A 57,671-nucleotide genomic window follows, 5' to 3' on the forward strand; every position below is an offset into this window, starting at 1 on the left:
ATTCCTTGATTATTTTATGAAGTTCAATATTATTCTGCTGATAATCTTTTTACTTACAAGTTGCTCCACCCGCAAACAAACTCATTCGTCCCGGCAACAAACCGATAGCTTACGGCAAACCAGCCGGCTATCTGTCCGGACAACTAAAATCCCTGAAAGCCGTGCCCGTTTAACTGTCCCTGTCGGCACGTTGAAAAAGTTGCCTGCCGGTGCAGCCTTTGTTCAAAAAAGCGGACAAGCAACCGCTGAAATCCGCTTCCTGCACGACACATTGTTTGTCTACGCCACCTGCGACAGCTTGCAAGCGCTGGTTTATCAATATGAAGAAGAAACTGAGCAACTACATGTCCGGCTGGAAAATAGCCAAACTAAAAAATCCCAAAAACAACGTACTGTTCTTGGGATTTTCGGCTTACTATTTATTGTTTGTCTCTTCTTTAAATGGAGGCGTGTTAGGGACATTTAGATTACTGAACCGTTACTTGCAACGGTTGTTTAACCTTCTGAGCGAATTCCTGCACATACTTGAACCATTCGGCAGAGTTCCGGAAACCCCATTTACTCCATCCGGCTCCGGTATAATAAGTATATTCGCTTCCCGGTGCATAAGTCGTATATGCCAGTACGTGGCCGTCTGCTCCGCGTTGCTTCTTTTCAGTATCGGAGAAGTTGACGGCTTTTGCCTCACTGAGCTTTTCCGGGAATACGGCGCCAACGAAGATTTGTCCGTTTGTAGCATCTTCCGGGTCTGCATAAGCGATATAACCATTGGTTGCGTCAGCCTGATAATCTGTACTTGGTTCATGTAGAACGATACCGGTTACCAACGGGGTCGGTTCGTTCAGGTTCGCAAATGAAAGTGCTATTTTATTCATCTGTGAACCGGCATCCAAGGAAAGTATGCGTGTTTCAATAACATTGTCATTCCCTTTTACAGTCAGCGGATTATAAACCAGCTTAACTGTGAAGCGCAATGGACCGTTATCCAGGATCTCATACTCTTTATAGCAGTACGGATAAACAATAGAGTCGTTAGCTAAAAGGGCGGAAGTACCAGCACCCAATGTCGGGCCTACCTTGTAGTAATCCAGCCCGTTACCATGATCGATGTGATAAGAGATGGAGTTTGCCAATTCCTGTGCCGCTTTCTTGTCTGTCTTTTGCAACTCGGCGATTTTGGCTCTCGACTCCGGATTCAACTCTGTCTTGTAACGCATGTCGACTACTGGTTCCGATACACATTTTACCCAGATATCATATCCGAAAGCCTGTTCGCCGGTAGCCTGTAAAGCCGGACCATAGGTACGGAAAGCGATACGGTCGTTTTCCCAGGCAATATCATCCACACGTTCCGGATAGAACTTACCGCAAGCTACAATGGCCGGCTTGTCTGGTGTACCCGGTTTGATCTGATAAGTAACGTTGCTGTTTGCGTTCACATCAACAGGGAAAATAATTTTATTGTCATAGGTGATCTGGTAAGGGATCTGCGTACCATTGTTGTCGGAGATGATGAAAGACTCACCATTCAGCTTAGCTACTGCATCCATTGAAATCTCTGTGATTTCGTTTGAACGGGCAATGGAAGAGGGGTTTGTAACTGTGATGTCTACGCTCTTTTCCTGTGTGCAGGCAAAAGCGCTGGCGGCCAGAAATAGGGAAATAATCTTTTTCATACAATATTATAGTGTTAGTTCATAAATATTTCGCTACTGGTAATCTTAGAATGAAACCGGCAGTAAAAGTAGGAATATTCGACAAGTTTACAAAGCTGATTTATGGTAAACAAAATTATTTCTGTTCGGTGATGCTTCCGGTCATGCAGTATACTGTTGTTTTCATCGTTTCTATTATATGATGTTGAAGCAGTGTTTACTTATTCTGATGTTGATGGGTGTTTCTCATTTCCGGCTATATGCACAAAGCTGGAGTAAGGAGGATTCGGTTTGGTTGTCAGGTGTTATGTCGGGAAAAGATACGATCCGTATCAATCCGGAGTTTCAGAAGGCGATCGATAGTGGTACATTTATTCATCTGGAGGACGAACCCGGACAACGAATGCTGGAAGCCCCGACGGAGTTGCCTATCCTGAAAGACTTTTCCGAATATTTGCATGCCGATGCGGACACTGTTCGTGATAGTCAGCTCTATAGATCGATGCCGCCCAGTGTCTACCGTTTGTATGTAATAGAGTTGGATACCTGTTTGCCGATAAATAAAGGTGCGTATACACCGCCGCCTACACGTTTGATCGATAAGAAAGAGATAAAAGTAGGAAAACTTCCGGTAGCCGTTGCTGCAGGAGGGAGAAACCTCTATGATACGGATATTGTGAAAGACGGACAGAAACGCGGTACGCTGACCGGTTCTGCCAAATTTTATTTCTCTCTGGATGATATGCTGAAATGGGTTTTCTCCAAAAAAGAAAGAAATAAGCGGAAGAACCGTAAGCGGGATGATACGTGGCGTTATTATAATTCGATGCCCTGACAGTTGGTTTGGGTTTCTAAAATAAAAAGACTTCCGTCGGTATATAAACGAACCCGGCGAAAGTCTGAAATTAAGCGAAAGCTTTTATAGTTTACTCTTCTTTTTTATTCAGTCTGTAACTGAGAGCACCTGACGGACATTTATTGATCTGTGCGATCAGCTCCTCCGTAGTTGCATTTTCAATTTTTATCCAGGGTCTTTCCTTGGGGTTGTATACCTGTGGTAATGTTTTTACACAAATACCTGCATGCTTACATAATTCGGGCTGCCAGATAATGGTCAACTCGCCATTTGAATATTCAATTTGCTTTCCCATATATATTCGCTTTATCCTACATTAATGCCTCTCATTACTATACGTCGCCAATCCGGATGCTTTTTAATATATCCGGCTACAAAAGGACATAGCGGCACCAGGCGTAACTCCTGCTTTTCGATATCCTTCAGTACTTTTTCGACTAATTGGCTTCCTACACCCTTTCCTTCCAGTTGGACCGGAACCTCCGTATGTGTAAGATAGATTTCTCCTGTTTTATTTTTGATATACTCGATCTTTGGAACCAGTTTGCCAATATGAAACTCGTATTGATGATCCTCCCTATTATCAATTAATTCGTAATCGTCCATTTTTTTACTCTTTTTATTAATGTCCTCTTATATTTCAAACATTTTATACAGAAGCTTTGTTTTGGATATTTTCGATTTTCTGTAGCCAAGTCTCCGATAACGAAATTATGTCAAACTCCTGTTTCTGATTGTAAGTTAGAGTTTGTTTATTCTTACGAATTAATATGAATATATGCTTTTGGGTGAAACTTTTATTACTCGTGATCTGTTTTATAATTATAAAACAAAGTCATTTTGTTTTCAAAGAGGGAATAATTGATGAATAATGGTATAATTGACTAATAAGGATGTAAAATGGAACATCTCTGTTTTATTTTTAATTGTTAGTTTTAAGTCACATATCAAAAATGGAGTGTTATGAATAAGAATGACGTTGGTTCAAATGCCGGTAAGATATGGCATTTGCTTGCAGAGAGGGGCAACATGTCCATCAGAAAAATTGGAGAAATGACTCATTGTACAGAGTCTGTTATTTTTCTGGCTTTGGGTTGGTTAGCCCGGGAGAATAAAATACGTTTCCGGAGCGACGGTAGCGATATGCTGTTTGTTGAAATAAATATTCCGCTAACAGAAACGTATTATTAAATAGGACACTAAAATTTTAGGCGCAACGAGTAAAGGGATACAAATGATTTGTAGCCCTTTTTTTGTTTGCGCCTATCTGTGTTTCTATTTCCGGTAATGACAGCAGGTCGGAAGCTTGTCGTAAACATTTTGGTCTGCTTTGTACTTATCATTGTCGTGTCCTGCGGCGGCAATAGCTTTGGCTATGTCATCGGCGGAGGTTTGTTTAGGGTCAAACTGTAAATGTATCATCTGGGTATCTTTGTCCCACATGGCGGATGAGACTCCTTTAATACTTTTGGCTGTATCTTCGATACGTTGTTTACACATATCGCAGGCACCTTTTACTCCGAACATGGCATGTTCGCTTTGTGCATTGGAGGCTTGCGTAGAATGTCCGGCATGTCCGGAGTGTCCGGTCATCGGTTGTGCAGCCTTTCCGTCATTGTTCATCATAGAAGGTTTTCCTTCCAGCTGGGCGCTGGCATCGATTGAAAAGACCCCGTTTGTTACAATTTCTTCTCCATCGGATAATCCTTTCAGTATGACATAAGCATTGCCTAACGACGGACCCAATTCTACTTCCCGCATTTGGAAAGTGGGCGTGGAGATGTCCGGCTGTTTGACATATACTATTGCGCGTTTACCGGTCCAAAGTATGGCTGTCTGTGGAACGACAATCTGATCCTTGTATCCTTTTAAAGCTGCATTGACGGTGGCTGTCGCATACATTTCCGGTTTCAGTTCCATCTGAGGGTTGGATACCTCGACACGTACGCGGGAAGTACGGCTGGTAGCGTTTACAATGGGGTCGATAAATGCAATCTTGCCTTTGTATACTTTTCCGGGAAGAGCCTGCAAGGTGAATTCCACCGGATCGCCTTTACTTAAGAAAGGCAGGTCGACTTCGTAAGCATCGAACATAGCCCATACCTTGGAAAGGTTAGCTACATCGAATAGGACAGCTCCTTGTGATACATAATCTCCCTGGCTGACCTTTTTCGATATGACGATACCGCTGGTGTTTGATTTGATTTCTACTAACGGGGAAGTTGTACCCGATTGCTCGATGGCTATTATTTGTGCATCGGTCATTTTCCAGAGTTGCAGTTTTTCTTTGGCTGCCTGGATCAATGCCGGTTGTTGCATTTTTATAGCTTCCAGTAATTCCTGTTGGGCTGTAAATAGTTCCGGTGAGTATAAGGTGGCAAGTGTCTGTCCGCTACGTACGGTTTCTCCTGTAAAATCGACGGCAAGGTTTTCGATGCGCCCTCCTACATGAGCTGTCTGCGATTGAAGACTCCGTTCGTCCGGTGTTATTTTGCCATAGAGACGTACTTGTTTTACCGGATTTTCCTTACTGACGCGCGATGTCTGTACATCGGCCAGCGCCATTGCTTCTTCAGATAACTGGATAGACGAAGGATCGATGTTTTCGTTATTGTTACCGCTTTTGCGTACTGGTATCAGGTCCATACCGCAGATAGGGCATTTACCCGGTTTATCCTGTCGGATTTGAGGATGCATGGAACAGGTCCATACCCCGTTTTCATCCTGTTGCAGATCGTGGCTATGGGAATGCCCGGCTATGCTGTCATGAGAATGATCGTGATGGCTACTGTCTGTCTGCGGGGTGGAGGAAGGGCTGAATAATAACCAGCCGACTAATAATCCTGCGAGTGCGAATATTATATATTGAACTTGCTTTGTCTTGATCCATTCTTTTATCTTTTTCATACGATTAATCATTTAATGAGGTTGCTACTAATTTTTCCATGCCGGCTACCATTGTGTTGTACTCGGCAATTGCTTCACTTTTTTTGAGACTGTAATCCAGTAACTGGCGTTCGACTTGTATAATGTCGGTGAGGCTGGTCACTCCGGCTGAAAATTCTCGTACCATCAGTTGCCAGGTGGATAAAGCCAGGTCCTGCTGCTTTTTATACAAGCTGATTTTACGGGCTGCATCTGCCAGTTGTTGTTTGACTGTCTGATACTCGGCCTGCAACTGGTTCAGCGTATTTTCATATTTCAGCTCACTTGCCTGGCGGTAATGTTTACTTTCCCGTTGTTGTGCGTTATATTTCTTTCGGAAAATGGGGATGCTTATCTTGAACATAGGCATGACCATATCCATTCCGTTCATGTCAGGCATAACCATTGCATTGTCCGATTTACCGACTACCGAATATTGCAGGCCGATACCGAACATTGGATAACTCATTTTCTTATCCATTATTGCTTTGGCCTTATAGGCATTCGCCTCTGCTTCCAGCATCGATAACATCGGATTGGCCAGGATAATGCTGTCGGTCATCGTTTTGTCATCTGCCAGGAAACGAATTTGTATCAGTGAGTCGGATACAGCCACTCTTGTCTGTTGATCGCGGTTCAATAGGGCGTTGAAACGAGCTTCGGCTGCAGTACGGTTGGAGATAATTACTTCCAGATTATTCTCAAGTTCTGCTTTTTCTATCTGGATACGCAATACATCTGACATACCTCCGGAAGAATTTCCTGTACCCATAGGGCTTCCTCCCATGCCAGACATTCCGCTATTATTGGATGCAGGCATGGCTGTTGCTGTTGGCGAAGTATTTCCTGCTCCTCCCATATTGTCCATACTGTTTCCGGATGAGACAGGTACAGCCTGGGAGGTATTGGCTACAGGGGGAGTTACTGTCGGTGTGGGAGTTACACCGGGTGCGGAGAAACGCTTAAGTGCCAACTGTTCCAATTGGTCCAGTAGAATAAGATTTGCCTGTGTATTTTTATACTGTTCATTCAGATTGCATAGTTGATACCACTGGCTTTTGACCTCATAGAACAGGTTGTTTCTGGCATCACGGAATTGTTCGTAAGCCATACGGGACATTTCAGTCGCTTCGTTACGTGCTGCTTTTTGTGTTCCGAACCAGGGAAACATCTGCATGAGTGTGAAGTCTGCAATCTGTTTTCCTCCCAGTGTTTCCATGGGTTTGACAAAAAGGCCTATATCCAATTCCGGATCGGAGTAGGCTCCCGCCTGTGGGATTTTTTCCAGCGAAGCTTTATAAAGAGCGAAGTTGGAGTTAACCAGCGGATTATTGCGTGCGGCTGTTTCCAGATAGTAAGCAAGGCTATCTGCCTGCTGTGAATATCCGGATAAAGTACCGAGCAGTAAGGCGATGCTGATCAGATATAGTTGTATTTTGAGATTATTCTTCATCGTTTTTATCATTTTCAATGTTTTGTTTCTTTTGTTCTTTCTTCATTACGCTCTCACGCCACCAGCATTGCAGGACGGGTACGACAAACATAGTCATAGACTGTATCAGCATTCCCCCGAAGGTGGGTATTGCCATCGGCACCATGATATCGGCTCCTTTTCCTGTCGAGGTCAATACGGGAAGTAAGGCAATCAGTGTTGTTGCCGTTGTCATGGCAGCCGGTCGTACACGTTTTAATCCGGCAGTAACTACGGCTTCCCGTATGGCTTCTTTCGTACGGGGATTTTGCCGGAGGAATGTTTGGTGGATGTAAGTACCCATCAATACACCGTCGTCGGTAGCTACACCGAACAAAGCGATAAACCCGACCCAGACGGCAACACTCAGGTTGATGGTATGCATCTGGAAAAGATCCCTCATATTCTCTCCACCGACAGAAAAGTTCATAAACCAATCCTGTCCATACAGCCAAAGCAGGATGAACCCTCCGGCAAAGGCAACGAATACACCGGAGAAGTGGATAAGAGAGGCTGTAATCGTCTTGAACTGGAAATATAAGACCAATAGAACAATCAGTAATGCCAGAGGCACTACAATTGCCAGCCGCTGGGTAGCCCGTTCCTGTTGCTCATAATTCCCTGCAAACTTGTAAGATACCCCTTTGGACAGTGTCAGTTCCCCGTTCTTTATTTTTTGTTCAAGTACGCGGGTGGCTTCTTTAACCACGTCGACTTCTGCTTTACCGGATATTTTGTCGAATATGACATAACCGACCAGGAACGTGTTTTCACTTTGTATCATCTGGGCTCCACGTGTATAATCTATATCGGCCAGTTCTTTCAATGGTACCTGGGCTCCTGTTGCCGTAGGAACTAGTAACATAGACAATGCTTCCGGATTATCCCGCAATTCGCGGGCATAACGTAGGCGGACCGGAAAACGCTCCCTTCCTTCGACCGTTGTCGTTAATACCATTCCACCGACAGCAGCACTTAATATTTCCTGTAAATCTTCTACGTTCACTCCATAACGCGCCATGTTGTCCCTGTTTAAATTGATCTCGAGATAAGGAGCACCTACCGCCCTGTCATAGAATACAGAGGAAGGGATCACAGCAGGCACTTCTTTTAATGCCTGCTCGATAACTTTACCGCTCTGTTCGATCGTTTCCAGGTCGGGACCGTATATTTTTAATCCCATTGGGGCACGCATACCGGTTGACAACATTACGAGACGAGCCTCGATTGGTTGCAACTTGGGAGCTGAAGTAAGACCCGGCAGATGGGTGACATTTACTATCTGTTGCCAGATATCATCTGTGTTTTTTATTTCCGGTCGCCACTGGCGGAAATAGTCTCCTTTACTGTCGGCTATCAGGCTGTCTTTGGGAATGAGCCGGAAACCGTCAGCCGGATTGTATGTATCGCCGTTCTTCAGAATGTAGGCACCCTGTTTATTAACCTTGAAACGTTCCCTTTGCCCGTCTTTATTCAGAATGTATTCAGGACGATAGTTTATCGTATTTTCAAACATTTGTGCCGGAGCAGGGTCGAGGGCTGAGTTGACACGTCCCCATTTCCCGATGGCTGTCTCCACTTCCGGAATGGCTGCCAGGCGTTTGTCGAGCGCTTCGATATAATCGAGGTTTTGTGCAATCCCGGTATGAGGCATGCTGGTGGGCATCAGGAGGAAGGAGCCCTCGTTCAGGCTGGGCATAAACTCTTCGCCTATACCGGGAAACTCAGCGGATGCTTTTTCCCAAAAAGTTGTCTGGCGGAAATCTTTCCATCCAAGCGTTTCCATCCCTGATGCAACGAAGCCGAATGTTTTATTAAATCCTATCCATATAATGATACCGAACAGGATTGTTGTCGTAGGGATGATCATGAACTGCCAACGGTGGCTAAGACACCATCTTAATATCTGTTCGTAGTAGATTACCAGCAGCCATAGGAGGGTTAAGATGACAACGATACAAGCCGCAACAAAAAGTATGTTGGATAATAATCCGGCCTGAGGTCCCATCGGCAGCCATTCTTCCGATAGATAATAAACTGCCACTAGCAACGTGATACCTATATTTATATAGTTGCTCATCTTTGGATTTTTCCAGTAGAAAGCAAACAGGTTGTTCAGTCCGACAGCCGTAAGGCCAAGTGCCGGAATACTACTGTAAATGATCGATAATAGAATACCTGATACAATAAGGATATAATTGGCTATCTTTCGTATCGATTTGGATTTGATCCGGACAGAGAACAGCAAATAAGAAAGTGTCGGCAGCAGGATTAGCCCCAGTATGAAAGCGGATGCCAGTGCATACGTTTTAGTATAGGCGAGGGGAGAGAACATTTTCCCTTCCTGAGCCTCCATGGCAAATACGGGTAAAAAGCTGACTATTGTGGTGATCATAGCCGTTGCTATGGCTCCGGAGACTTCACTGACAGCTTTGTAGATAAGGTTGACCAATGCTTTCCCGCCTTTGATCCCTTTGTTCTCCGGCATTTCCATATAACGAATGATGCTTTCTACAAATACGACCCCTACATCGACCATAACTCCGATTGCAATGGCAATACCGGACAAAGCAACAATGTTCGCTTCTATCCCGGTGTATTTCATAATGATGAATGTAGCCAGTACGGCTACTGGGAGCATACTTGCTATTACTACGGATGCACGCAGATTAAGGACTAATACAATGATCACGATGATACAGATCAGTATTTCGTGTGAGAGCGAAGTCTCAAGTGTTCCGATCGTTTCTTTGATCAGGTCGGTCCGGTCGTAAAAAGGTACGACACTAACCTTCGACACAGTGCCATCCGCCAGTGTTTTTTGGGGAAGTCCGGCTTCTATCTCTTTAATCTTAGCTTTAACATTGTCGATCACTTCCAACGGATTCGCTCCGTACCGGGCGATAACAACTCCCCCCACAGCTTCTACGCCTTCCTTATCCAATCCGCCACGCCGGGTACCCGGACCGATATTCACGAAAGCGACATCCGATATGCGTACTGGTACACCGTCCCTGACGGTTACGACTGCTTTTTCCAGGTCAGATACATCTTTAATATAGCCAAGTCCACGGATCAGGTATTCTACTTTGTTGATCTCCATCGTTTCGGCACCGATATCGAGATTACTTTTCTTTACGGCATTCATGATATCCATGACGGAAACGTTGAAGGCGCGCATGGCATCTGGGTTCAGTTCTATCTGATATTCTTTTACAAAACCTCCGGCAGAAGCCACTTCCGATACTCCTTCGGCCGCGGAAAGGGAATATTTTACATAGAAATCCTGTATGGTGCGTAATTCTTCTGCATTCCAGCCACCGGTAGGTTTCCCTGTCTCCGGGTTTCTGCCTTCCAGGGTGTACCAGTATATTTGACCCAGAGCTGTGGCATCCGGACCTAATGCTGGTTGAACGCCTTCCGGCAAGGTACCGGATGGCAGCGAATTCAGTTTTTCCAGAATCCTTGAACGACTCCAGTAGAACTCTATATCATCGTCGAAGATGATGTAGATGAACGACATCCCGAACATGGAGCTACTCCGGATGCTTTTTACTCCCGGAATCCCCAATAGGGAAGTGGTCAGTGGATAAGTGATCTGATCTTGTATATCTTTTGGCGATCGTCCCATCCATTCGGTTGCGACGATCTGTTGGTTGTCACCGATATCCGGTATTGCGTCTACCGGGATCGGATTACGTGGAATAATACCTCCGTGCCAGTTGAAAGGAGAGGTTGATATACCCCAGACAACGACCAATATTAATAATAGAATGGTTACAACCCTGTTATCAAGGAAATAACGGATTATTTTATTTAGCATAGGATGATGTTTTAATCAAAATGATTTAATTAATGCATAAAATCTTGTTGCAATAGGTAGACTTTGTTTTCCAAAGAATACCTATGCATGTAAACTTCCCTCTTGCGTTATGCAAAAGGAACAAATAATTCTTATTTATTGTTTATTGAAGTATAAACAAAAATAGGTAAGTCCGGTCTGTAAAACCGGTATTAATTAAATCAGAAAGGAACAATTGCGAATGCATAGCTCTGAGCCACTACATTCGGGTGGGGATTTAAAAAAGGAAAAGGACGAAATCGATTCATCTGTATCAGACAAAACCAAAAATTCCCTTATATCGAATAATAAAGATAGAGTGACTGGTGTATAATCGAAAGTCGGCACTTGGTTGACATTCTGGTCTACGGTCATCTTGATCAACTGCGTCTCTGTCGAGCAGCAATGAGGTGATTGCTTCTTCTCCTTGCAGGAAGGGCATATATCTGTCAGCCATAAATCCACTTCTACCAGTTTACCCATACAATGATGGATATTCAGAGCTATTCCACTGGAGACTCCGACATATAGAATTGTTAATATGACTAAGAGATATTTTTTCATAACTACAAAGATATAACTGTTTTTCGGGATTAAAATATAAAATGTATGGAGAGCTTATTAAAGAATGTTTCATCTTGCTGTCAGTCACATTTTCTTGTTGTATCTTCACGGCGTAAATGAAGAATATATTTTGCATATTCGAAATATTAAGAGGTAAATTTTTTATGGTAATAGCTTATTTAAGAGTAACTATAGGCAAGCAGCATCTTGAAACACAAAAAGATGAAATTGAACGCTATGCAGCAGCAAATGGTTTTGAGGTCAATAAATGGATAACGGATATTATTGATGAGAAAAGAAAGGAGAAAGAGTCATCATTAAGTCGTATCATAGACCGGATGAAACAAGGGGATAAGGTGATCATTACTGATATCGCCCGGTTTGGCCGTACCTTATCCGAAGTGATGAATCTTTTAGGTAAATGTATGGCGAAAGGTATTCATGTATGTAGTATAAACGATCGCTATATTCTGGATGACGGTTTGAATACGATGGTAGTATCGGATACCTGCAATCTGATTTCTGAGATCGAACATAACCTGATGTCGATCCGGACAAAAGAAGCCTTGAATCATAAGAAGGATAAAGGACTTCAATTAGGGCGTCCGAAGGGTACCGATGCCAAACAGTCTTTGTTGGATGCCAATAAAGAAGAAGTGATGAATATGCTCGAGAGAGGTGATACGGTCGTGATGATCTGTAAGCATTTTAATGTATCCAGAAATACTTACTATCAGTTTAAGAGGAATTACGGACTTTAAAACCAGTCCTTTTTCCTCATATATATCCAGGTGAGTAAACCTGTAAGGAACATGACTCCCCAGGCTATTCCGTAACCGTATTCCCAGTCGAGCTCAGGCATCAGTTTAAAATTCATACCCCATACGCCGACAAGGAATGTCAATGGAATGAACAGGGTAGACACAACCGTCAGGCGTTTCATGATTGCATTCATACGCAGGTCGTTGTTTGAGATATAGAGGTCTACTAGTGACGATATGATTTCCCTGCAACTTTCGGTTGTTTGTATCACAAACTGCAACTGGTCGGATAAATCTGTATAGATCGGTTGCATATCCGGGCTGATTATTCCGTTCTCCGTGCGTAATAATTTGGGGAACTGTTCTTTCAAAGGCTGGCTATTCTTTTTGATGATCATGTATTCATGACGGCGCTGTTGTATCAGTGAACCCATATTTCCCTGGTCGTTTTTTATGTCGAGCAAGGTTTCTTCAATATCTTCCAGCATTTCTTCTACTTTGGATGCTGTTTCTACCAGATTGGCGATAATCGTATTCAAGAGGAAAGCCAGTAACAATCCACTACCTTTCTTCCGTAGACTCAGCATATTCGATTCCAGTGCTTTCATTGTATTGGCAAATACCGGATTGTTGGTTTCAGTAAAAGATATGACAACATTATCTGTAACCAGTATACTGATGTGCTCGGAATGCATTTCCATATTGGCATCGTAGTAGCAGGAGTTTAAGATAATTAGCATGTGATTGGCATACTCTTCTATTTTTACTACATGTTGAGGAGTCAGGATATCTTTGGCATCCAAGTTATGGAGTCCGAAATCGTTTACGATACGCGTGATCGTTTCTGAATCGGTCAGCCCGCTTACCTGAAACCAATTGACTTTGTTGGGATCGGTCAGCTTATTGAACGAAGTTATTCCTCTCTTAACTTCTATTGTGTGGATTCCATCAGCATTGTATTGTGTGAGACGAATGTCGGTTACAGTTTCATGTTCACCGGCATAATAATATTTATCCGACAGATGACGGTTTGAAATATGTCTGTGCCTGCGCAAATGCGTTCCCTCTTTTCGTCTCATAACTACAATTGTTTTAATCCAGTTCTACAACAGTGATACCTGCACCTCCAAACTGGACATGCTCATCGTGGTACTGCCGGACTCCCGGAACCGAATGCAGATAATCGCGTATCAGTTGCCGTAGAATACCCGTACCCGTGCCGTGCAGGATACGTACACGCTCAGCCCCGACCTGGATAGCATCGTCAATGAAATAAGTGACAGTTTGCAGTGCTTCATCGCCCCTCATACCTCTAACATCTATCTCTTGCTTAAAGTTCAGTTTTTTATCATGCATATGGTCTGTCGTGCCCACACTGACAAAGGTACTTTTCTGAATTTCCTTTTTGATCTGGCCTTTGCTGACCTTCTCCAGTTGTTCGAGTTTCACAGTACTCTTTATCATGCCGAATGCTACAACAGCCTGTTTCCCCTGAAGTTCCATAACTGTTCCAGCGGAAACTTGTCCTTTTAAACGGACATTATCGCCTACCTCGATCACATCACGGTTGAATGTTTGCTTGACGGTAGGGGCGTTCTGCTTTTGCTTTTTACGCTCTTTACGTTCCTGCAGTTTCGCCATCTTACGCGCAATCTTATCGTCTTCTTCTCCGGTCGATTCGATGGATGCTTTGAACTCTTCTAAGGCTTTACGGGCAAGCTTGGTTTGTTCTTTTTCTGCTTGCGCTTCTTTGATCTCGCGAACTGTATTCTCGATTTTGGCATTTGCTTCCGCCAGTATTCGCTGTGCTTCAGCTTTTGCTTCACGCATGATCTCTTTACGTTGCTTATTTACCTCTTCCAGATCCTTTTCGTAGCGGGACGTGATATCTTCCAACTTTTTCTCTTGCTGGCGGATATTTTGCCGTTTACTTTCCCAGTAACGTTTGTCGCGAACGATATCCTGAAGATATTTATCCATATCGATATAATCGGAACCGACCTTGGCTGAAGCATCTGCAATTACATCTTCCGGCAATCCGATCTTTCGTGCAATCTCTACGGCGAACGAACTACCGGGGTTTCCGATGGACAGTTTGAACAGTGGTTGCATCAGATGACGGTCGTATAACATGGCTCCGTTTACAATACCTTCGGTATCTTCAGCAAAATGTTTCAGGTTCTGATAGTGGGTAGTGATCACTCCGAAACTATAGTTCCGGTTGAACCGGTCTAACAATGCTTCAGCAATGGCACCTCCAATCTGTGGTTCCGTTCCGCTACCGAATTCGTCAATCAGGATAATCGTCTTTTCATTACAGTTCCTGACGAAATATTTCATATTGGTCAGGTGAGAACTGTATGTACTCAAATCATTCTCGATACTCTGTTCATCACCGATATCAATAAATATACTGGCAAAAATCCCCGTACGCGAACTTTCATGCAAAGGAATTAATAACCCGCATTGCAACATATATTGTAGCAAACCAACTGTCTTCAGACAAACCGATTTACCCCCGGCGTTCGGGCCGGATATGATCAACAGGCGTTTCTTTTCATCAAGTGTGATGTCGAGAGGAATAACTTGCTTGTTTTGTTTCTGAAGCGACAGAAACAGGAGAGGATGGACGGCACGTGCCCAATCTACCTGTTGTACGTTTTCCACTACAGGTTTGATCCCTTTCACTTGTTCGGCAAAAAGAGCTTTGGCACGGATAAAATCGATGTCTGCCATAAACTCATACGATTGCAGGATATCCGGAACCATCGGACGGACTATATTGGTGAAATCTGTCAATATCTTCATGATCTCACGGCGCTCGTCACCTTCCAGTTCCCTGACACGGTTGTTGGCTTCAACTACTACTTCCGGTTCGATGAAAACCGTCTTACCACTGGCTGATTCGTCATGTACAATTCCTTTTATCTTTCTTTTGAAAGCTGGAGCTACAGGAATCATTAAACGTCCGTCACGCATGGTAGGGGTTACGTCTTTATCGACTACCCCTTCCGACTGCGCACTTCGTAAGATCGATTGGAGGCTACGGGAAATACCACTCATCGTAGATGTTATCTCCTTCCTGATCTGTGCCAGTGTAGGAGAGGCGTTGTCTTTTACTTTCCCGAACTTATCCAGAATGGAGTCTATTTTTCCTATCAGTTGCGGAAAGACGAGTATGTCTCCGGCCAGTGCCGTAAGTGCAGGATAAGCAATCTCTTCATCCTCTACAGGACGGAAGAATCGAACGATATCGTTGATTGTTTGTAAAGAACGTTTCAGGTCGAACAATTCTTTTTCATCCAGCCAGGTTCCTTCCGGTCGTATCCGCTTCAGTGAATAACGTACATCAAAGAAATAGGCAGCAGGAAATTCCTGTTCTCCATGTAAAATACGGACAAACTCATCGGTTTGTTCCAGACGTTCAAGAACGGTTGAATAATCTGCCGAAAAATCCATTTCGGCTACCCGCTCTTGTCCCAGCGGGCTTAAACATTTATCGGAAATTAAACGGCGAACTTTATCGAACCCCGTTTTTTGTTCAAAATTTTGTGGATATATCACGTTTGTTAATATGCTTTATTTTATCTCCACCGTAATCTCCCTGCGGATAGTAGGGCGGACGATGATTTCCATTTTGTTCTTACCCCTTTTGATGTCAAACGTACAGGCGTTGTTACCTGCCGGATTGACATACGGAGCATAATAATACAGGTAGGAGAAGGCTCCTACATTGCCAGAGCTTTGCAAGGCGTCGGCAACCTGAGAGTATTTGAATGTATCCCAGAACATACAACGTTTGAATCCGTTAGCATCCGTAAACTGTGTTTTCGGATCGCGGTATTGCATTGTTTTTGATATGAAATTCTTATAGCCTGCTGTAAATTCTTCAGCGGAATAATTCATTTTGTTTCCATTGATCTTTTCGATCACATCACGCGGGCGAAGGCCGGAGGCATAAGCCGGTGAATTACGGTCGACATCCGTAACCAGTTCCAGACGGTCGATATCGTAACTGATACCCGTATAATTATAAGTTTTCTGACTAACTTTATATTGTACGTTGCGGCCATATTTTACATACGGATACTGCATTAGCATTAACGGTGCATGGATGCGGGCATATTCTTCCAGACGGTAGGAGTCTTCCAATAACTCGTTAGCCTCACATTCCCAGATGATACGTCCGGGAACAAATGCCTGGTCGATCATACGAAAACCGAACTGCAACAGATATTCAGCTTCTGCTTCCGCCGCGGAATTACCCAGGAACGGAAAAGATTCCATCTTGCTTTGAGTGAAATTATAGCGGTAGATGGGCTCTTTGTTTACCAAGATTACATTCGTCCCTTTGAAATTTGGGTTTTTGTCAAAGAAATAAAATGTCTGTATCAGGATATCCGGTTGGGCGATATCAAGTACCATCCCTTTTTTTGTCAGTTCTTTTTCGATGCATTCGTTGATCACTGTTTCCAGTTTGCGGTTGTTTTCGTCGATCGCAGCAAAAGCAAATGTTTTGAATTTACTGAAATTAACGGAGTCGGGTGTAACTACCGTTTTGAAAGGGCATGTGAAAGTCCGTTCGCCAGTTGTCTCCAGGCTATACATCGAGAAGGCAGATGCCAGCTGGTCTTCCATTATTGAGTTGATCTTTTTACAGTCTTTCTTTACCATTACCTGTTTGGTTGGAACGGAAAGATTACTGATCGTGAGAATCACTTCATTTTTACCTGCCGGATTGAATAGTTCCGCAACTTCCTGGGGGGATACTTCCGTAGTGGCTACTCCGTCTATCGCTTCTATCACATCACCTTGTTTCACCCCGGCCAACTCTGCAGAAGAATAGGGTATTATTCCCGTTATTACGGGTTTATTTTTTCCCCAGTTTTTACTTTGGCTGATATCATATGTAAATCCTAATCTGCAAATGGATGCATTCCGGTTCTGGGCATAGCCGGTCATAAATACAAACAACAGTAATATGGATAAAATAATTCTCTTCATAACGTCAGAAATTCTATTATTAGTATTAATAATGCCTGTTTAAATCTAAATATACACGCAAAGGTAAAGATATTTTTGTTGTCTATGAATAGTTGGCAGCATATTTGATGTTATTCCAGTGCATGACAACAGGGATAACTTTATCGATACACCTCATGTTGATAGATAAAGTAAGTTGTATATGACTGACAATTAGGTAATAATAAAAATATTAAGATAGTTATGAGCAAGATGAATTTTAACGGAAAGAAAGAAACATCTGAAAAAGATGAGCGTTTGAATCAGGAAGATGCGACAAATTTGCAGCACGAACAGGAAAATGCGGCAGAAGAAACTGCACAGACTGACAATGTGACCGAAGAACTGGATGCGTTGGAGAAGAAGTATAACGAACTGAATGACTCTCACTTGCGTCTGATGGCTGAATTTGACAATTATCGTAAACGCACATTGCGTGAAAAGGCCGATCTGATAAAGAATGGTGCTGAAGCAGCCTTGAAAGGATTGCTTCCTGTTGTCGATGATTTTGAACGTGCATTACAAAATATCCGTAACTCAGACGATGTTGAAGCTGTAAAGGAAGGAGTAGAACTTATCTATTCGAAATTTATGGCTTATCTGGCCCAGCAGGGTGTAAAAGCCATAGAGGCGGTAGGACAACCTTTCGATACTGAAATGTTTGAAGCTGTGGCTACTATTCCTGCTCCGGAACCTGGCCTGAAAGGAAAAATCCTGGATTGTATCCAGACCGGTTATACTTTAAATGACAGAGTGCTGCGTCACGCTAAAGTAGTAGTAGGAGAATAAGCAACGTGCTAACGGGCAAATAACAACAATACAAAGATGGCTAAAAGAGATTATTATGAAGTGCTGGAGGTAGAAAGAACTGCCACAGTAGAAGAAATTAAGAAATCATATCGGAAAAAAGCAATTCAGTACCACCCTGACAAGAACCCTGGTGACAAACAGGCAGAAGAAAATTTTAAGGAAGCTGCCGAAGCATATGATGTATTGAGCGATCCTCAGAAACGTCAACGCTATGACCAGTTCGGACATGCCGGAGTAGGAGGTGCTTCTCAGGGAGGTGGCTTTGGTGGAGCCGGAATGTCAATGGAAGATATATTTTCTCAGTTCGGAGACATCTTTGGTGGACATTTCGGTGGCTTTGGTGGTTTCGGTGGTTTTGGAGGTGGTTCTCGTGGAGGCCGCCGGGTGAACCGTGGATCGGATTTGCGTGTGAAGGTAAAACTGAACCTGAAAGAGATTGCTAACGGAGTTGAAAAGAAGATTAAGGTTAAGAAATATGTTCCTTGTAGCAAATGCCACGGGAGTGGTGCCGAGGATGATCATAGCAGCAAAACCTGTGATACATGCCATGGTAGTGGTGTAGTAACACGTGTTGCCAATACGATCTTGGGGCAAATGCAGACGCAATCTACTTGTCCGACTTGTGGAGGTGAAGGAAAGATCATCACAAAGAAATGTAGTGAATGTAACGGTGAAGGTATCATGCGTGATGACGACATCATTACAATCAATATTCCGGCTGGTGTTGCAGAAGGAATGCAACTATCGATGAGTGGTAAAGGAAATGCTGCCCGTCATGGAGGTATAAACGGTGACCTGTTGATTCTGATCGAAGAAGAGCCGCATCCAGAATTGATCCGTGATGAGAACGATTTATTATATAATCTGTTACTCAGCGTACCTCAGGCAGCCTTGGGAGGAAATGTTGAAGTTCCGACTATCGATGGTAAGGCGAAGGTGAAAATCGAACCAGGTACACAACCGGGTAAGGTACTTCGTCTGCGGAACAAAGGACTTCCTTCGGTGAACAGTTACGGAACAGGCGACTTGTTGGTTAATGTAAGCGTATATATCCCGGAAACGTTGTCCGCATCAGAAAAAGAAACATTGACGGGGTTGGATAATTCACCTAATTTCCAACCGAACCGTAGTATGAAGGAGAAGATATTCAGTAAATTCAGACATATGTTTGACTAAATATCTGTTTTAAGTCATTCATTTGATGGAGAAAAGGGTGTCGCAGAAGTTTTGTAATGAGACTTTTGTGGCACCCTTTTCTGGTTAATTTGCGACGAATAAAAAGAAACTCGCTTTTATGTACGCCTTGTTTTTATGTCGATAAAGAGTATTTTTTCTTCAGAATAAAAACAATATATTAAAAAAGTAAATATATTTGCTATGATCGTTTTTAATAACGAAGCAAAAGGTTTATGTGTGTAGAAAAATATGAGGGATTTGAAAAATGCATGCGCTTTCAATCTGAAACCGGTTTCAGATTAATCTCCCTTGACAAGGGAGATTATATCGCTGCTAATAATATTGAATTTTGTAATTTAGTGTTTGTGTTAGATGGCGAAGTTGAGTTTTCATCATGTGATTTCCTGCGTCAGAGGTTCAAACAGGATGACTTCTTTTTCTTGCCTCATGCTATTGATATATATGGAACCGCTGTGGTTGATTCGCGTGTCCTGTTGCTTACTTTCGGTAACAGGGTAGAACTTCCTTGCGACAATTGCACTCTTTATAGTTATGTAAAGAGCTATAATTATACAAAGGAAGAGATTAATATTTTTCGTCCTTTACAGGTGACTTCTCAAATTAAACTTTTTGAAGAGCAAATGATCAGTTATCTATTAGCAGCGAAGAAAATTCCATGCGATTACTTGTACGATCTGAAACAAAAGGAACTGTTCATTATTCTTACTTATAATTATACTCGGAAAGAACTGGCAGAGTTTTTCTATCCCGTATTAGGGTATGGGACCAGTTTCAAGCAACGTTTCCAAGCGATCTATAAGAATGGCCTTTCCATTAGTGAGATCGCTTCGATGATGAATATGTCTCTTCGCACTTTTTCCCGTAAATTTTATATCGAGTTTGGCGAACCGGCGCGTTACTGGTTGCTTAAGCAAAAAGCGAAGAACATCAAGCTTAAATTATCCATACCGGGGACAACCATCTTTGATATTATCTTGGAGTTTGATTTTACCGACATGTCGCATTTTACTAAGTTTTGTAAACATTTTTATAATTGTACGCCTGCAGAGCTAATGCGGCAGATAAAAGAGGATGTTTCCAATCGGTAGGCTATTCTTTACATCTCAATTAAGTATAAAAAACTATTCACCTTTTTCTAATTAATAGATATTAAGCAATGAGTTAACTTCAAATACATAACATACAATCTGCTGGACTTGGAAGGTAGGAGTATTTTTTTCTTGTTCTTTCTGGACAATGTTCTGGTAATTATGCCTGGAGTGTCTGTTGCGTTTATGACGAAATGCTCAAATAATAGAAGGATCAATATTTAACCTTTTGGAAAAATTAATAGGCTTTGCATGAATATGATTTTTTACAACGTGATGATTCGCAACAACATTTCTCTTATATTTGTTATATATATTTCATTCAAAAAAGAAAATTATGGTAATACGACAAGAGAAAGAAAAAAAGAAGAAGTACGTTTGTGGAGATGTTTTAAGTTATATGGATGGCCTGGAGAAGGAGAAATATAACTCCGGAAAAAAAGGAACGGCAAGTTTGTATAAGGCAACCCGCAACCAGCTGGAACACTTCTTGGATGGGCGGGATTTCAAAATGAAACGGGTAAATGGACATTTGGTACAGGAATTTGTAGCACATCTACAATCCTTATCTTTAAGCCAGAATTCAGTCAGTAATTATACCAGTATTTTTCGTGCAGCCTATAATGCTGCAGTATCGGAAAATCTGGTTAATCCCGGAGAGAATCCGTTTCAAAAAGTTTATTTGCGGCCTATACAAACCAGTAAGCGCTCGGTTGGTACTAATGTGATTAAGGATATTACCTATCTAAATCTGAAAGGTAAAGAGAATTTGAATTTTGCACGGGATTTGTTTCTGTTTAGTTTTATGGCTTGTGGAATCGCTTTTGTAGACTTGGCCCATCTTACCCGTGCAAATATTCATGGGAATGTACTGGTTTATTATCGTATGAAGACAAAAACGGAAATTCGTGTTACAATAACTTCGGGCATGCGTCGTTTGTTGGACAAATATGCCGATGCCGGATCAAATTTGTTGTTTCCCGTCTTAAAATCACCGGATGCTGCTTATGAAAGCTATAAGGTGGCTTTGCGAACCTACAATCGTCGTTTAGCAATTATCGGGAAGATGTTACCTTCCCCTGTGAAATTGACATCGTATGTTGCACGCCATTCGTGGGCGATGCGTGCAAAAGAAAATTCCGTACCAGTAGCAGTGATCGGACAAGCCCTTGGACATAAATCTGAAAAAACAACTCAATTTTATCTGGCAAGTTTAGACCAAACAATAATTGATAAGGCAAATCAGAAGATTATAAACTTTGTGGAGCAATGGATAAGCAAAAAACCGAGTAGAGATTGACGCTTATTTACGGAATAAGGGTCATTACAAATCACAACCATTAACAGGTAGAATAAAAAACCACGTCCCCCATATCCCAATACAAACAAATGGCTTAATAATTTTATACACTGCAAAAGTAAAAAAAATAAATTGATAAAACTTTTGCCAGGGATTCTTTTGTCTATTAAAAAAGATTAATTTTTTAATAATATATCAGTTTTTTTACGCCGAAATAGCTTGTATAATTGTGAAAATGAGTGTATTATGTAGTACTATGGCTACTGCCACAAATCTCTTAACCGATCTTAGCAGGACAAATTAATTATTAGAACAAATCAATTGACATTTATTTAAAGGAGCATGATTCTAGTAATATTATTTTACTAAATAAACACTTCATTTTTACTTCATCGTTTCCTTTGCTTTTCTTTTTTCAAAAAAGACTATCTAAAAACTATATATGGTCGTAAAAAGATATCATTCATAACTTTTTATCTGCATCCTACCTGAACTTATAAAATAAAGTATTGATATATAGTAATTTAAAATCCATGACCCTTATTCCGTAAATAAGGGTCAAATAATACTTATGTGTCAACCAGGAAATGGGACTGACGACCTTCGTTATGTAAAAACTAAATCAGGGAAAGATGTTAACAGGTTTATTATCAATGATAATTACTTTGGTGCAAAGAGATTCGACAAAAGTGGGAATAGTTATTACACTTTGTTTTTTTATATCTTTTGTTTGCTCTGTATTTATGCTTCCGAGGATAATGATCATATCCAAACGAAAGCGTTTATACGATGATCCGAATGCACGGAAGTGTCATTCGGCTGCGATATCACGTTTGGGAGGATTGGTGTTTATACCATCGGTATTGATTGCATTCTCTTTGTCTACCGCATTTCTTTTCATTATCGATATTCCTTTTGATTCGGATTTTTCAGGTAAAACTTTATTGGAGTTACTGTTTTTATTAGGGGGAAGCCTATTTTTATATTTGGTAGGTGTTAAAGATGATCTGATAGGGGTTCGTTACCGTAAGAAATTCATAGCTCAATTTTTCGTTGCTACTCTATTTCCATTGGCAGGACTCTATATCAATAACTTGTATGGTCTGTTGGGATTGTATGAAATATCAGGGTTGATTGGGGTTCCTTTCACTATTGTATTGGTCGTATTTATTACTAATGCTATTAATCTGATTGACGGGATAGACGGATTAGCAGGTGGTGAGGCATTAGTTGCTTTTATAACCTTTGGAGTATTATATATTTTGAGAGAACAATGGCTTTATTCCATATTGGCTTTTGCATTTGTCGGTTGTTTGTTACCCTTCCTTTATTGTAATGTATTCGGGTCAGCTTCCCGTGGCAGTAAATTGTTCATGGGAGATTCCGGTTCCTTGTCTCTGGGATATATGTTATCTTTTTTTGCGATAAAGTATGTGATGTATATTCCGGGAGATGGTATGGACGGACAATGCCTTGTCATTCCGTTTTCGCTTTTATTCGTGCCTGTTTTTGATGCTTTGCGGGTAATGGTGGTTCGTGCTTTTCAGAATCACCCATTGTTTCTTGCTGATCGCAGTCATATTCATCATAAATGTCTGGATGCCGGTTTTACGCATTTACAGGCAACTTGTCTATTGATCGGTTATACTGTGATTATGTTTTTTCTAAACCTAGGCTTATTCCGGATATTTAATCTGAATATATTGGTGATCCTTAATATGTTGGTAGCTATTTTGATAAATTATTTTCTAGGTATCAAGATAAGAGCTATAAGAAAAATTCATGATTTCGATTTTGGTAATATATCCTTTCCTGAAATAAAAAAATAAGAGGTGATTACGATACTGATTTTATATACGGAATTGATGCCTTATAACATAGCTGTTATAAAAGCATTAGTGAAAAAAGATTGTCGTGTACATGTCGTATTGTACGACATGAGTAAAAAAACACCTTATTTACCTCCTTCAATGGATAATGTCATTTATTATAAACGTTCTGTATTTTCAAGTGCAAAACATTTGTTTGGGATAGTGGAAGAGGTGAAACCGGATTTGATATGGACAGCCGGTTGGATAGATCCGTTGTATAATAATGTTTGCAAAATCGTTCGTCAGAAATTATATCTTCCAGTCGTAGCTGGTAGTGATACACAATGGCATGGAGGAAAACAATGGCTGAATGTTTGGACATCTTGTTTTCGTCAGCGCCTCTGGTTCAGTCATTTGTTTGTGGCTGGGGAGTGGCAGGTAAAGTATGCACAGAAGTTGGGTTTCGGGCAGGAACAGATACTGATGCATAACCTTTCAGCAGATGTTGAACTTTTCAGCCGGATAGATATTGATAATAGGAGAAAGGAATATCCTAAAAGGCTTTTGTATGTCGGTCGTTTTGCATCGGATAAGGGATTGATTCATTTACTGAAAGCTTGGCAGACGATATCTGACCGGAAAGGCTGGCAATTAGTATTGGTTGGGAATGGTCCTGAAAAAGAAAAATTATTTGGTTATCCGGATGTGGAAATCCTGGATTTCATGGAGCAAAAGGACTTACTGAAAGTGATGGAGAGTTCCGGCGCTTTCATTTTACCTTCTGTATTCGAGCCGTGGGCATTGGTTTTACATGAAGCTGCTTGTGCCGGTTTACCGATACTAGCATCCAATTGTTGTGGAGCAACAGTTTCGTTTGTGAAGGAAGGGAAAAACGGATATTTGTTTATTCCTGGTGATATTTATTCGATCCGTCATTCGATAGAGAGATTTATAAACAGAACAGAATCTGATTGGTTATTGATGGGAGTGAGTAGTCGGCAGCTATCTTTACAGATAACGCCGGAAAGAGTAGTTGATACGTTATTGACTGTTTTATAATAGATATGGAGATATTGTTATTCTGGGGCCTTTTTATTGTTTCTTTGTCTAAAGCAATTCCTCTGTTACCCTCTGTTCCGGAAGTTTTTTACTATGGGAGTTTTTTGATTTGTTTTGTTTGGCTAATATTCATAGGAGGAATAAAGGTTTCCTGGAAATATATGTTTTTTTTATCGGCTATTCTTTTTTCGGTTTGGCTGAATGATATACCTGCTTTGTTCAGGGTCTGGTTTCGGGTGGTGGCCTTTTTTAGTCTGGTTTTTATGATTGGTCCGTTTTTTATAAACGACTGTCTGATTCGTATGCGCAGACTTTTATTTGTCCGCTCTTTACTGGTTCTCCGTTGGGTGGTGCTGTTTTCTTTTCTTTTGAAGTTTATCATCCCTGATATGATGATGGGGAGATCTGGATTTAACGGGTTGACCAATCATTCAATGTTGTTGTCTCCTTTGGCTGGAATTTGTGTACTCTATGGTATTTACCGTTTTTATTTGTCAGAGTCGAGATTAGGACGATATAAGGAAATGATATATATCAGTATTTCTTTTTTTGTGTTGATACTTGCTGGTTCACGTGGTGCTTTAGTTGCAACTTTGGTTGGGCTTATTTTCTTTTATGTACGTTTGTATAAGAACCAGATAGGGCAACTGGCCAAAATAATATTGTTTTTTTCTTTATTACTCATATCGACATATTCAATCTGGTGGCCTTATACTGAAAGGATAAGGGAGAAGATGGATTCGAGTGAGAATGTGGGTAGCCTGACATCCAGCCGTGATAGGTTATGGGAAGATAGGATTAAAGAATTTAAGGCTTTTCCTGTTTTTGGTGTCGGGTTTGCCAGTTATAATCTTAATTATATACAGAGTGAACATTCCATTAATCGACAGAGCGGAACCGTAGAGCCGGGTAGCAGTTGGCTCTTTTTGCTCTCGTCACTTGGATTATATGGATTTCTATTATTCTTATTGCCTGTATTATATTTATTATATATGCTTTATAAGAATTCCGGAACCGGTTTGAATGGGGGGCTGGTTGGCTCCATCATGACCTTGTTCAGTGTTCATATGTTGGTGGAAGGTTTTGTCGTAGCTTCCGGATCTTATCTTTGTTTCTTTTTATGGCTTTCTTTATCGGAAGGCGATCAAATTCTACAAAATAGTAATAACAAGTTTTTATAAGTATGATTCCAATAATACCGTCGATTGTATCCCGGTTGTATTTAATATTGCCTCGCCAATACCGTTTACGTATCTGGATAACAGGCTTGACCATTTTTATTATGTCCGTTTTTGATTTGGTAGGGATAGGCGTTTTGGTACCTGTGCTACTTCTCGTTTTGAATGAAGACACAGTGACTGAAAATCGATATATGTCTGAATTGTTCCATAGGTGCGGATTTAATGATTTTTTCTCATTCATGCTTTTTATTTGCGGAGTTATCCTGTTGTTTTCCATCGGACGTATAGTGATTTGTACATGGTTACAGTATAAGCAAAATAAACGGTTGTTCACTATTTCCAGTTATTTATCTTTGCGCTTATATCGTTATTATTATTCAAAAGGTTTCCTGTATATCAAGCAACATAATAGTCATCAGCTGATCAATCGGGTCAATGGGGTTTCCCAAAGTCTGATCCAGGGATATCTGGTTCCTTACACCCAGTTGATTTGCGAGTGTGTCGTGATGATTTCCATTCTAATAGGATTGGTCTGGTTTGATGTATATGTATTTCTGTTGGTTTTGATGACGTTTGTTCCGATCACATTGATCTATTATCGTTTCTCACGGAAGCGTATGATGAGATATGGTACAATGTTGTTCCAGTTAATCCCTTTAAAAAATAAGATACTGCAACAAACTTTTGTCGGCTATACAGATATGGAGATGAGCAATTCGTTTCCTGAAAGCGTTGACAATTTCGATGAATTGATGGAAAGACAGAACCAGATCAATGTAAAAACTTTGCTACTTAGCGGTTCTATACAGAAAGCATTGGAAATAGCGATCGTCTGTTCACTGGTAGTGCTTATTATGGCTACTCAATTATTTCGATTACCGTCTCTGGGACTGATCATCGGTTTGTTTGCAATTGCTGTTTATCGGGTTCTTCCCGGCTTGGTACGTAGTACGAGTTTTGTATTTCAGATGAAAGCAAACTCGTATTCTGCCGATTTGTTGATGGATTTGGATGCCGAACAGGCGGAAGCTGAAGTCTTGGAACAAGAACCGATTGATTTCAAACACACTATATCGATCCGTTCTATCAGTTTTTCATATGATAAAAAGGTTCAGGTATTAAACAATGTTTCCCTGGTCATTCATAAAGGAGATATTCTCGGTTTTCGTGGTGAGTCAGGCTCAGGAAAATCTACATTGTTTCATTTGTTACTGGGATTTATTCAGCCGGATTCGGGTGGAATCTATATTGATGACGTTTTACTCTCACCGGAGAGGATGTCCGCGTGGCGAAGTAAGATCGGTTATGTATCGCAGCAACTATTTATGATAGAGGGAACCCTGCTTGATAATATAGTAATGAGCTTAGGTAAAGAGAAGGTTGACAGAATACGGATCGATCAGATTGTCCGACAGGCTTGTTTGGATAGTTTTATCAAAACATTACCTCAAGGAGTTGATACTCCGGTAGGGGAGGCTGGATGTCTTCTTTCCGGAGGTCAACGTCAGAGACTCGGCATTGCACGTGCTTTATATAAACAAGCCGAGATCCTGATGTTTGATGAAGCGACCTCTTCTCTCGATGAAGCGACCGAGCATTCCATAAACGAAGCTATTGTCCATCTGCTGAAAGAGTGTCCGGGGATGACGTTACTGGTTATTTCGCATCGTCCGGAATCGCTGGCTGTATGTCGTAAAATAATAGATATTAATGATTTGAATAATAAAGAATATTCCTGAAAGAATCAAGTGGTTTAGAAATATAAAGTTATGATTTATTCCTATTTAGAAGGTAGATTGGGAAATATCCTGTTTGAAATTGCAGCAGGTGCGTCTTTGGCAAAAAAGATGAGTGTTCCGTTTAAAGCTTTACTTTGTTCTCCCGACATTTTCGGTGAACCTGATAATTGTTCTATATCGGAATATGTGAAACCTTTTCAGAAATCGATATTGCGTAATATCGATTTTTCGAACCAGTATCCGGAAAACTTGAAAGTTTATCAGGAACCTGATTTTCCTTATCGAATTCTTCCCAGGGAAAAAGATCTTTTGTTGAAGGGATACTTTCAGTCGGAAAGATATTTTGATGAAGAAGTCGTTCGGGATTTGTTTCATATAGATACTGAAACATTTTCTTATATAAGAGAAAAATATGGCCATTTACTTGATATGAATGCGGTGTCTATTCTGGTTCGCCGTGGAGATTATTTGAAATTACAATTCAAACATCCGGTATGTCGGATGAGCTATTACAGGAAAGCGATGGCTGCTTTTGCTTCTGATACGGTGTTCCTTGTTATCAGTGATGATATTGAGTGGTGTAAGAAGCATTTTAGAGGAGATAATTTCTTTTTTGTAGATGATGAACCTCCTCTTGTTGACTTATATCTTCAGTCTTTGTGTGTACACAATATAATAAGTAATTCTTCTTTTGGCTGGTGGGGAGCATGGCTTAATCCGAATCCCCAAAAGAGGATTATTTGTCCTACTCCATGGTTTGCACCTTCAGGAAAAGAAAAAGATACCAGAGATTTATGTCCCATGAGATGGAGGAAAGAACCGATAGCAGGAACTTTTGAATTGTATTTCAGAACTTATTACTCATTAGCTGTAATAAGTATAAAGATAGCATTGCATAGAATTGTGACAAATATAAAGAAGTCTTTCTCTTAGTATTATCAAATAGCAGCATATATTAAAATAAAATAGAAATGAAGAAATATGATTTCTTAAGAAAGTTTTTGATTGCCCGTAATGCTAAAAAGCAAGCTCCTATATATATGGCGCGTAAAGATGTACTTCATTGTTTGCATTTAGGATGTGGCAGCAATTTGTTACCAGGCTGGTTGAATACAGATATTCTTGTTCCTGTAAAAGGAGAAAAGATCTATTTGGATGCAACTAAACCTTATCCGTTTGCAGATAAAAGTTTCGACTATATTTTTTCAGAGCATTTGTTCGAACATCTTTCGTTGCAAAATGCCGTGTATATGTTGTCGGAATGTAAAAGAGTACTGAAAGATAATGGAACGATCAGAATCACCTTACCGGATATGACCTTTTTGTTGGATATGTATTTGCATCCGGAGAAATACCGGGAATATCTGAAGTTTTGTACGAAACGTTTCTTGCCGGAGGTGGAAGAATTATTCCCTGGCGAGTATCCGGAAGTGCTGGTGATAAATAACTTTTACCGGGATTGGGGGCATCAGGTGATCTACGACTTTAAGACATTGGAAATGCTGTTACGTAAGTGTGGCTATAGGAATATAAAACGATGTAAGGTAGGTGTCAGTGATCATACTGTCCTTCAAGGTATAGAAAGACATGATGACGTAAATTTCCCAGGGCTTACCGAAATCGAGTCTATGGTCATCGAAGCCTCTTATTAACAACTAAAATTTGAATGCAAAACATTATGCAGAAATTATTATCAGGAACTGTTCTTGCCCTAAGAAAGATCAGTTCTTGTTGGACCTTTCTCGTGACTTACAATATATGGCTTTATCTAAAATCCCATGGAAAGATACGATTACTAAAAAGATCGTCTTTGAGAATCAATAACAACGGTTGTCTTTCTGTGGAAGGACGATTATCCGGTTTTCCTATCTTGTATAAGCCGAGTACGATCATGGTAGAAGGAGGAAACCTGATCGTCAAAAAGAAACTTTTACTGCTCGATGATGTGACGATCTGGGTTCATAGAGGCGCCAACCTGATAATAGGCGATTGTACTATAAATAACAATACTTATGTAGAATGTGAATCAAGTATCACGATAGGGAATAATGTCGGATTCGGCCGTAATGTGACTATCCGTGATTCGGATGGCCATGATCATGGGGATACATTCGGTGACAGGCAAAGATGTCGGCCGTTAGTGATCGAGGATTCTGTTTGGATCGGTTCCTATGCGATGATACTACGAGGAATACACATCGGTGAAAGTGCGATCATTGCAGCTGGTGCTGTCGTCACGAAAGATGTTCCGGCGAGATGTATGGTTGCCGGTGTACCTGCAAAGATCATAAAAGAGAATGTTTATTGGAAGTGGTGATCCTAAACCTATGAATATAGTATATGTAATAAACTCCATGAGTAAGTCGAGTGGAGGACCTGCCTGTACGACTTTGTTGACATTGCAGGGGATGAGGAGTCTGGGGATAGATGTTAAGGTATTAACTAACGAAGTTCGGTCGGGAGAGGAACCGGTTTCAAAAGAATCTTTTATTCATTATGTAAAGCTTCCTTATTTTTACAACAGGCGCTTTGGATACTCTTCTGCATTTGCTAAAGCTCTGAAAGAAATTTCGAAGGCTGATATTTATCATATTCAGGGAATATGGCAATACCAGGGGTATATAACTGCCAAGTTTGCTTTAGAAAAGCATAATCCGTATGTGGTTACCTTACATGGAGCATTGCATCCGGAAGCTTTACGTTATTCCTCTTTGATAAAAAAAACAGCATTGTCTTTTTTTCAACGTAAGCAATTACAAGGAGCTGCCTGTGTGCATGTTACTTGCATGGAGGAAATGGAACATTACCGTTCATTAGGTTTTACCAATCCGGTTGCTGTAATACCAAATCCGATAGAATGTGGTGAGCCTGTCGAATCCTTTTTTGAAGATGATGTAAAAAGAGTCGGTTATTTGGGACGTATTCAACCGTATAAGCGAGTAGACCGGCTGATTGAAATATGGAAGAAGTTGAATGAACCGGGAGAGTTGATCATTATGGGGGATGGAGATTCGAAGTATGTTTCAGAGATCCGTGCGAAAGCGAGTGAATTGGAATTGAATAAAGTACGTTTCACAGGTTGGGTAAGTGGTATTGAAAAACAACGTTTTTTGGCATCGTTAACTTGCCTCGTAGTACCAAGTGATTTCGAAAATTTCGGAGTGATCATTCCCGAAGCCTTACTGCAATATGTACCTGTTATCGCATCAACAGCAGCTCCCTGGGAAGATCTCAACAGCTATAAATGTGGCTGGTGGGTCGATAACGATTCGGAGACATTGACAAATATCCTTCGGGAAGCCTTATTGTTAGATAAAGAAACTTTATACAATATGGGTAAACGGGGACGACAATTAGTACTTGATAAATATGCAGTAAGTGTTGTCTCAGAACAGATGAGTCAATTGTATAATTGGCTGAGCGGTAATTCGGGGAAACCGGATTTTGTGTTTGAATAATAAAATAACATACTGAAAAGTGGCAATTTCTTTCTTAAAAGAATCCGATAAGTTTTCCTGGCATGATAGAATAAGAAAGATAAGAAACATGCCGTTAACCGATTTGATTGATATTGGTATTGAACGGCTTAAACAGATTCTAAATCTTGACTTGTATAGGTATTGTAAATGGGAAGGTAGAGTCTATATACATCGTAGAGTCTGTTTTAATGTCGCCTCTAATACGCTTTCATTTGGAAAAGCAGGTAAACTATATATTTTCCCGTGGGGAAAGGATGGACATCGTTTTTCCCAATTGGTGTTGCATCGTTATTCTCAATGTATTATACATGATTATTTGTATTGTAATTCCGGAGTCAGCATTGTCGTGGCGGCTAATGCCCGCCTGGTGATAAAAGAAGCTCTCATGAACAATAATGCCCGCATCTATTGTAGTAAGCATATCGAGATAGGCGAGGAAGTTCTTATTGGAGATAATGTAAGTATCAGGGATACAGATAATCACCGGATTTATTATGAAGGCCACGTACAAGAGGTCAGTAGTCCGGTCATTATCGAGGATCATGTATGGATCGGCATAAACAGCACAATACTTAAAGGAGTCAGGATTGGAAAAGGAGCAATTGTAGCCGCAGGCTCTGTGGTTACTAAAGACGTACCAGCCGGATGCCTGGCAGGAGGAATGCCTGCAAAGGTTTTGAAACAGAATGTTTCGTGGGAATTTTAAAGGAAAAATATACGTGTAATTAAAACTCAAATATTGTATGAATAAAACTGAATTAGCAAAAGAAATCGCATCTCGTATGTCTACTACTGTTACCGAATCTTTACGGTTTCTGAACATAATGAATGAAGTGATAAGTGATACGATTCTGAAGGATGAAACCGTAATGTTACAAAACTTCGGCCGATATGTTCCCTGGAAGCAGGTAGAGCGTCCAGGACGTAATCTGCGTACAGGTGTCGATTGTATGATTGGCAAGCGGGTAAGCGTGAAGTTTAAGCCGGGAAAAGGGTTGATAGAAAAATTGAATTCACAATAGTCATCAAGTATAAGTATGAAAAGTTATAAAGTGCTTTTAAGTGTATGCTTCATTGCCTGTTTGTTGTCTGCCTGCGGTTCGGTGAAAGATATTACTTACCTGCAAGGGGAAGGATTATTAAAGAAAACTGCGATTGCGGATACATTCGATTTGAAAATACAAAAGGATGATTTATTGGATATAGTGGTAAGTTGTATTGAACCGGAATTGCTTCGACCTTTTATTCAACAATATAGTGGTGGAGGCGGTTACGGAGGAAATTACAGCGGGAGCTATGATGGGAATTATACAGGGAATGTTGGATATAATCGTGGATATCTGGTAGAAATAGATGGAACGATCAATTACCCGTTACTGGGTAAAATAAAAGTTTCCGGACTAACCCGAAGGGAAGTGATCGACCTGATCGAGGGACGATTGAAAAAAGAAGGTTATATTGCAGATCCTATCGTAACAGTTCGTTTTCTGAATTTTCGCATATCTGTTTTAGGTGAAGTCAGCCGTCCCGGTACCTATAATATATCTTCGGAACGGATCACCTTGCTCGAAGCATTGAGTATAGCCGGCGATCTGACGATACACGGACGGCGCGACCGCGTAGCCGTGATCCGTGAAATAGATGGCGAACGCATTATCCTTTATCACGATCTCCGCTCGATGGATGTCTTCCAGTCGCCCAACTATTATCTGAAACAAAATGACATGATCTATGTGGAGCCAAACCGCGTCAAGGCTGAGACCAGTAAACAAAACCAATTCACGAATGTAGGGACATGGATGTCTATTATCTCTTTCCTTGCATCGATGAGTGTACTGATTTTTAAATAAAAAAACATGAAAGAACAAACACCTTATACCGAGAAACTGGATGTAAGCGGGGAGTTTAATATTCGTACTATTTTGGATGTTCTTTTTTCGAAATGGTATTGGTTTGTTATCTCTGTATTGTTTTGTATGGTGGGGGCTTATGTGTATTTGCAAACAGTTCCGACTGTTTATAAAAGGCAAGCTGTCGTCCTGTTGAAAAAACAATCCAATACGGAAGATGCATTTATAGAAAAGCAACTGTTCAACCAGAATTATGACGTAAATAATGAAATACAGGTTTTCAAGTCGCGTTCATTGATGGTAGAAGTTGTACGTCGGTTGTCGCTCAATCGGGAATACTCTTTGAAGCAAGGCTTAAGAAAGAAAATACTCTATAAAGAGTCGCCGATCTGGGTAGAATTTCCGGATTCAACTCTCTCGTTGCCTGTTTCTTTTACAATTATACCAATTTCAGCAGATACCTATCAATTGACAGATTTACCGAATTACGAAGATCGGGTAACGGAGGAACAGTTCGGTCAGGTGGTGCAAACCCCTGTTGGGAAGATCATTGTAAATCAATCAATGGCATTTGATGAAACCTATCAGGGCATATCGATTCAGATTACTTGTATAACAGAGGAGGCGGCTATTGCTTCTTGTCTGGGAAGGCTCGATGTCGAACTGGCAGAAAGAGAAGCGACCCTTATTGCTTTGAAATATCAGGATACGGAACCGGATCGTGCAGATACTATTCTGAATACCTTGATCGATGTGTACAATGATGAAGCTATACGTGATAAAAATCTGATCATCCGGAATACCGGAATGTTTATTGATGAACGCCTTGCTATTATCAACTGCGAATTAGGAGGAGTGGACAGTGACATAGAAAACTTCAAAAAAAGAAATCAACTGGTCGATCTTAATTCAGAGGCTGGACTTTTTGTTAGTGACCGTAGCCGGTATGAACAGGAGGAAATAGAGTTGGCCGGTCAAAAAGAGTTAACCCGGTTAATTCAGGAATATCTTCGGGATCCGATGAAAGAAGGGAATTTGCTTCCGGCTAACAGTGGTATTATGGATACCGGTGTGGAGGATTTGATAGCTGAATACAATGCTCTCTTATTGGTGAAAAATAAATTAAAAGACAGAGGGAGCCATAGTCCGGTAGTTCAGGAAAAAGAAGCCGATCTGAAAGCCTTGCGTGTAACTATCCTGAAAGTGTTGGATAATCTTCAGCATGCTATTTCACGTAAGTTGTCTGATGTACGTAACCGGTTGTCACAAGTAGATAACCGCATTGCAACAGTCCCTACACAAGAAAAATATGTCTTGACGGTAGAAAGGCAGCAAAAGATCAAAGAGGAACTTTATTTGTATTTGCTAAATAAGAGGGAAGAAAATGCTTTGAGTATAGCAACTACTAATAGTAATATTCGTGTAATTGACCGGGCTTATGGAACAGGGGTTGCCGGAACGAATAAAGTTGTTATTTTGTTAGTGGCTTTTCTAATGGGCCTGGCTATTCCCAGCTTGATTTTTTATCTGCAACCGATGCTCGATGTAACAGTCCGGGGGCGTAAGGATATCACTGAAAATCTGACTATTCCATTTTTGGGAGAGATTCCGTATCGTCATAGAAAAAAACAAGGGACAGATACTGCAAGACATGGGCATGACGGAGTTTCGGAGGCATTCCGTATCGTTCGTACGAATATCGACTTTATGTTGAATAAGGACAAAGGAGCCCAGGTAATAATGTTGACCTCTTCGAATCCCGGTGCCGGTAAATCGTTCATCTCTCTAAACTTGGCTATTTCGTTGTCGCAGACAGGAAAACGAGTGATTCTGTTGGAAATGGATATCCGCAAAGGTTCGGTAAGAGAGCCGGGCGAGAGTGTTTTACCTGGTATTACCAACTATTTAGCCGGAAGGACAGAGGATCTTGATCAATTGATCCACCCTTATAAAAATAATAACGATTTTGATGTAATTACTTCCGGACCAATTCCCCCGAATCCCTCCGAACTATTACTGACTTCACGTTTGGATTTATTGGTTAACAGTTTGAAAGATTATTACGATTATATCTTGATCGATACGGTCCCTTATGGCTTGGTAGCTGATGCCCAAATAATCAGCCGTGTTGCAGATTTATGTATTTACGTGATCCGGGAAGGTTTTATGGACCGTAGGCAACTGTCTGAAGTTGAGATATTATATACAAGTGGGAAATTGTCGGGAATGTCAGTTCTGTTGAATGGCGTACGCAACAAACATGCCGGATACGGATATGGCTACGGGTACTATGGATATGGATATTACGGATATGGTTATGCATCTGATTTTAATTCTAAATAAATAATAAATTGATTTGGTTATGAAAACTCTATGTTGTTTAATGTTTCTTTTTTGTTTGAGTACATTATCGGTATTAGCCCAGGTAGAACAAGCTCCTCCTGGAAATACAAGTATGAATGAACAGGATACACTTGCTGAAAATAAGGAACGTTATTGGACTGTTTCTTTGTCCGGAGGTGCTACCTTGTATCAGGCGGAATGGGATCGTGATATGAAGAAGGTGGATTATATTACTCCTTATGGAAAATTATCTGTTGCCCGTTGGTTTTCTCCTGTGTGGGGGCTTCGTTTGCAGTTGGATGGAGGTAAGTTTAAAAACGGTGCCGTAAAACTTAGAGAAGCCGGTTCCGGAGGTAAGTTTTATTTTGCCGATGGATATGTTGAGTTTATAACGAATGTTCTGAATTGGGGCAAGGAGAAAAATTCAAATCGCCCGGTATCTGCGTATTTATATACAGGAATAGGAGGTGCCTGGACACCTGCGCGAAACGATTATTCCGCACAGTTTTCACCAGCATTTATACTTGGAGGACAGATCAACTTCCGTCTAAACGATATTTGGAGTGTCGCTGTAGAATGGGATGGTACGATCGTAAAAGATAAATTCAACAGTCATCTTGGTGGGCGTAAATGTGAAGGCTATATGGGGGTGACTGCAGGTTTGGTCTATCGTTTTTCACAAAAATAATCGGATGAAAGTAAAAACATATCTTATTAATCAAAAAGAATCTGTCGATCGCAGGAATACCATGTTGGCCGAGTTGATAAAGTATCCATGCATGGATGTAGAAATAGTGGAAGGCATAAATGGTAAAAGATTATCCCCTGAATACGTAAAGACTAATTTTGATGTTTTAAAGTTCGTTTACCGGAATAGACGCACTCCGAAACGTGGTGAAATTGGTTGTATATTAAGTCATCGGGAGTGTTATAAAAGATTGTTGGATTCTGATGAAGATTATGCGTTGATATTGGAAGATGATATCGTCTTTTTTTATCCCGAAAAAGTAGAGCTCTTAATTAGAGAGACGACAGGAAAATTGAAAAAAAACTCTCCTCACGTCATCTCTTTTGCAACACATAATATCTATTATACCGGAAAGGTTTATGATATTGATGATTTTTCTTTTCATAAACTCTGGGATGCTTATGGTGCCTGTGCTTATCTGATCAATAGAAAGGCTGCGGAGAAATTATTGAAAATCTCGCGCTATTCTATTGTTGCCGATGATTTTACTTTTATGAAAAAGATAGGAATATTAATAGAAGGCATCTATCCTACATTTATTACAGGATTATCGAATATCGATATGCCGACAGAAATACAGACAGATCATACTGATTTTATTCGCTTATGGGATTTGCCGTTGTGGTATCAGTTTAAGCATTGTTGGGCAAGACTTTATTGTAAACTGTTGTTGTCAGTAAAAATCTTTTCTTATAGGGAGTATTCGGAAGGTTCTAATTAATTCCGGAGTTTATCTTAATTAAATATTAATTCAAATGAACAAATTATATCTGACCTTATTGATTGTAACCTTCTGTGTTACAGATTTATTTGCAGAATCAATAAAAAGTAAAGGAAGTGATTCGCCAATTTTTACTGTTGCTATAATTTCCGACCTTCATAACCAGCAAGAGCTTATCAGTGGGAATGTTGAGAATGTGCGTTTGCGGGGAACCGTTATTAATACGATAGAAAAAATCAAGAACGAAGAGAATATAGACTTGCTTGTTATGAATGGCGATTATACCAGTGATGCATCCATATCGGAAGAAAACTGGAAAAGAGTTCGAGAATTGATGCATACTGCATCTTTAGGGGCTTTTCAGGACAATGCAAAGAACAAGCCGGTAATTTATATTAATGGAAATCATGATTATGAAGTCGGGAAAGATGTTTGGCAGGGAGAGGGTTCGGCTAGCTTCAATGCAGGTGATTATTATTCATTTCCGATGAAAACCAATGTTGGCGAATTGAGTGAAAACGATTGTTTTTATGAAAAGACCGCAGATGAGAAATATGATCTATTAGCAGCATTTCATTATATAATTAATGGTTTCGATTTTGTCTGTCTAAATACAGGTAAGTTTTCATATAAGAGTGCCGTAGATTACCAGTATTCGATAGAATCGGTAACATGGTGTAAGAATAAGCTGGAGGAGATTTGCAAGGATGATCCGAATAAAACGGTATTTTTTATGGCTCATTTCCCTTTTCCCGATTCCAAAAGTATTCACAGTTATGGCAATAAAGGGTTGAAGCCTGTAGAATCAACCGCTTTGTTGAAATCGACTCTTGCTAAATATAAGAATCTGATTTACATTTACGGACATGACCATGGGGGAGATAATGCATATATACGGACAGAAACAGCCCAGCGGGTCACTGAATATGATTCGAACGGTAACTGGTATGTAGAAGCCGGTCAGAATGAATCGGGTACTTTATTTTGCATTAAAGATATATGTGATAAATATTTAGGTTATGGTGATTATAATCTTAATCTGCTGGAGAATGAAAATATATGTACCATTTCTTCCTCTTCCGTAAATGGTCTGTTTAATATAAAAGTAAATGATGGAGTTAATCCTAATCTCTATTTTAGTGCAGGATCTAAGACTTTTTCAGTTAATCGTGAGGCAAAAGATTTATTCTTGTATGAAATCGTTTCTACTGATAACGGAGAGTCGAAAGCTATGCAAGTATCTTCTGTCGAAGATGGAAAACAATACCTGATCGTTTTTAAAGACAATGAAGATTATTATGCTCTGACAAATGAGACTAATGGAATAAGCGGAGCCGACCATCGTTTGAAATCTGTTAGCCTATCGGTTAATGGAGTGGAAGCTACTTATTCCGATATAAATCCGGACGATGATTATTCAGCTATCTGGTCGGTAAGTAGTAAGGAACACGGAATTAAAAGTTTTTGTTCTTCATTCGCGGGATCGATGCGCTATTATGGCAGTTCGATCGATGATTATGCTAGTATTCGCGATTCCCGTCTCATTCAAGCTCTGCTGATATATGTCTACACAGATCGTGTCGTTTTACAAATGAAGAACTATGGCGAATCAGGTCTGTTAAATGGAATCTCAATTGCAGCGGTACCGACTCCGTTTATAAGTGAACGGACAGTAAGTAATACAGGAATCAAATATGAGTTCTACATTGCATCGGAGAATGAGGGAGAGGGAACAGTGATAAGTTCTCATGAAACCGGATACTTAAAAGAAAATACCGATATAACTGTAACGGCTAAGGCCAAAGATGGATTTATATTTGAAAAATGGACGGACAACCAGGGAAATTTACTATCGACGGAAAACCCGTATACATTCAGCTTGACTGGTGATACGGCTCTCTATGCCAAATTTAAGAAAGTCGAAATCCCGCAATCTGTTTATTATGATTTTGTACTCATTCCCCCGACCGAAATAGTTGGTTCGGTAAGTAGTCTACCAGGCCCGGGACGTTTGGAAGAACGGACCAAGATCTCTCTAACTGCGACTCCCAATAGTGGATTTGTTTTTGAAAAATGGGTTAATGGAAACAACATGACTCTTTCAATGCAGAATCCGTATAGGTTCAGTTTGACCAGAGATATGATTATCTATGCTGTATTTAAAGAAAATCAGAATCCCGGGCCTGTTTATTATGATTTTACCGTTATTCCTCCGACAGAAGCCGTCGGTTCGGTAATTAGCGAACCGAGAGCGGGACGTTTGGCTGAACGAACGGCAATAACTGTAACGGCTATCCCTAAAGACGGATTTGTTTTTGAGAAGTGGACAAATGGATCAAATATACTCCTTTCAACTGAAAATCCGTATATATTTAATTTGGATGAAACGAATACGGTCGTTTACGCCAACTTCAAAAGTTCGGAAATAGGTACAGATGTGGAGGATATCCGTGTGGAATTTCCGACAGTATATGTCAGGGATCATATACTTTATGTCGAGAATATTTGTGCCGGATCGAAAATTATCGTCACGGATCTTACCGGACGTATTGTCAGTATGAATGAATCGAAAGATGGTTATATCCGTATACCTTTAACGGAAAAACAAATATATATTGTAAAGGTCACTTATCTGAAGTCTGACTCGATTTTTAAAGTAATCGGATAAAATACTTTCTATTGACTTATGAACTTCATGAAGAGCTCATTTTTCTCGGGAAAGAAGAAAGGGACAGATACCGGCATGCCTTTGGGAGAACGGAAACGGGTTGTCATTGTAAATAAATACGGTGCGCGGCACCCGTCTGCAACCGGCTATCCGGTGAGGAGGTTAGCGGATTATTTGTTTGCTGAAGGTGTCGATATAGTAGTTGTATCCATTCATGTCGACTATAAGGGTAAGATGCCTGGCAAAGACGATGTTTTGCCTTATCGTACGATCGAGCTTCGGAGATTGTATAACGGAACGAATAAGCCGCTTCGTTTAGTCGTAAACCTAATCGACGGTTTCCGGCTGATGCTACGTTCCATGCTTTTATCGCGCCATGATCTGAAGATTGTGATGACTGATCCTTCTTTGTTGAATGCCTGGGCGATTTTGCTGCGTCCGCTCTACCGTAGTCGGTTAGTATTCTGGACAATGGATTTATATCCGGAAGCTTTTGCTTCGGCAGGGCTGGTCGCTAAGAATAATTGGATGTATCGCTTATTATTGACTTTTGTTTATAGTCGTATTCCCGACTTTCTGATTGCTTTGGGTAAACAACAGTACCAATATCTGTGCAGACAGTACGGATGCGATTCTATCCCACATATTATTCTTCCCTGTGGAATTTACGAAAACGGACCTTCGGAAATTCCTTCCTGGCGTATGGAAAATGAGGATAAGATAATCTTTTGCTATGCCGGGAATATAGGGGAAGCTCATAATGCAGCTTTCCTGTTAGAGTTGATAGCTCAACTGGATTTAGAAAAACATTTGATTTTACTTCGTTTATATGGTTGTAAAGCTGATTCCGTACTGGATACTGTGCGTAATAAAGAAGGCATTCTTATCCTTGATTATTTACCGCAGGACGAAATGCAGTATGTGGATGTGAATGTGGCGTCTTTACTCTCTGCCTGGAACCATGTATGTGTTCCATCGAAAGTGGTCAGTGCGATCTGTGCCGGTACGCCGGTTTTATATAATGCCAATGAAGAATCGGAAGGAGCCTGTATGTTTCCGGAGGCGGTCTGGTTGATTCCGGATGGAAATAATATGTCGGTATCCATCCGGCAGTTTTTAAATCGGCTGCCTGAAGAAACGATTCATGAAAAGAAAGTAGCAGCCAGGATGTATGCTGCTGAATTGATAAGGCAAGAGTCTGAAAATCAATTACACCTATTACAATTAATAAAATGAGGAACAGAGAAGTAAGATTACTGTCGGTTTTTGGGGCCATAGTGTTCTGTGTATCCCTTGCCGTAGGAGAGATATATCTTCGGGAAGTATGGGGCTTTTGCGATTCGGTTTTAATGCAGGCTGATCCCGATTTTGAATATATAGCACAACCTGACCAGGTACGTAGCCGCTTTAAGAAACGTATCGTATATAATAACTACTCTCAACGGAGTGCTCCGGTAGATTCTACGGCATTCATTATCCTGGGGTTGGGCGATTCGGTAATAAACGGGGGGACGCTGACGGATCATGATAGTTTGGCAACAACACTATTGAGCCAGAATTTAAAAATAGACAATTCTTCGGTTCAGGTATTGAATATCTCAGCGGGAAGTTGGGGCCCCGATAATTGTATGGCTTATCTGGAACGTTACGGGACGTTTGGCGCTTCAATAGCTTTTTTGATTTGTAGTTCTCATGATGTAAGTGACATAATGGATTTTAAGACCGTTGTGGATGTTCGTTCCTCTATTTCATCTGAACAGTATTGTTCGGCCTGGATTGAACTGTTCGATCGTTACATGTGGTCACGGTTAAAAGATAATATCATAGTTTTTCTTTATCATCAAAAGGTTAAAAGAATATCCGAAATTCATAAGTCGGGTATAGGATTTAATCCAGGGTTTGAGAAGCTGGCTACTTATTTTAAAGAACGGAAAATCCCTTTTCTGATCTTGTTGCATGCCGAAGTAAGCGAGCAGAAACGAGGCTGCTATAATGAGGAAGGCGAAGCTATTATTTCATTTTGTAAAGATCACGGAATTACGTTTAAAACAGATTTGGGCGTATTTACCGATTCTGATTATCGTGACAATATTCATTTGAATGAAGCGGGACAACATCATTTATATGAAGTGATGAAAGATTATCTGCTGGCAGTGGCTGATACTGCTTCTTATAGCAAGGTTTATTTTTGAATGCCAGTATATTAAAAGAGAAATGGAGATAATTATGAAGCCTGATACCGATTGTGATAAAGAAATTAAAATCGATTTATCGCTGTATAGAAACAAGTTGGGGGTAAGAAATAAAATTGGCCGTGCTGTCTGGAACATGGTTTATTTAGTGGCTTTCCGACCGTTCGGTTTTACCTTTTTCAATTCCTGGCGCTTGTTTGTACTTCGTTGTTTCGGAGCCCGGCTGCATCCTAAAGCACATGTCTATTCTTCGGCAAAGATCTGGGCACCATGGAATCTGGAAATGGGAGCCTATTCTTGCCTGGCATCGCATGTGGATTGCTATAATACGGCCTTGGTAAAGATAGGAGCGCATTCGACTGTTTCTCAAAAGAGCTATCTATGTACTTCATCCCATAATGTGACCGATACTTCCCATTCGTTGATCACCGCTCCGGTTCTGATAGAAGATCAGGTATGGGTAGCTGCGGACTCGTTTGTCGGTATGGGGGTGACGATCGGGCAGGGAGCGGTAGTGGGTGCTCGTGCCTGTGTGTTTAAAGATGTAGCTTGCTGGACGATTGTCGGAGGAAATCCAGCAAGGGTATTAAAAAAACGAATTATAGAAACAGGTTCGGTTTGTATAGAATAATTGTTATTGAAATCCGATTTTTGCGACTATGAATATTTTGTTTTATTATAGCTATCCGATAAATCCGGAGAATGGAGGAACTGAACGTGTTACGGATTCGGTGGCCAGTTACTTGAAATCTCGCGGATATATTGTTTATTACTTGATCCGTGAAAGACCGGAAGGACCGCCGGTAAATACTGGTATTCAGACTTATTATTTACCCGATCCCACCCGAAATGACTCTCAGGCAAATATACTGTATCTGGATCAGTTATTAGAGCGATTGCGTATTGATATACTGATGAATCAGGGTGGTTGGAATGATGAGATGTATTTATGTAACCACAAAGTATTAAAAGCGGATGTAAAGATTATTTCTTCTATCCATTTTTCTGTCGATTCCGGTTTCAAATGTTTTAGAGAATTGCATAAGTCAGGGTATTCATGGAATAAGCCGCTTTTAAGCATAAAGACATTCTTTCTGTGTATACGGTTGCCATATTTGAAAAGGTGTATCTATAAACAAAAAATAGCAAGGATGAATTTTTCATATCGGCATACTGATGTTGTCGTCATGTTATCTCTGAAATATGTCAGAGAGTTTGAGGAGTTGATCGGGATTCCTCATTCGGACAAAATAGTAGCTATACCTAATCCTCTTACCTTTAATGGTGTAGAGGTGAGGAGTATGCAGCAGAAGGAAAATTGCATATTGTTTGTCGGACGACTTTTTTATCAGGATAAAAGAGTAGATCGTTTATTGCGTGTTTGGCATAAAATACAGCATAAGCTTCCGAATTGGCGATTAGAGCTGGTAGGAGACGGGAAAGAAAGAAGCGATTTGGAATGTCTGGCAAAAAGGCTGGAGCTTAGAAATGTTTTTTTTCATGGTTATCGATCTCCGTTGCCCTATTATGCCAAAGCTAAAATTCTCTCGCTGGTATCTAATTATGAGGGATTTAATATGTCTATATTGGAAGGTATGCAGAATGGATGTATCCCTGTCGTTTTTTCCAGTTATGCGGCTGTTACGGACGTGATAGCAGATGAAGAAAATGGCTTTTTGGTAGATCCTTTCGACCTGGATGCATATGCCGATAAATTATATAAGCTGGCTTCTACGCCTGCTCTGTTGGAGAAAATGCAACCATTTGCCGTCGAAACTGTCAGGAGGTACAGTATCGATAGAATCGGGCATAAATGGACCGAATTATTTCAATCATTATCTAATAAATAGTAAAACTTTTACATGGATATAAAAATATCGATTATTATTCCGGTATATAATGTTGCATCATATCTGGAAGACTGCCTGTTTTCGTGTATTAATCAAACATTCCGGGATATAGAAATTATTGTTGTAAATGATGGTGCTACGGATGAATCTCCTCAGATCATTGAAAAATATGCATCTGCGGATGAACGAATAGTAGTCGTAAATAAGAAAAATGAAGGATTGATCTATGCTCGGAAATCAGGATTGGATATTGCTAGGGGAGAATATGTTTTTCATTTGGATGGCGATGATTACCTTGAAAACGATGCTATGGAACTCCTCTACAAGGAGGCGCTAAAAAGAAATTCAGATTGCGTGATGGCAGGCTTTTTCCGGATACAGGGTGATAAAAAGCAGGAATATCGTTGGGATAGACAAATGGAAAGTTTGTCTAAACAGAAATTACTGGCTTTCATAATCGATATGGGGATATGGCCGATTTGGGGTAAGTTGATACGAAAATCATTGTTTGACGGAGTTGTTTACAGGAATATTTTTATTGGCGAAGATCTTTATTTCAATATGCAGATCGTTTTGCAAATGAAGGATTTCGTAATACTGGATAATTGTTTGTATAATTATGTCTGGAATAAAAATTCTGTAACAGGGAAAATAGATGAGAAGACTTTCTATTTGCGTATAGAGATGCAAGAAGCAATATGGTCTCTTCTCGATCTATATCCTTATGAGCAGCGAATAAGAAAGCAAATATATGGTTTGTTTCTCCCAGATTTGCTAGAAGCCATAAAGGATAATACCGACAGCACGGAAATAAAAAGGGTTTTGAGGTTTTATTACTGGAGTAACGAAGAAGTCAGAGCTATTTTATGGAAAGATAAAAAGCTCTTTTATTTTTTATGCGGAGGATATATATGTGCTCCTTATCTGACGAGTATTGTAGCCAGGTTCGGCTATAAAATAAAGGCATTGATAAGGACTATTAATAAATGATATGAACTTATGAAAAGAATGGCCTATATATGCGTTACCCCCTTTTTTCCGACACCCGATTCTTTTCGTGGGCCTTACATATACGACCAGGTGAAAGCTATACAAAGAACAGGTAAATATGATGTAGTAGTGTTCAAACCGACCTCTATTAACGATAAATGTGAAGATTATGAATATGAGGGAATTGAAGTTTATCTGTTTCCCGCCGTTCAAATGCCATCATTTTTTTTTAATGGTCTGACCAACGGGTTTAATTGCAGAATGTTTCTGAAGCGTATTGGCAAATTGGGGCTCGACGTGAACCGGATAGCCGTAGTACATGGACATACCTCTTCGTTTGCTGCTTACGGCATAGCTCTGAAGAGACTGAACCCTGCTATTCAGACCTTGGTACAACATCATGACCGGGATCCATTTACCATACGGAACGGACATCTGGCAAAAATGAAGCTGAACCTATATTATCGTGCCCAAACAAATATAAAACTGTTCAATCAGGTCGATTGCCATGTTTCGATAAGTCGTGTGGTTGAAGACAATTTATTATCGTTTCCTTGTCCGGGAAAATATGAGAGTTATCCATCCTATCTGGATATACTTAAAAAGGTAAAAAAGCTACCTTCAATTTCTCCTAAACGTTCTCTGGTGTTATATAATGGAGTCGATTTAACGAAATTCTATCCGGTAGAAGGAATGAGGAATAGTTCTATATTCAAGATCGGCTGCATTGGTGATTTTCATCATTTGAAAGGTCAGATAACGTTGATTAAGGCAGTAGAGTTGTTATTTCGAAAAGGCTATGGGCAGTTGAGGGTTTCTTTCATTGGGACGGGGCCGTTATTTGACGAATGTCGGTCGTATGTGACGGAACGTGGTCTTGCCGGTTATATCCGTTTTGAAAAAGAGGTACACCATCATGAATTGCTGGCTTATTATAATTCATTGGATTTATTTGTGTTACCCACTTTTTATGAAGGATTTGGTTGTGTCTTTACCGAAGCCTATGCATGTGGCGTCCCATTCATGCTTTGTGAACATCAGGGCGCGTCAGAATATGTGGCAGATGAAGATAAAGCGAAATGGCTTTTCCCAAAAGAAAATTATCGACGCTTGTCTTTCCTAATAGAGCAATATATGAAGTATAGGTATGAACAAAAAGTAAAATATCCGTACGATATAAATGTGTTGGTAACTGAATTTTTGGATCAGCTGGATTTTAAAGGATAAAGGAATGGGTAAACTGGATATTTCTATTATTATACTAACTTATAACGAAGAAATCCATCTTCGTCGTTGCCTGGAAAATATAAAGGAGCTGGCTAAAGATATTTTCATCATAGATTCTTTTTCGACTGACCGTACATTGGAGATCGCACGGGAATATAATACTGTGATATTGCAAAACAGATGGGAAAACAATCATGCCAAACAATTGAACTGGGCTTTGGAACATGCCTCGATTCGTACGGAATGGGTACTCCGCTTGGATGCGGATGAATATTTGCTGCCCGAATTGGTTACTGAATTATCCGAAAAAGTCCCGTTTTTACCGGAAGAGGTATCGGGTATCGTATTTAAGCGGCGGCATTATTTTCTGGGAAAATGGATGAAGCATGGTATTTATCCAGTGTATCTACTCCGTATGTTCCGCTATGGTAAGGCGATTTGTGAGCAACGCTTGATGGACGAGCATATGCAATTGCAGGAAGGGAAAACTGTGAATTTTAAGGGTGATTTTGTCGATCATAATTTGAATGATCTTTCCTGGTTTTGTAACAAACATGTGAATTATGCAATCCGTGAGGCTGCTGAACTATTAGATATGGAATTGGATTTGTGGGGAGAACCACAATCAGATAAACGAGATATCCTTGTAGCTCAGGCTATGCAAAAAAGGAGAATGAAGCATCGTTATGTACGTATGCCTCTTTTCTGGCGCTCTTCTATTTATTTCTGTTACCGTTATTTTGTTAAAGGCGGATTTCTGGAAGGAAAGGAAGGCTTTTTGTGGCATTTTCTACAAGGTTGGTGGTATAGGATATTAGTAGATGCCAAAGTTTTTGAGATCAAACGGGTATGTGGTATAGACCGGTTGAAAATCAGAAAATATTTGAGCGATGTCTATAATTGTAGACGTGAGTAATATCTGAAAATGGAGAATGCCCCTTTACCATCCGGTATCGTGGGCATTCTTTTTTGAACAGAATTTATCGAGGCGATTCTGGTTATATGCTATCTTGTTTCTTTCAAAGCATCTTCTAGGCTGATACCGAGTGCGTCGGCAACACCTTTGCCATAAGCCGGATCGGCTTTGTAACAGTTGCGTACGTGACGTTGCTGGATGAACAGTTCGGCTCCACCGATCTGACGGGCAGTGTTTTCGAACAGAACCTGTTGTTCGTCGGCAGGCATCAGGCGGAATAGAGCACCCGGCTGGCTGTAATAATCGTCATCGTATTCGCGTTCGTTGTAATTGTAGATATCGCCGTTGGCTTTCAAAGGCGGTTCTTTCTTTTCGGGAGAATCCTGCCATTCGCCGTAGCTATTCGGTTCATATCCTTTGGCAGAGCCGTAGTTACCGTCTACGCGCATAGCTCCGTCGCGATGGTAAGCATGGAAAGGACAACGAGGTTTGTTTACCGGTATTTGTTCAGAGTTTACCCCCAGACGATAACGCTGTGCATCACCATAAGAGAACAGACGACCCTGAAGCATTTTATCCGGAGAGAAACCGATACCTTCTATCGTATTAATCGGGTTGAAGGCTGCTTGTTCCACATCAGCGAAATAGTTTTCCGGGTTACGGTTCAGTTCGAGAATACCAACGTCATGCAGCGGGAAGTCTCCGTGCGGCCATACCTTTGTCAGGTCGAACGGATTGATACGGTAGTTTTCTGCCTGCTCTTCCGTCATTAACTGGATCTGGAATTTCCATTTAGGGAAATCACCTTTTTCAATACTTTCAAACAAGTCACGCTGATGCGATTCACGATCTTTTGCGATGATCGCTTCTGCTTCCTGGTCGGTTAGATTCTTGATCCCCTGCAATGTTTTCAGGTGGAACTTCACCCAGATACGTTCGTTTTTTGCATTGATAAAGCTATATGTATGGCTACCGAAACCGTGCATGTGGCGATAAGAATAAGGGATACCGCGAGAACTCATGGTAATGGTAACCTGGTGCAATGCTTCCGGAAGCAATGTCCAGAAATCCCAGTTATTGTTTGCGCTGCGCATGTTTGTTTTCGGATCTCTTTTGACGGCGTGGTTAAGGTCGGGGAACTTTAACGGATCACGCAGGAAAAATACCGGTGTATTGTTTCCAACTAAATCCCAGTTACCTTCTTCTGTATAAAACTTCATGGCAAAACCACGAATATCGCGTTCTGCATCTGCTGCTCCGCGTTCGCCGGCAACGGTAGAGAAACGGACGAAACAGTCTGTTTTTTTACCGACTTCACTAAAAATTACAGCCTTTGTGTATTTAGTAATGTCGTGTGTCACGGTAAAGGTACCAAATGCTCCGGACCCTTTGGCATGCATACGTCTTTCGGGAATGACTTCGCGATCGAAGTGGGCCAGTTTCTCTAGAAACCAGGGATCTTGTATCACCATTTGTCCGCGCGGACCTACTGTCTGTGAGTTTTGATTGTCTGCAACGGGGCGACCGTTGGCAGCTGTTAGCTTTTTGTTCTCCATAATTGAATTTTTGTTTGCTGTATATAACGTTGTTTGCATGATATCGTCCGATATAAATGTAACCTGTTTTATACAGAATTTGTTTTTAATTTATTGAACAAAAATAAAATGTTTTTAAGCAGCTGTCAAATAGTAAATATTGATGTATTAATAGGTGTGGTTTATGACCTGAAGGAAAATAATAACGGTTGCCCTGATCTATTCAGGGCAACCGTTACTTTTAGAATGAAATATCCTGTTTTTATGTCAGGATTTAATTTCTGTTTTAGTTTTATCAGATTTATCCAGCCACTTTTCCTGAATGGTTTGCATCCATTCGTAGAAGCTCGGGATGAAAGCGGTGGCAAAGATCGTATTGATTGCCATACCGAATACAACGGCTGCACCCAGTGAAACACGGCTGGCGGCTCCGGCTCCGGTAGCGAACAGCAATGGCATAACACCCAAAACGAAAGCAAACGAGGTCATCAGGATCGGGCGTAAGCGGACGTGTCCGGCTTCGAGAGCCGATTCGCGGATGGAATTACCGGCGGTACGGTAGTCGCGGGCAAACTCGACGATCAGGATACCGTTCTTTGCGGAGAGGGCTATCAATAGAATAATACCGATCTGGGTGTAGACGCTGACAGGTACGCCCATAATGAAACAACCCAGAATAGCACCCAGCAACGCGATCGGTAATCCCAGGATGGCCGCCAGCGGGCTTGTCCAACTTTCGTACTGCGCCGAAAGTACGAGGAAGGCAACCAATAATGCCATACCGAAGATAAGAATCGTAGTCGATCCGGCTTTCGTTTCCTGATAGGCAACGGAGGTCCATTCGTAACCGAAGTTATCGCCCAGTTGTTCCTGTATAAGTTCTTCCATGGCCTGTATGGCCTCTCCGGAGCTGTATTTCGGGTTGGCGATACAGGTGATGGAGGCGGAGGAATACATATTATATAGGTTGATCTGATCCAATCCCAATTGTTGTACGGCTTCTGTAAAGGCGGAGAAAGGAACCATTTTGCCGGCACTGTTCTCCAGGCTTAACCGCATAACGTCGTCGATCACTTTCTGGGCCTGTCCGCTGGCTTCGATCTTCACCTGGTAGATACGTCCGAACTCGACAAAGTCATTTACATAAGCGGCTCCCATATAATAACTCAACGTCGAGAAAACATCGCTCAATTGTAATCCCAGCAACTGTACTTTATCGCGGTCTATGTTCAGTCGGTATTGCGGCACATTGGCCTGATACATACTGGATAGATTCAGGAGCTGTGGCTTGGTATGATAGGTTTCCAGCAACGTCTCGATGGCATGCTGCATTTCGGTCGGTCCCAGGTTCTTGCGGTCTTCCAGTTGCAGTTGCAAGCCACCGGAAGCACCCAGGCCAGGGATAGCAGGAGGGACCAGGGCGAATATCTGCGCTTCCTGGATACCGTAGGCTTCCCGGTTGAAGCGGGTAACGACATCTTGTGCCGTATGGCCTTTTCCTTTTCTCTCTTTCCAGTTTTTCAGTACGACAAAATAGGTTCCGGCATTCGATAATTCGCCGCCTCCCATCACGGAGAAACCGCTGATGCCCATATAGGTTTTGACTTCCGGATAACTATCGAGTATTTTGTTGATCTTCCGGCTCACTTCCTGTGTACGGGGCAGACTGGCTGCCGGAGGCAACTGGGTTGAAACCAGGAAGTAACCGTCATCTTCTTCCGGAATGAATGTAGACGGCCAGCGCATGAACAGAATAGCTGCTGCGGCTGAGACGATCAGGAAGATAACCAGTGTGACGATCTGATGTTTCAGCATGCGGTCGACCACATCGTCGTAAACCTTTTGTGTCTTGTCATATACTTTATTGAATGCTTTGAATACGAAAAACGTAGGATCTTTGGTGACTTGCAGGAACAAGGCGCAGAGAGCCGGTGTCAATGTCAGTGAGTTGATACCGCTCAATACGGTTGCGGCTGCGATGGTCAGAGCGAATTGTTTGTAAAGCTGCCCGGAGATACCGCCTATAAAGGTTGTCGGGATGAATACCGCCAATAAGACTAATACGACACCGACGATCGGTCCGACAATCTCGCCCATCGCTTTGGTCACTGCTTCGCGTGCCGTATATTTCCCCGTGTCCATGTATCGCGACGAGTTCTCGACGACTACGATCGCATCATCCACCACAATAGCAATAGCCAGGATCAACCCGAACAATGTCAGGGTGTTGACCGAGAATCCCAGCGCCCCCATTACAGCCAGTGTTCCTATCAATGAAACAGGGATAGTGAGGCAAGGAATAATCACTGCCCGGAAGTTTTGGAGGAACAGGAAGATAACCAGGACGACCAATGCGGTTGTCTCCAGGAAGGTTACTAATACTTCGTCGATGGAGGCGTTTATGACTTCCGTCGTGTCGAGTGTTACATTATACTCAACACCTTGCGGCAGGGTGGCGGCTATTTCTTCCATTTTCGCCCGTACGGCTTTGGATACTTCCAGCGAGTTGGAGCCCGGTAACTGGTAGATGGCAATCGCTGCCGCCTGTTGTCCTTTTAGTTGGGAGGTCACATTGTAAGAGGAACTGCCCAACTCAATGCTGGCGATATCTTTCAGGCGGAGTATTTTGCCGCCCTGTTCGGTCCGTATGATGATATTTCCGAACTCTTCCGGAGTGGTCAGGCGACCTTTTACCGTCAGGGTATATTGATAAGGATTGTTTGCCTGAGCGATCGGTTGGCCGACATAACCGGCGGATACCTGCCTGTTCTGTGTAGAGATGGCCTGAAAGACCATATCGGGCGTCAGGTTACGGATACGCATGACTTCGGGATCGAGCCAGATACGCATACTGTAACTGCCGGCTCCCATGACACTGACCGAACCGACTCCCGGCAGGCGGGCCAGCTGGTCGGTCAGGTTCAGGCTGGCATAGTTACTCAGGTAGAGCCCGTCATAGAGGGGGTCTTTAGAGGTCAGTGAAAGCATCATCACAATGTTCGACGATTGTTTGCGGGTCGTGATACCTTGTACGATCACGGCTTCCGGAAGGCTGCTTTGCGCGATGCTGACACGGTTCTGTACCATGACGGTCGCCATGTCGATATCCGTACCGACTGCGAATGTGATGGTCAGTGAATAGGCTCCTGAACTGGAGGAATTGGAACTCATATAGAGCATTCCGTCCACCCCGTTCACCTGTTGTTCGATCGGTAACCCGACGGTCTGTGAGACCGTTTGTGCATCCGCCCCCGGATAAACAGCCGAGACCTGTACGGTAGGCGGTGTGATATCCGGATATTGGGCGATGGGTAATACGTTGAGTGTGACCAATCCCGCTACCACAATAATCAGGGCAAGAACGGTGGCAAAGATCGGTCTGTTTATAAAGAATTTTACCATGGCGCTCTTATTTTATGGGGGTAATACTCATTCCGTCCCTAACTTTCAATAAAGCGGTGGTGACGTAACGTTCGTTCGGTTCGATCCCGCTGATGACCTGCCGCAGCGTGTCGTCCACCAGTTGCCCCGGTTCTATATGGCGGTATCGTACGATATTGGAATCATTGACGATATAAAGATATTTTCCCAGCTGGTCGGTACCGATAGAGGCATCGCGCACCAGGACGGCGTCTTTCTTCTCGCTGTAAGGGAGGGTGATGGTGACGTATAATCCGCTTTTCAGTTCCCCGTCTTTGTTATCGAGATTGGCGCGGACATTCAGTGTCCCGGTCGAGAGGTCTACGTTGGGAGAAAGGTAATCCAGCCGGCCTGTGTAGTTCTGCCGTCCGTTATCTCCCAGGTGTACGGAGATTGTTTCGGGCAGCCGGACGGTGGAGTCGTTCCGGGCGGCTGTGATCATTATCTTCATAAACTGATTATCTTCGATGTTGAAGTTTACGAACATCAGGTCGTCTTTATATAAAGTTGCCAGCGTGACAGGTTGGGCCGCTCCGTTTATATAGTTGCCGATATCGTAACTGGCGCGGGTGATCCGTCCGTCGAACGGGGCGCGGATATAGCAATATCCCAGGTTGGTCCGGGCGGTATTCAGTTCGGCTTCCGAATTATGTACGGAGGCTTCCATCTCGGCTACGGTCGATTGGGCCTGAAGAACCTGGATCTGGCTGACGGCCCCGCTTTTAGCTGCTTCTTTCATTCGCTCGTAATTACTCTGTGCATAGTCCAGTTGGGCTTTAGAAGTTTTCAGTGCAGCTTCTGCCTGGGTTACATTATCTTTATAGGTATCCGGTTCGATCACGAAGATGAGGTCTCCTTTCCGGACTTTACTGCCTGCTTTGAGGTGTGAAGTCTGAAGGTATCCGTTTACGCGTGCTACGAGGTTGACGGTCAGCTCGGAGCTTAAATAACCCGGATAATCTTTAGTCAATGTAATATCTTTAATCTCCGGCGTTGTTACGCTGATGGACGGGGCAGGCATTTCTGTCGGCTGCTTTTTCCCTTTGCAGGATGCCAGCAGAAGGAGAGACAGGGAGACTAGGGCGATTTTAGTTGTTGTATTCATATTTATAATTATTAGTTTTGTGGATGATCTCTTCATCCCGGCGTTATTGGATAACTGACTCTGTGTTTTGCCATACCTATGGCAGAACTCTGCCAAGCCTGTGGCAAGAATCTGCCAAGCTAGTGGCAGGACTCTGCTATGCCTGTGGCAAAATCATTTGATGCAGGATCAATCAATCACTACTCCAGCCTCCGCCGAGTGCCTGATATAGCATTATCAGGTTGAGCAGCGAGGAGCCTTTCGCTTGTGTCAGTTGATTCTCGTAGGAGAGTAGGGAGCGTTGCGCGTCCAGCACGTTCTGGAAAGGCGTCAGTCCCTGTTTATAGAGGTCGAGTGACAGGTCGAGCGTCTGCTGTCCCTGGTTGACTACTTCGCGGAGGGCGACGATCTGTTTGACCGAGTTCTTATAGGCATTCATTGCATTGTCGACTTCCTGTACGGAGGTGAGCACCGTCTGGTTGAATTGGCGTATCGTCTCATCCAGTTGTGCTTTGGCAAGCCGGGTGGATTGTGCCAGTTTCCCTCCCTGAAAGAAATTCCAGGAGATAGCCGGAGCGATCTCGTAAGTCAGGCTGTTGTGATTAGCAATCTTATCGATATCATGCGATGCAAACCCTATCGAACCTTTGACAAAGACCTGAGGCCACCAGTCGGATTTAGATGCTCCCAAAGTGGCAGCCTGTGCATTTACCTGGCGTTCGGCAGAACGGATATCCGGCCGGCGGAGAAGCAGATTGGCAGGGATACCGATGCCGACCGTCTCGATGTAATTGGGCAATGGCCGAGGTGTATCCATCAGATGTTTTACATCCTGGGGATATAATCCCATCAATACAGCGAGCGAATTGGTATATTGGATAATGCCTGCTTCCAGTGCCGGCAATGACGCTTTGGTACTGTAATAGACCGATTGCGCCTGTGCCACATCCAGCTTGGAAACAAGCCCGGTTTCGTATCTTTTCTTTGTGATCTCTACGACGGCTTGCTGAGACAGGCAGTTTTGTGTCACTACTTCCATTTCCTGCTGCATCTCCCTCAGATTGATATAAGCCGTAGCCACCTGGGCACAAAGGGAAACCATCACGGCATTATACTCTTCTTTCGACGCTGCAAAGTTTTCTTTTTGTGCTTTCACCCGGTTACGGATACTACCGAATACATCTATTTCCCAGCTCATGGAGAGTGTCGCATCGGCATATTGGGTCGTCGTCTGTGGCAGGCTGCTGGTGTTGCCGCTGGTCTGCTGTCGGTTCCATCCGGCAGAAAGTCCGAGGGTAGGTGCGTAGCTACCTTGCTGTATACGAAGATTGGCTTTCGCCATAGCGATACGATCGGCCGCCATTTGCACAGAATAGTTCTGTTTCACGGCTACGTCGATCAGGGAGTCCAATACCGGATCATTAAAGTTTCTCCACCAGTTATCTTCAACGGGGAGAGTCTGTTGGAAATTACTGTCGTTCTCCTGCCACGCCTCCGGCAATGCGTGATCGAGGTACTTATGCTCCGTCTGTGCCACTAGCGTCATTGGGAAAAAAAGACAGAGCATAGCATAACACCATGTACTTATGTGCATAATTTTTTGTTTAGATTTAATTCATAACAGCAAAAGGAACGGATTGGTTTTAAATGAAATGGGTTATCTTTGCCGACAAAGTGAAATTAACAGGAAGGAAATATGGCCAAAAATAAGAAGGAAGAGTATAAAGAAAAGAATATTCAATTCCTGACGGAGATTGCTTTGCAGGAAGGCGTTGTAAAGTTACCGGGAGGTGTGTTGTATAAAGTGGTGGAGCAGGGGACAGGAACTGTTTCTCCACAACCGAGCAGTGTCGTTTCCGTTCATTACCGGGGTACGTTGATCGATGGTCGTGAGTTCGATAACTCCCGGCTGCGCAACTGCCCTGAGGCATTTCGCCTGAATCAGGTGATAGATGGATGGCAACAGGCTCTTCAACAAATGTATGTGGGAGATAAGTGGATCATATATATTCCCTATACATTGGGATATGGTAATCGTCCGTCCGGTCCGATCCCTGCTTTTTCAACATTGATCTTCGAGGTGGAATTGCTGGGTATATCTTAGTTACCGCCGTAACAGCTACGGCGGTAACAAGAATTCATCGATCTGTCATTTCAGATAGTTGTTGAAGAATATTTCTATCTTGTCGAAAGGGATTATATCCATACGGTCGTATAAATCTACATGACTTGCTCCGGGGATAATCATTAGTTCTTTATTGTCGCCCTGTAACTTTTTGAAAGCATCTTCGCTGAAATAGCGAGAGTGAGCTTTCTCTCCATGCATTACAAGTACGGCACTGCGGATCTCATCGCTGTATGAAAGCAGCGGCATGTTGATGAACGACAAAGCCGATGTTTTGTTCCAGCCATTATTCGAGTTGAGTGAACGGGGATGATAACCGCGTTCGGTCTTGTAGTAGTCGTAGTAGTCCTTCACAAACTGCGGAGCATCGGCGGGTAGCGGATCGATTACACCACCGGCTAGTGCATACGTACCGTTCTTTGCATCTTCCGTCCGCTGAGCGTTGAGTTGTTTGCGGAGTTCGTAACGGGCATCGGCATCCATCGAGTCGAAATAACCGTTGGCATTGACGCGACTCATGTCGTACATCGTCGAAGTTACCGTTGCTTTGATGCGGGTATCGATGGCCGCCGCATTAAGGGCTAAGCCACCCCAGCCACAAATTCCGAGGATACCGATACGCTCGGGATCGACGTCGTCGCGTGTCGAGAGGTAATCGACTGCTGCACTGAAATCCTCGGTATTGATGTCGGGAGAAGCTACATATCGGGGTTCACCTCCACTCTCACCTGTGTATGAAGGATCGAAAGCGATGGTCAGGAATCCACGCTCGGCAAGCGTCTGTGCATAAAGACCCGACGACTGTTCCTTTACTGCACCGAACGGGCCTGAGACAGCGATGGCAGCTAGTTTGCCGCCTGCGTTTTTCGGTACATACAAATCTGCTGTAAGCGTAATGCCGTAGCGGTTGCGGAAGGATACTTTACTGTGATTTACCTTGTTGCTTTGTGGGAATACTTTGTCCCATACCTGCGTTAAATTCTGATTTTCGTTCATCGTTATATCTGTATTAAAATTGTTACTTGCTGTTTCGGATGCATCCATTGTTGCAACAATACAAAAGCATGCGGCCATTGCTATGCGTAGTTTCCTGAATGAATTTCTTGCCATACTTTTAATGTTTAATTGTGTAAAGTCATTCTTTATAAGTTTCATGTTACAAAATTAAAGGATTAAAGCAAGCAGCTTTGTACCAAAATCAATGATAGATTTACCCGATTTACGGATTTATTACATCTAGCGAATACAGAGGGTGAACTGGTGGAGAATAGTAGTAGAAAAGGAGTAAATACCGGTAAAAAGAAAAAGTACGGAGTAAAGTCTTACCCCGTACTTTTTTATGTTTTAGTAAAATAGAGACCTATTCTTACAATTATTTATTCTCCTTTCTCAATCTGCTCCTGTACGATAGCATCTACAACAGCAACTGTTGTCAGGTTGACGATGTCGCGTGTAGAGCTTTCTACGTCCGTGAAGTGGATAGGTTTGTTCAGACCCATCTGGATCGGGCCGATCGTTTCGGTGATGCCCAGTGTATCCAATAATTTGTAAGCACTGTTGGCAGAACTTAAGTTGGGGAATACCAAAACGTTTACGTCTTTCCCTTTCAGCTTATTGAACGGATACATATCGTCACGCAGCTTCTTATCGAGAGCGAAGTTAACCTGCATTTCTCCATCGATCATGATCTCCGGATGGTTTTTGTGCAGATAATCGATCGCATCGTGTACTTTCAGCGGACTACCTTGCTTATCGGAACCGAAGTTAGAGTAAGACAACATGGCCATCACCGGATCGTGTGCAAAGAATTTGACTGCATCATGTGTAAGACGGGCGATGTCGATCAATACTTCCGTGGAAGGATGACGGTTGATCAATGTGTCGGAGATAAAGAAAGTTCCTTTCTTGCAAGTCATAATGTTCATAGCTCCGAAATGCTTGTACGACGGACGGATACCGATAATTTCTTCTGCAAGCTTAGTCACTTCCGAGTAGCGGCTATAAACACCGGTTACGAATGCATCTGCATCACCGGTTGCCACCATCATCATACCGAATGCGTTACGGCCGACCATCTTTTCGCGTGCTTCAGAGAAAGTGACGCCTTCGCGTGCTCTCTTTTCCGATAGGATACGGGCATAACGGTCGCGGCGCTCTTCTTCGCGGTCATGACGCAAGTTGACGATCTCGATACCTTCCAGGCTCAGGTTCTCTTCTGCCGCAATCTTAGCCAGACGTTCTTCGTTGCCTAGGAGGATCGGGTAGCAGATACCTTCGGCTTTTGCTTCTACGGCAGCTTTCAACATATTGACATGGTTGGCTTCGGCGAATACCACACGTTTTGGATTGGCTTTTGCCATATCGGTGAAGGAACGAAGCATCTTGTTATCGTATCCCATCATTTCACGTAGATGGTTGGCATAGCCGTCCCAGTCGGTGATTGTTTTGCGGGATACACCCGATTCGATAGCGGCTTTGGCCACGGCTACTGATACACGTGTCAATAAACGGGGGTCGAGCGGCTTCGGCAGGATATAATCGCGTCCGAAAGAAGTTCGTTTCAGTTTGTAAGCTGCATTGACAACATCGGGAACCGGCTCTTTCGCCAGTTCGGCAATAGCGTGAACAGCAGCCAGCTTCATTTCTTCATTGATCGCTTTGGCATGTGTGTCCAAGGCTCCGCGGAAGATGTATGGGAAGCCTAGTACGTTATTGATCTGGTTCGGATAATCGGAACGTCCGGTTGCAAAGATGATATCTTTGCGGGAGGCCATTGCATCGGCATAGGAAATTTCCGGATTCGGATTAGCCAAAGCGAATACGATCGGATTTTCATTCATGCTGCGAACCATATCCTGAGTCAATACATTGGCTACAGACAATCCCAGGAACACATCACAACCAGCAACTGCTTCTTGTAATGTTTTGATGTCCCGGTCGGTTGCAAATTCTTTTTTAGCAGCATTCAGGTCGGTACGGTGAGTTGAGATAACCCCTTTACTGTCGCACATGATAATGTTCTCTTTACGGGCTCCCAGCAGTACATATAATTTTGTACAGGAGATAGAGGCAGCTCCGGCACCGTTGACAACGATCTTAACGTCCTCGATTTTCTTTCCTGTCAGTTCCAGTGCATTCAACAAGCCGGCTGCTGAAATGATGGCGGTACCATGTTGGTCGTCATGCATCACCGGGATATCCAGTTCTGCTTTCAGGCGGGTTTCGATCTCGAAACATTCGGGT

The 57,671-nt window shown here is 42.0% G+C and carries 46 protein-coding genes and 1 pseudogene (1 of these 47 running past the window's edge); 31 read left to right on the top strand and 16 right to left on the bottom strand.

Annotated features, from left to right (window positions below):
* A pseudogene (locus QZ076_RS08985) lies at positions 1-466 on the top strand (hypothetical protein); the annotation flags it as partial.
* Position 467: 1 nt separating this feature from the next.
* On the opposite strand, the gene QZ076_RS08990 reads toward QZ076_RS08985, so the two are convergent.
* A complete protein-coding gene (locus tag QZ076_RS08990) occupies positions 468-1,676 on the bottom strand; it encodes a DUF4861 domain-containing protein (RefSeq protein ID WP_293712594.1) in 1,209 nt (402 codons plus the stop codon).
* Between the two features lie 178 nt (positions 1,677-1,854).
* Here QZ076_RS08990 and QZ076_RS08995 point away from each other — a divergent pair, with 178 nt between their 5' ends.
* A complete protein-coding gene (locus tag QZ076_RS08995; protein WP_293712596.1) occupies positions 1,855-2,490 on the top strand; it encodes a hypothetical protein in 636 nt (211 codons plus the stop codon).
* Positions 2,491-2,581: 91 nt separating this feature from the next.
* On the opposite strand, the gene QZ076_RS09000 is transcribed toward QZ076_RS08995, so the two are convergent.
* Both QZ076_RS09000 and QZ076_RS09005 read right to left on the bottom strand, forming a co-directional pair.
* A complete protein-coding gene (locus QZ076_RS09000) occupies positions 2,582-2,806 on the bottom strand; it encodes a (4Fe-4S)-binding protein (RefSeq protein ID WP_293712598.1) in 225 nt (74 codons plus the stop codon).
* Positions 2,807-2,817: 11 nt separating this feature from the next.
* Positions 2,818-3,117 (bottom strand): GNAT family N-acetyltransferase, encoded by a 300-nt coding sequence (locus tag QZ076_RS09005; RefSeq protein ID WP_293712600.1) that lies wholly within the window; start codon positions 3,115-3,117, stop codon positions 2,818-2,820.
* 357 nt (positions 3,118-3,474) lie between these two features.
* On the opposite strand from QZ076_RS09005, the gene QZ076_RS09010 reads away from it, so the two are divergent.
* The gene (locus QZ076_RS09010; protein ID WP_293712602.1) at positions 3,475-3,702 is read left to right on the top strand and encodes a winged helix-turn-helix domain-containing protein; all 228 of its coding nucleotides are present in this window, start codon (positions 3,475-3,477) and stop codon (positions 3,700-3,702) included.
* An 84-nt stretch (positions 3,703-3,786) separates the two neighbouring features.
* On the opposite strand, the gene QZ076_RS09015 is transcribed toward QZ076_RS09010, so the two are convergent.
* The 4 genes from QZ076_RS09015 to QZ076_RS09030 form a co-directional block, all read right to left on the bottom strand.
* Positions 3,787-5,418 carry an efflux RND transporter periplasmic adaptor subunit gene (locus QZ076_RS09015; RefSeq protein ID WP_293712604.1) on the bottom strand — a complete coding sequence of 544 codons (1,632 nt, stop codon included), beginning with the start codon at positions 5,416-5,418 and terminating at the stop codon, positions 3,787-3,789.
* A 4-nt stretch (positions 5,419-5,422) separates the two neighbouring features.
* Entirely contained in the window at positions 5,423-6,871 is a 1,449-nt protein-coding gene (locus QZ076_RS09020; RefSeq protein WP_293712712.1) for a TolC family protein, read from the bottom strand.
* 7 nt (positions 6,872-6,878) lie between these two features.
* A complete protein-coding gene (locus QZ076_RS09025; RefSeq protein ID WP_293712606.1) occupies positions 6,879-10,730 on the bottom strand; it encodes an efflux RND transporter permease subunit in 3,852 nt (1,283 codons plus the stop codon).
* A gap of 195 nt (positions 10,731-10,925) precedes the next feature.
* Positions 10,926-11,312 carry a hypothetical protein gene (locus QZ076_RS09030; RefSeq protein WP_293712608.1) on the bottom strand — a complete coding sequence of 129 codons (387 nt, stop codon included), beginning with the start codon at positions 11,310-11,312 and terminating at the stop codon, positions 10,926-10,928.
* 164 nt (positions 11,313-11,476) lie between these two features.
* On the opposite strand from QZ076_RS09030, the gene QZ076_RS09035 reads away from it, so the two are divergent.
* A complete protein-coding gene (locus tag QZ076_RS09035) occupies positions 11,477-12,073 on the top strand; it encodes a recombinase family protein (RefSeq protein WP_293712610.1) in 597 nt (198 codons plus the stop codon).
* On the opposite strand, the gene corA is transcribed toward QZ076_RS09035, so the two are convergent.
* The 3 genes from corA to QZ076_RS09050 are packed head-to-tail and all read right to left on the bottom strand — an operon-like array spanning position 12,070 to position 17,077.
* Positions 12,070-13,152 carry a magnesium/cobalt transporter CorA gene (corA, locus tag QZ076_RS09040; RefSeq protein WP_293712612.1) on the bottom strand — a complete coding sequence of 361 codons (1,083 nt, stop codon included), beginning with the start codon at positions 13,150-13,152 and terminating at the stop codon, positions 12,070-12,072. The genes QZ076_RS09035 and corA overlap by 4 nt on opposite strands.
* 13 nt (positions 13,153-13,165) lie before the next feature.
* A complete protein-coding gene (locus QZ076_RS09045; RefSeq protein WP_293712614.1) occupies positions 13,166-15,637 on the bottom strand; it encodes an endonuclease MutS2 in 2,472 nt (823 codons plus the stop codon).
* Between the two features lie 15 nt (positions 15,638-15,652).
* Positions 15,653-17,077, bottom strand: a complete 1,425-nt coding sequence (locus QZ076_RS09050; RefSeq protein ID WP_293712616.1) for a PDZ domain-containing protein — start codon at positions 17,075-17,077, stop codon at positions 15,653-15,655.
* A gap of 222 nt (positions 17,078-17,299) precedes the next feature.
* Here QZ076_RS09050 and QZ076_RS09055 point away from each other — a divergent pair, with 222 nt between their 5' ends.
* The 26 genes from QZ076_RS09055 to QZ076_RS09180 all read left to right on the top strand — a co-directional run bounded on the left by QZ076_RS09055 (position 17,300) and on the right by QZ076_RS09180 (position 46,264).
* Positions 17,300-17,884: a nucleotide exchange factor GrpE gene (locus QZ076_RS09055; protein ID WP_293712618.1), complete on the top strand. Its 585-nt coding sequence runs from the start codon at positions 17,300-17,302 to the stop codon at positions 17,882-17,884.
* A gap of 36 nt (positions 17,885-17,920) precedes the next feature.
* On the top strand, positions 17,921-19,081 hold the full coding sequence (dnaJ, locus tag QZ076_RS09060; protein WP_293712621.1) for a molecular chaperone DnaJ: 1,161 nt from the start codon (positions 17,921-17,923) through the stop codon (positions 19,079-19,081).
* Positions 19,082-19,350: 269 nt separating this feature from the next.
* Entirely contained in the window at positions 19,351-20,190 is an 840-nt protein-coding gene (locus QZ076_RS09065) for an AraC family transcriptional regulator (RefSeq protein WP_293712624.1), read from the top strand.
* Positions 20,191-20,527: 337 nt separating this feature from the next.
* A complete protein-coding gene (locus QZ076_RS09070) occupies positions 20,528-21,490 on the top strand; it encodes a site-specific integrase (RefSeq protein WP_293712627.1) in 963 nt (320 codons plus the stop codon).
* Between the two features lie 758 nt (positions 21,491-22,248).
* Positions 22,249-23,319, top strand: coding sequence for an MraY family glycosyltransferase (locus QZ076_RS09075; protein ID WP_293712629.1), 1,071 nt, complete (start codon positions 22,249-22,251; stop codon positions 23,317-23,319).
* A gap of 3 nt (positions 23,320-23,322) precedes the next feature.
* A complete protein-coding gene (locus QZ076_RS09080; RefSeq protein ID WP_293712631.1) occupies positions 23,323-24,360 on the top strand; it encodes a glycosyltransferase family 4 protein in 1,038 nt (345 codons plus the stop codon).
* Between the two features lie 263 nt (positions 24,361-24,623).
* A complete protein-coding gene (locus QZ076_RS09085; RefSeq protein ID WP_293712633.1) occupies positions 24,624-25,541 on the top strand; it encodes an O-antigen ligase family protein in 918 nt (305 codons plus the stop codon).
* 2 nt (positions 25,542-25,543) lie between these two features.
* A complete protein-coding gene (locus QZ076_RS09090) occupies positions 25,544-27,280 on the top strand; it encodes an ABC transporter ATP-binding protein (RefSeq protein ID WP_293712635.1) in 1,737 nt (578 codons plus the stop codon).
* 30 nt (positions 27,281-27,310) lie between these two features.
* Positions 27,311-28,213, top strand: coding sequence for an alpha-1,2-fucosyltransferase (locus tag QZ076_RS09095; protein WP_293712637.1), 903 nt, complete (start codon positions 27,311-27,313; stop codon positions 28,211-28,213).
* Positions 28,214-28,251: 38 nt separating this feature from the next.
* Positions 28,252-28,932 carry a methyltransferase domain-containing protein gene (locus QZ076_RS09100; protein WP_293712639.1) on the top strand — a complete coding sequence of 227 codons (681 nt, stop codon included), beginning with the start codon at positions 28,252-28,254 and terminating at the stop codon, positions 28,930-28,932.
* A gap of 158 nt (positions 28,933-29,090) precedes the next feature.
* The gene (locus QZ076_RS09105; RefSeq protein ID WP_293712641.1) at positions 29,091-29,597 is read left to right on the top strand and encodes an acyltransferase; all 507 of its coding nucleotides are present in this window, start codon (positions 29,091-29,093) and stop codon (positions 29,595-29,597) included.
* 10 nt (positions 29,598-29,607) lie between these two features.
* A complete protein-coding gene (locus QZ076_RS09110) occupies positions 29,608-30,738 on the top strand; it encodes a glycosyltransferase (protein WP_293712643.1) in 1,131 nt (376 codons plus the stop codon).
* A gap of 88 nt (positions 30,739-30,826) precedes the next feature.
* The gene (locus QZ076_RS09115) at positions 30,827-31,465 is read left to right on the top strand and encodes an acyltransferase (RefSeq protein ID WP_293712645.1); all 639 of its coding nucleotides are present in this window, start codon (positions 30,827-30,829) and stop codon (positions 31,463-31,465) included.
* A gap of 37 nt (positions 31,466-31,502) precedes the next feature.
* The gene (locus tag QZ076_RS09120; protein ID WP_293712647.1) at positions 31,503-31,781 is read left to right on the top strand and encodes an HU family DNA-binding protein; all 279 of its coding nucleotides are present in this window, start codon (positions 31,503-31,505) and stop codon (positions 31,779-31,781) included.
* Positions 31,782-31,796: 15 nt separating this feature from the next.
* Complete coding sequence (locus tag QZ076_RS09125; RefSeq protein WP_293712649.1) at positions 31,797-32,609, top strand: polysaccharide biosynthesis/export family protein; 813 nt, start codon at positions 31,797-31,799, stop codon at positions 32,607-32,609.
* A 6-nt stretch (positions 32,610-32,615) separates the two neighbouring features.
* Positions 32,616-34,952 carry a tyrosine-protein kinase gene (locus QZ076_RS09130; protein ID WP_293712652.1) on the top strand — a complete coding sequence of 779 codons (2,337 nt, stop codon included), beginning with the start codon at positions 32,616-32,618 and terminating at the stop codon, positions 34,950-34,952.
* Between the two features lie 19 nt (positions 34,953-34,971).
* Positions 34,972-35,640: a hypothetical protein gene (locus tag QZ076_RS09135; protein WP_293712654.1), complete on the top strand. Its 669-nt coding sequence runs from the start codon at positions 34,972-34,974 to the stop codon at positions 35,638-35,640.
* A gap of 4 nt (positions 35,641-35,644) precedes the next feature.
* Positions 35,645-36,421: a glycosyltransferase family 25 protein gene (locus tag QZ076_RS09140; protein WP_293712656.1), complete on the top strand. Its 777-nt coding sequence runs from the start codon at positions 35,645-35,647 to the stop codon at positions 36,419-36,421.
* Positions 36,422-36,455: 34 nt separating this feature from the next.
* Entirely contained in the window at positions 36,456-39,089 is a 2,634-nt protein-coding gene (locus QZ076_RS09145; protein WP_293712658.1) for a metallophosphoesterase, read from the top strand.
* 27 nt (positions 39,090-39,116) lie between these two features.
* Positions 39,117-40,325 (top strand): hypothetical protein, encoded by a 1,209-nt coding sequence (locus QZ076_RS09150; RefSeq protein ID WP_293712660.1) that lies wholly within the window; start codon positions 39,117-39,119, stop codon positions 40,323-40,325.
* Positions 40,322-41,281 (top strand): hypothetical protein, encoded by a 960-nt coding sequence (locus tag QZ076_RS09155; protein WP_293712662.1) that lies wholly within the window; start codon positions 40,322-40,324, stop codon positions 41,279-41,281. Before QZ076_RS09150 ends, QZ076_RS09155 begins: the two co-directional genes overlap by 4 nt.
* A 22-nt stretch (positions 41,282-41,303) precedes the next feature.
* Complete coding sequence (locus QZ076_RS09160; RefSeq protein WP_293712663.1) at positions 41,304-41,912, top strand: putative colanic acid biosynthesis acetyltransferase; 609 nt, start codon at positions 41,304-41,306, stop codon at positions 41,910-41,912.
* A gap of 28 nt (positions 41,913-41,940) precedes the next feature.
* Complete coding sequence (locus QZ076_RS09165; RefSeq protein ID WP_293712665.1) at positions 41,941-43,131, top strand: glycosyltransferase; 1,191 nt, start codon at positions 41,941-41,943, stop codon at positions 43,129-43,131.
* A gap of 12 nt (positions 43,132-43,143) precedes the next feature.
* The gene (locus tag QZ076_RS09170; protein ID WP_293712667.1) at positions 43,144-44,121 is read left to right on the top strand and encodes a glycosyltransferase family 2 protein; all 978 of its coding nucleotides are present in this window, start codon (positions 43,144-43,146) and stop codon (positions 44,119-44,121) included.
* A gap of 9 nt (positions 44,122-44,130) precedes the next feature.
* Complete coding sequence (locus tag QZ076_RS09175) at positions 44,131-45,348, top strand: glycosyltransferase family 4 protein (RefSeq protein WP_293712669.1); 1,218 nt, start codon at positions 44,131-44,133, stop codon at positions 45,346-45,348.
* 4 nt (positions 45,349-45,352) lie between these two features.
* Positions 45,353-46,264, top strand: a complete 912-nt coding sequence (locus QZ076_RS09180) for a glycosyltransferase family 2 protein (RefSeq protein WP_293712671.1) — start codon at positions 45,353-45,355, stop codon at positions 46,262-46,264.
* A gap of 89 nt (positions 46,265-46,353) precedes the next feature.
* Here the strand turns inward: QZ076_RS09180 and QZ076_RS09185 are convergent, their stop codons facing one another.
* From QZ076_RS09185 to QZ076_RS09200, 4 genes are all read right to left on the bottom strand, one after another.
* Positions 46,354-47,820: a catalase gene (locus QZ076_RS09185; RefSeq protein ID WP_293712673.1), complete on the bottom strand. Its 1,467-nt coding sequence runs from the start codon at positions 47,818-47,820 to the stop codon at positions 46,354-46,356.
* A gap of 246 nt (positions 47,821-48,066) precedes the next feature.
* Positions 48,067-51,201 (bottom strand): multidrug efflux RND transporter permease subunit, encoded by a 3,135-nt coding sequence (locus QZ076_RS09190; RefSeq protein WP_293712675.1) that lies wholly within the window; start codon positions 51,199-51,201, stop codon positions 48,067-48,069.
* Positions 51,202-51,208: 7 nt separating this feature from the next.
* Positions 51,209-52,324 carry an efflux RND transporter periplasmic adaptor subunit gene (locus QZ076_RS09195; RefSeq protein WP_293712677.1) on the bottom strand — a complete coding sequence of 372 codons (1,116 nt, stop codon included), beginning with the start codon at positions 52,322-52,324 and terminating at the stop codon, positions 51,209-51,211.
* A gap of 172 nt (positions 52,325-52,496) precedes the next feature.
* The gene (locus tag QZ076_RS09200; RefSeq protein ID WP_293712679.1) at positions 52,497-53,897 is read right to left on the bottom strand and encodes a TolC family protein; all 1,401 of its coding nucleotides are present in this window, start codon (positions 53,895-53,897) and stop codon (positions 52,497-52,499) included.
* 102 nt (positions 53,898-53,999) lie between these two features.
* Here QZ076_RS09200 and QZ076_RS09205 point away from each other — a divergent pair, with 102 nt between their 5' ends.
* On the top strand, positions 54,000-54,407 hold the full coding sequence (locus QZ076_RS09205) for an FKBP-type peptidyl-prolyl cis-trans isomerase (RefSeq protein ID WP_293712681.1): 408 nt from the start codon (positions 54,000-54,002) through the stop codon (positions 54,405-54,407).
* Between the two features lie 45 nt (positions 54,408-54,452).
* Here QZ076_RS09205 and QZ076_RS09210 read toward each other — a convergent pair whose 3' ends face one another.
* Together QZ076_RS09210 and QZ076_RS09215 are read right to left on the bottom strand one after the other, a co-directional pair.
* Positions 54,453-55,472 carry an alpha/beta hydrolase gene (locus tag QZ076_RS09210; RefSeq protein WP_293712714.1) on the bottom strand — a complete coding sequence of 340 codons (1,020 nt, stop codon included), beginning with the start codon at positions 55,470-55,472 and terminating at the stop codon, positions 54,453-54,455.
* 332 nt (positions 55,473-55,804) lie between these two features.
* On the bottom strand, positions 55,805-57,671 hold the 3' portion of the coding sequence (locus QZ076_RS09215) for an NADP-dependent malic enzyme (protein ID WP_293712683.1). 419 nt of this gene lie beyond the right edge of the window; the window shows 1,867 of its 2,286 coding nt (coding positions 420-2,286); its start codon lies off the right edge, out of view; its stop codon occupies positions 55,805-55,807.

This window comes from uncultured Parabacteroides sp. (genome assembly GCF_905196875.1).
In the GTDB taxonomy this organism is placed as follows: domain Bacteria; phylum Bacteroidota; class Bacteroidia; order Bacteroidales; family Tannerellaceae; genus Parabacteroides.

What these genes read in the sequence shown, in the direction of transcription:
- QZ076_RS09185 (WP_293712673.1), bottom strand. Translation starts at nt 47,820, where the DNA reads ATGGAGAACAAAAAGCTAACAGCTGCCAACGGTCGCCCCGTTGCAGAC.
- QZ076_RS09205 (WP_293712681.1), top strand. Translation starts at nt 54,000, where the DNA reads ATGGCCAAAAATAAGAAGGAAGAGTATAAAGAAAAGAATATTCAATTC.
- QZ076_RS09085 (WP_293712633.1), top strand. Translation starts at nt 24,624, where the DNA reads ATGATTGGTCCGTTTTTTATAAACGACTGTCTGATTCGTATGCGCAGA.
- QZ076_RS09140 (WP_293712656.1), top strand. Translation starts at nt 35,645, where the DNA reads ATGAAAGTAAAAACATATCTTATTAATCAAAAAGAATCTGTCGATCGC.
- QZ076_RS09210 (WP_293712714.1), bottom strand. Translation starts at nt 55,472, where the DNA reads ATGGATGCATCCGAAACAGCAAGTAACAATTTTAATACAGATATAACG.
- QZ076_RS09190 (WP_293712675.1), bottom strand. Translation starts at nt 51,201, where the DNA reads ATGGTAAAATTCTTTATAAACAGACCGATCTTTGCCACCGTTCTTGCC.
- QZ076_RS09115 (WP_293712645.1), top strand. Translation starts at nt 30,827, where the DNA reads ATGCCGTTAACCGATTTGATTGATATTGGTATTGAACGGCTTAAACAG.
- QZ076_RS08995 (WP_293712596.1), top strand. Translation starts at nt 1,855, where the DNA reads ATGATGTTGAAGCAGTGTTTACTTATTCTGATGTTGATGGGTGTTTCT.
- QZ076_RS09010 (WP_293712602.1), top strand. Translation starts at nt 3,475, where the DNA reads ATGAATAAGAATGACGTTGGTTCAAATGCCGGTAAGATATGGCATTTG.
- QZ076_RS09070 (WP_293712627.1), top strand. Translation starts at nt 20,528, where the DNA reads ATGGTAATACGACAAGAGAAAGAAAAAAAGAAGAAGTACGTTTGTGGA.
- QZ076_RS09050 (WP_293712616.1), bottom strand. Translation starts at nt 17,077, where the DNA reads ATGAAGAGAATTATTTTATCCATATTACTGTTGTTTGTATTTATGACC.
- QZ076_RS09150 (WP_293712660.1), top strand. Translation starts at nt 39,117, where the DNA reads ATGAAGAGCTCATTTTTCTCGGGAAAGAAGAAAGGGACAGATACCGGC.
- QZ076_RS09095 (WP_293712637.1), top strand. Translation starts at nt 27,311, where the DNA reads ATGATTTATTCCTATTTAGAAGGTAGATTGGGAAATATCCTGTTTGAA.
- QZ076_RS09005 (WP_293712600.1), bottom strand. Translation starts at nt 3,117, where the DNA reads ATGGACGATTACGAATTAATTGATAATAGGGAGGATCATCAATACGAG.
- QZ076_RS09170 (WP_293712667.1), top strand. Translation starts at nt 43,144, where the DNA reads ATGGATATAAAAATATCGATTATTATTCCGGTATATAATGTTGCATCA.
- corA (WP_293712612.1), bottom strand. Translation starts at nt 13,152, where the DNA reads ATGAGACGAAAAGAGGGAACGCATTTGCGCAGGCACAGACATATTTCA.
- QZ076_RS09120 (WP_293712647.1), top strand. Translation starts at nt 31,503, where the DNA reads ATGAATAAAACTGAATTAGCAAAAGAAATCGCATCTCGTATGTCTACT.
- QZ076_RS09000 (WP_293712598.1), bottom strand. Translation starts at nt 2,806, where the DNA reads ATGGGAAAGCAAATTGAATATTCAAATGGCGAGTTGACCATTATCTGG.
- QZ076_RS09035 (WP_293712610.1), top strand. Translation starts at nt 11,477, where the DNA reads ATGGTAATAGCTTATTTAAGAGTAACTATAGGCAAGCAGCATCTTGAA.
- QZ076_RS09165 (WP_293712665.1), top strand. Translation starts at nt 41,941, where the DNA reads ATGAATATTTTGTTTTATTATAGCTATCCGATAAATCCGGAGAATGGA.
- QZ076_RS09200 (WP_293712679.1), bottom strand. Translation starts at nt 53,897, where the DNA reads ATGCACATAAGTACATGGTGTTATGCTATGCTCTGTCTTTTTTTCCCA.
- QZ076_RS09030 (WP_293712608.1), bottom strand. Translation starts at nt 11,312, where the DNA reads ATGAAAAAATATCTCTTAGTCATATTAACAATTCTATATGTCGGAGTC.
- QZ076_RS09145 (WP_293712658.1), top strand. Translation starts at nt 36,456, where the DNA reads ATGAACAAATTATATCTGACCTTATTGATTGTAACCTTCTGTGTTACA.
- QZ076_RS09110 (WP_293712643.1), top strand. Translation starts at nt 29,608, where the DNA reads ATGAATATAGTATATGTAATAAACTCCATGAGTAAGTCGAGTGGAGGA.
- QZ076_RS09160 (WP_293712663.1), top strand. Translation starts at nt 41,304, where the DNA reads ATGGAGATAATTATGAAGCCTGATACCGATTGTGATAAAGAAATTAAA.
- QZ076_RS09100 (WP_293712639.1), top strand. Translation starts at nt 28,252, where the DNA reads ATGAAGAAATATGATTTCTTAAGAAAGTTTTTGATTGCCCGTAATGCT.
- QZ076_RS09135 (WP_293712654.1), top strand. Translation starts at nt 34,972, where the DNA reads ATGAAAACTCTATGTTGTTTAATGTTTCTTTTTTGTTTGAGTACATTA.
- QZ076_RS09025 (WP_293712606.1), bottom strand. Translation starts at nt 10,730, where the DNA reads ATGCTAAATAAAATAATCCGTTATTTCCTTGATAACAGGGTTGTAACC.
- QZ076_RS08990 (WP_293712594.1), bottom strand. Translation starts at nt 1,676, where the DNA reads ATGAAAAAGATTATTTCCCTATTTCTGGCCGCCAGCGCTTTTGCCTGC.
- dnaJ (WP_293712621.1), top strand. Translation starts at nt 17,921, where the DNA reads ATGGCTAAAAGAGATTATTATGAAGTGCTGGAGGTAGAAAGAACTGCC.
- QZ076_RS09195 (WP_293712677.1), bottom strand. Translation starts at nt 52,324, where the DNA reads ATGAATACAACAACTAAAATCGCCCTAGTCTCCCTGTCTCTCCTTCTG.
- QZ076_RS09155 (WP_293712662.1), top strand. Translation starts at nt 40,322, where the DNA reads ATGAGGAACAGAGAAGTAAGATTACTGTCGGTTTTTGGGGCCATAGTG.
- QZ076_RS09175 (WP_293712669.1), top strand. Translation starts at nt 44,131, where the DNA reads ATGAAAAGAATGGCCTATATATGCGTTACCCCCTTTTTTCCGACACCC.
- QZ076_RS09090 (WP_293712635.1), top strand. Translation starts at nt 25,544, where the DNA reads ATGATTCCAATAATACCGTCGATTGTATCCCGGTTGTATTTAATATTG.
- QZ076_RS09075 (WP_293712629.1), top strand. Translation starts at nt 22,249, where the DNA reads ATGATCATATCCAAACGAAAGCGTTTATACGATGATCCGAATGCACGG.
- QZ076_RS09180 (WP_293712671.1), top strand. Translation starts at nt 45,353, where the DNA reads ATGGGTAAACTGGATATTTCTATTATTATACTAACTTATAACGAAGAA.
- QZ076_RS09055 (WP_293712618.1), top strand. Translation starts at nt 17,300, where the DNA reads ATGAGCAAGATGAATTTTAACGGAAAGAAAGAAACATCTGAAAAAGAT.
- QZ076_RS09130 (WP_293712652.1), top strand. Translation starts at nt 32,616, where the DNA reads ATGAAAGAACAAACACCTTATACCGAGAAACTGGATGTAAGCGGGGAG.
- QZ076_RS09125 (WP_293712649.1), top strand. Translation starts at nt 31,797, where the DNA reads ATGAAAAGTTATAAAGTGCTTTTAAGTGTATGCTTCATTGCCTGTTTG.
- QZ076_RS09065 (WP_293712624.1), top strand. Translation starts at nt 19,351, where the DNA reads ATGCGCTTTCAATCTGAAACCGGTTTCAGATTAATCTCCCTTGACAAG.
- QZ076_RS09015 (WP_293712604.1), bottom strand. Translation starts at nt 5,418, where the DNA reads ATGAAAAAGATAAAAGAATGGATCAAGACAAAGCAAGTTCAATATATA.